52 protein-coding genes and 2 pseudogenes (1 of these 54 running past the window's edge) are annotated in these 57,671 nt (G+C 46.8%); 21 read left to right on the top strand and 33 right to left on the bottom strand.

Annotation, left to right across the window (positions count from 1 at the left end):
* Positions 1 to 2,781: the 5' portion of a ribonucleoside-diphosphate reductase subunit alpha gene (locus FTU54_RS08940; RefSeq protein ID WP_180054474.1), read on the bottom strand. Its footprint begins 48 nt before the window's first position; only the first 2,781 of its 2,829 coding nucleotides appear in the window; the start codon lies at positions 2,779 to 2,781; its stop codon lies off the left edge, out of view.
* A 596-nt stretch (positions 2,782 to 3,377) separates the two neighbouring features.
* Between FTU54_RS08940 and bfmR the strand changes: the two genes are divergently transcribed.
* Positions 3,378 to 4,094, top strand: a complete 717-nt coding sequence (gene bfmR, locus FTU54_RS08935) for a response regulator transcription factor BfmR (RefSeq protein WP_005176018.1) — start codon at positions 3,378 to 3,380, stop codon at positions 4,092 to 4,094.
* Between the two features lie 33 nt (positions 4,095 to 4,127).
* Positions 4,128 to 5,783: a sensor histidine kinase BfmS gene (bfmS, locus tag FTU54_RS08930; protein WP_163146073.1), complete on the top strand. Its 1,656-nt coding sequence runs from the start codon at positions 4,128 to 4,130 to the stop codon at positions 5,781 to 5,783.
* A 207-nt stretch (positions 5,784 to 5,990) separates the two neighbouring features.
* Here the strand turns inward: bfmS and putP are convergent, their stop codons facing one another.
* The 5 genes from putP to FTU54_RS08905 all read right to left on the bottom strand — a co-directional run bounded on the left by putP (position 5,991) and on the right by FTU54_RS08905 (position 10,752).
* Positions 5,991 to 7,484: a sodium/proline symporter PutP gene (gene putP / locus FTU54_RS08925; protein ID WP_180074641.1), complete on the bottom strand. Its 1,494-nt coding sequence runs from the start codon at positions 7,482 to 7,484 to the stop codon at positions 5,991 to 5,993.
* A 205-nt stretch (positions 7,485 to 7,689) separates the two neighbouring features.
* Positions 7,690 to 8,544 carry an SPFH domain-containing protein gene (locus FTU54_RS08920; protein WP_005176027.1) on the bottom strand — a complete coding sequence of 285 codons (855 nt, stop codon included), beginning with the start codon at positions 8,542 to 8,544 and terminating at the stop codon, positions 7,690 to 7,692.
* Between the two features lie 10 nt (positions 8,545 to 8,554).
* A complete protein-coding gene (locus tag FTU54_RS08915) occupies positions 8,555 to 9,034 on the bottom strand; it encodes an NfeD family protein (protein WP_005176030.1) in 480 nt (159 codons plus the stop codon).
* A gap of 110 nt (positions 9,035 to 9,144) precedes the next feature.
* On the bottom strand, positions 9,145 to 10,062 hold the full coding sequence (locus FTU54_RS08910) for a patatin-like phospholipase family protein (RefSeq protein WP_016659878.1): 918 nt from the start codon (positions 10,060 to 10,062) through the stop codon (positions 9,145 to 9,147).
* Positions 10,063 to 10,125: 63 nt separating this feature from the next.
* Positions 10,126 to 10,752: a 1-acyl-sn-glycerol-3-phosphate acyltransferase gene (locus tag FTU54_RS08905; protein ID WP_005176034.1), complete on the bottom strand. Its 627-nt coding sequence runs from the start codon at positions 10,750 to 10,752 to the stop codon at positions 10,126 to 10,128.
* A 154-nt stretch (positions 10,753 to 10,906) separates the two neighbouring features.
* On the opposite strand from FTU54_RS08905, the gene FTU54_RS08900 reads away from it, so the two are divergent.
* Both FTU54_RS08900 and FTU54_RS08895 read left to right on the top strand, forming a co-directional pair.
* Positions 10,907 to 12,163 (top strand): MFS transporter, encoded by a 1,257-nt coding sequence (locus tag FTU54_RS08900; protein ID WP_180074640.1) that lies wholly within the window; start codon positions 10,907 to 10,909, stop codon positions 12,161 to 12,163.
* Positions 12,164 to 13,081: 918 nt separating this feature from the next.
* Complete coding sequence (locus FTU54_RS08895) at positions 13,082 to 13,819, top strand: carbonic anhydrase (protein ID WP_180074639.1); 738 nt, start codon at positions 13,082 to 13,084, stop codon at positions 13,817 to 13,819.
* 64 nt (positions 13,820 to 13,883) lie between these two features.
* Here the strand turns inward: FTU54_RS08895 and FTU54_RS08890 are convergent, their stop codons facing one another.
* The 4 genes from FTU54_RS08890 to FTU54_RS08875 form a co-directional block, all read right to left on the bottom strand.
* Positions 13,884 to 14,609, bottom strand: a complete 726-nt coding sequence (locus FTU54_RS08890; protein ID WP_171066734.1) for an amino acid ABC transporter ATP-binding protein — start codon at positions 14,607 to 14,609, stop codon at positions 13,884 to 13,886.
* 14 nt (positions 14,610 to 14,623) lie between these two features.
* Entirely contained in the window at positions 14,624 to 15,307 is a 684-nt protein-coding gene (locus tag FTU54_RS08885; RefSeq protein WP_005176046.1) for an ABC transporter permease subunit, read from the bottom strand.
* On the bottom strand, positions 15,307 to 16,050 hold the full coding sequence (locus tag FTU54_RS08880; protein WP_005176049.1) for an amino acid ABC transporter permease: 744 nt from the start codon (positions 16,048 to 16,050) through the stop codon (positions 15,307 to 15,309). The genes FTU54_RS08885 and FTU54_RS08880 overlap by 1 nt, the downstream gene beginning before the upstream one ends.
* Positions 16,051 to 16,113: 63 nt before the next feature.
* Positions 16,114 to 17,058, bottom strand: coding sequence for a transporter substrate-binding domain-containing protein (locus tag FTU54_RS08875; RefSeq protein ID WP_104509882.1), 945 nt, complete (start codon positions 17,056 to 17,058; stop codon positions 16,114 to 16,116).
* Between FTU54_RS08875 and FTU54_RS08870 the strand changes: the two genes are divergently transcribed.
* Positions 17,044 to 17,277 carry a hypothetical protein gene (locus tag FTU54_RS08870; protein WP_158650840.1) on the top strand — a complete coding sequence of 78 codons (234 nt, stop codon included), beginning with the start codon at positions 17,044 to 17,046 and terminating at the stop codon, positions 17,275 to 17,277. The two genes, FTU54_RS08875 and FTU54_RS08870, sit on opposite strands and share 15 nt — an antisense overlap.
* A 141-nt stretch (positions 17,278 to 17,418) precedes the next feature.
* Here FTU54_RS08870 and FTU54_RS08865 read toward each other — a convergent pair whose 3' ends face one another.
* Complete coding sequence (locus tag FTU54_RS08865) at positions 17,419 to 18,096, bottom strand: DUF421 domain-containing protein (protein ID WP_016659883.1); 678 nt, start codon at positions 18,094 to 18,096, stop codon at positions 17,419 to 17,421.
* Between the two features lie 255 nt (positions 18,097 to 18,351).
* Between FTU54_RS08865 and FTU54_RS08860 the strand changes: the two genes are divergently transcribed.
* From FTU54_RS08860 to FTU54_RS08850, 3 genes and pseudogenes are all read left to right on the top strand, one after another.
* On the top strand, positions 18,352 to 19,383 hold the full coding sequence (locus FTU54_RS08860; RefSeq protein WP_180046403.1) for a molecular chaperone DnaJ: 1,032 nt from the start codon (positions 18,352 to 18,354) through the stop codon (positions 19,381 to 19,383).
* A gap of 93 nt (positions 19,384 to 19,476) precedes the next feature.
* Positions 19,477 to 20,661: a molecular chaperone DnaJ gene (locus FTU54_RS08855; RefSeq protein WP_180046401.1), complete on the top strand. Its 1,185-nt coding sequence runs from the start codon at positions 19,477 to 19,479 to the stop codon at positions 20,659 to 20,661.
* Positions 20,662 to 20,732: 71 nt separating this feature from the next.
* Positions 20,733 to 21,083, top strand: a pseudogene (locus FTU54_RS08850) (endonuclease domain-containing protein); the annotation flags it as partial.
* A 104-nt stretch (positions 21,084 to 21,187) separates the two neighbouring features.
* Here FTU54_RS08850 and FTU54_RS08845 read toward each other — a convergent pair.
* Together FTU54_RS08845 and FTU54_RS08840 are read right to left on the bottom strand one after the other, a co-directional pair.
* The gene (locus FTU54_RS08845) at positions 21,188 to 21,994 is read right to left on the bottom strand and encodes a hypothetical protein (protein WP_168416558.1); all 807 of its coding nucleotides are present in this window, start codon (positions 21,992 to 21,994) and stop codon (positions 21,188 to 21,190) included.
* Positions 21,995 to 22,129: 135 nt separating this feature from the next.
* The gene (locus FTU54_RS08840; protein WP_180047069.1) at positions 22,130 to 25,024 is read right to left on the bottom strand and encodes a valine--tRNA ligase; all 2,895 of its coding nucleotides are present in this window, start codon (positions 25,022 to 25,024) and stop codon (positions 22,130 to 22,132) included.
* Positions 25,025 to 25,207: 183 nt separating this feature from the next.
* On the opposite strand from FTU54_RS08840, the gene FTU54_RS08835 reads away from it, so the two are divergent.
* Positions 25,208 to 25,903, top strand: a complete 696-nt coding sequence (locus tag FTU54_RS08835; protein ID WP_005176074.1) for a hypothetical protein — start codon at positions 25,208 to 25,210, stop codon at positions 25,901 to 25,903.
* A 20-nt stretch (positions 25,904 to 25,923) separates the two neighbouring features.
* Complete coding sequence (locus FTU54_RS08830) at positions 25,924 to 26,727, top strand: SDR family NAD(P)-dependent oxidoreductase (RefSeq protein WP_160241550.1); 804 nt, start codon at positions 25,924 to 25,926, stop codon at positions 26,725 to 26,727.
* A gap of 47 nt (positions 26,728 to 26,774) precedes the next feature.
* Here FTU54_RS08830 and FTU54_RS08825 read toward each other — a convergent pair whose 3' ends face one another.
* From FTU54_RS08825 to sdsA, 8 genes are all read right to left on the bottom strand, one after another.
* Complete coding sequence (locus FTU54_RS08825; protein WP_005176078.1) at positions 26,775 to 27,209, bottom strand: YbjQ family protein; 435 nt, start codon at positions 27,207 to 27,209, stop codon at positions 26,775 to 26,777.
* Between the two features lie 3 nt (positions 27,210 to 27,212).
* Positions 27,213 to 27,569, bottom strand: a complete 357-nt coding sequence (locus tag FTU54_RS08820) for a YbjQ family protein (protein ID WP_005176080.1) — start codon at positions 27,567 to 27,569, stop codon at positions 27,213 to 27,215.
* A gap of 303 nt (positions 27,570 to 27,872) precedes the next feature.
* On the bottom strand, positions 27,873 to 29,330 hold the full coding sequence (adeK, locus tag FTU54_RS08815; RefSeq protein ID WP_005176082.1) for a multidrug efflux RND transporter AdeIJK outer membrane channel subunit AdeK: 1,458 nt from the start codon (positions 29,328 to 29,330) through the stop codon (positions 27,873 to 27,875).
* A complete protein-coding gene (locus FTU54_RS08810; RefSeq protein WP_180062683.1) occupies positions 29,330 to 32,509 on the bottom strand; it encodes an efflux RND transporter permease subunit in 3,180 nt (1,059 codons plus the stop codon). The genes adeK and FTU54_RS08810 overlap by 1 nt, the downstream gene beginning before the upstream one ends.
* Before the next feature lie 13 nt (positions 32,510 to 32,522).
* Complete coding sequence (locus tag FTU54_RS08805) at positions 32,523 to 33,788, bottom strand: efflux RND transporter periplasmic adaptor subunit (protein ID WP_005176086.1); 1,266 nt, start codon at positions 33,786 to 33,788, stop codon at positions 32,523 to 32,525.
* Between the two features lie 29 nt (positions 33,789 to 33,817).
* The gene (locus FTU54_RS08800) at positions 33,818 to 34,432 is read right to left on the bottom strand and encodes a phosphatase PAP2 family protein (RefSeq protein ID WP_045795816.1); all 615 of its coding nucleotides are present in this window, start codon (positions 34,430 to 34,432) and stop codon (positions 33,818 to 33,820) included.
* A 152-nt stretch (positions 34,433 to 34,584) separates the two neighbouring features.
* Entirely contained in the window at positions 34,585 to 36,636 is a 2,052-nt protein-coding gene (locus tag FTU54_RS08795; RefSeq protein WP_005176092.1) for a site-specific recombinase, read from the bottom strand.
* A gap of 18 nt (positions 36,637 to 36,654) precedes the next feature.
* Positions 36,655 to 37,632 (bottom strand): All-trans-nonaprenyl-diphosphate synthase, encoded by a 978-nt coding sequence (gene sdsA / locus FTU54_RS08790; protein WP_180054471.1) that lies wholly within the window; start codon positions 37,630 to 37,632, stop codon positions 36,655 to 36,657.
* Between the two features lie 443 nt (positions 37,633 to 38,075).
* Between sdsA and rplU the strand changes: the two genes are divergently transcribed.
* The 7 genes from rplU (at position 38,076) to FTU54_RS08755 (ending at position 44,698) form a co-directional block, all read left to right on the top strand.
* Entirely contained in the window at positions 38,076 to 38,387 is a 312-nt protein-coding gene (gene rplU / locus FTU54_RS08785) for a 50S ribosomal protein L21 (RefSeq protein ID WP_005176105.1), read from the top strand.
* A gap of 19 nt (positions 38,388 to 38,406) precedes the next feature.
* A complete protein-coding gene (rpmA, locus tag FTU54_RS08780; protein ID WP_005176106.1) occupies positions 38,407 to 38,658 on the top strand; it encodes a 50S ribosomal protein L27 in 252 nt (83 codons plus the stop codon).
* A 218-nt stretch (positions 38,659 to 38,876) separates the two neighbouring features.
* Positions 38,877 to 39,569 (top strand): outer membrane lipoprotein chaperone LolA, encoded by a 693-nt coding sequence (gene lolA / locus FTU54_RS08775; protein ID WP_016659894.1) that lies wholly within the window; start codon positions 38,877 to 38,879, stop codon positions 39,567 to 39,569.
* 582 nt (positions 39,570 to 40,151) lie between these two features.
* Entirely contained in the window at positions 40,152 to 41,066 is a 915-nt protein-coding gene (locus FTU54_RS08770) for an RsiV family protein (RefSeq protein WP_180054469.1), read from the top strand.
* A gap of 118 nt (positions 41,067 to 41,184) precedes the next feature.
* A complete protein-coding gene (gene serS, locus FTU54_RS08765) occupies positions 41,185 to 42,456 on the top strand; it encodes a serine--tRNA ligase (RefSeq protein ID WP_016659896.1) in 1,272 nt (423 codons plus the stop codon).
* Between the two features lie 81 nt (positions 42,457 to 42,537).
* Entirely contained in the window at positions 42,538 to 43,920 is a 1,383-nt protein-coding gene (gene cysG, locus FTU54_RS08760; protein ID WP_180047061.1) for a siroheme synthase CysG, read from the top strand.
* A 298-nt stretch (positions 43,921 to 44,218) separates the two neighbouring features.
* Positions 44,219 to 44,698: a tRNA (cytidine(34)-2'-O)-methyltransferase gene (locus FTU54_RS08755; RefSeq protein ID WP_045796434.1), complete on the top strand. Its 480-nt coding sequence runs from the start codon at positions 44,219 to 44,221 to the stop codon at positions 44,696 to 44,698.
* A 154-nt stretch (positions 44,699 to 44,852) separates the two neighbouring features.
* On the opposite strand, the gene FTU54_RS08750 is transcribed toward FTU54_RS08755, so the two are convergent.
* The 6 genes from FTU54_RS08750 to rpoD all read right to left on the bottom strand — a co-directional run bounded on the left by FTU54_RS08750 (position 44,853) and on the right by rpoD (position 51,399).
* Positions 44,853 to 46,250: an APC family permease gene (locus FTU54_RS08750; RefSeq protein WP_005176119.1), complete on the bottom strand. Its 1,398-nt coding sequence runs from the start codon at positions 46,248 to 46,250 to the stop codon at positions 44,853 to 44,855.
* A 270-nt stretch (positions 46,251 to 46,520) separates the two neighbouring features.
* Complete coding sequence (locus FTU54_RS08745) at positions 46,521 to 47,705, bottom strand: iron-containing alcohol dehydrogenase (protein WP_127799636.1); 1,185 nt, start codon at positions 47,703 to 47,705, stop codon at positions 46,521 to 46,523.
* A 1-nt stretch (position 47,706) separates the two neighbouring features.
* The gene (locus tag FTU54_RS08740) at positions 47,707 to 48,240 is read right to left on the bottom strand and encodes a hypothetical protein (RefSeq protein ID WP_180047059.1); all 534 of its coding nucleotides are present in this window, start codon (positions 48,238 to 48,240) and stop codon (positions 47,707 to 47,709) included.
* Between the two features lie 81 nt (positions 48,241 to 48,321).
* Positions 48,322 to 48,981, bottom strand: a complete 660-nt coding sequence (gene lipB / locus FTU54_RS08735; RefSeq protein ID WP_005176127.1) for a lipoyl(octanoyl) transferase LipB — start codon at positions 48,979 to 48,981, stop codon at positions 48,322 to 48,324.
* 139 nt (positions 48,982 to 49,120) lie between these two features.
* Positions 49,121 to 49,408, bottom strand: coding sequence for a YbeD family protein (locus FTU54_RS08730; RefSeq protein ID WP_005176130.1), 288 nt, complete (start codon positions 49,406 to 49,408; stop codon positions 49,121 to 49,123).
* A 98-nt stretch (positions 49,409 to 49,506) separates the two neighbouring features.
* Positions 49,507 to 51,399 (bottom strand): RNA polymerase sigma factor RpoD, encoded by a 1,893-nt coding sequence (gene rpoD / locus FTU54_RS08725; RefSeq protein WP_180006803.1) that lies wholly within the window; start codon positions 51,397 to 51,399, stop codon positions 49,507 to 49,509.
* A 374-nt stretch (positions 51,400 to 51,773) separates the two neighbouring features.
* Here rpoD and FTU54_RS08720 point away from each other — a divergent pair, with 374 nt between their 5' ends.
* Positions 51,774 to 51,980, top strand: a complete 207-nt coding sequence (locus FTU54_RS08720) for a PA3496 family putative envelope integrity protein (protein WP_005176134.1) — start codon at positions 51,774 to 51,776, stop codon at positions 51,978 to 51,980.
* Between the two features lie 69 nt (positions 51,981 to 52,049).
* On the top strand, positions 52,050 to 52,574 hold the full coding sequence (locus FTU54_RS08715) for a YecA family protein (RefSeq protein ID WP_005176137.1): 525 nt from the start codon (positions 52,050 to 52,052) through the stop codon (positions 52,572 to 52,574).
* Between the two features lie 60 nt (positions 52,575 to 52,634).
* On the opposite strand, the gene FTU54_RS08710 is transcribed toward FTU54_RS08715, so the two are convergent.
* From FTU54_RS08710 to FTU54_RS08690, 5 genes are all read right to left on the bottom strand, one after another.
* Positions 52,635 to 53,195, bottom strand: coding sequence for a glycine zipper domain-containing protein (locus FTU54_RS08710; RefSeq protein WP_005176140.1), 561 nt, complete (start codon positions 53,193 to 53,195; stop codon positions 52,635 to 52,637).
* 293 nt (positions 53,196 to 53,488) lie between these two features.
* Positions 53,489 to 53,896 carry an ABZJ_00895 family protein gene (locus FTU54_RS08705; protein ID WP_075167535.1) on the bottom strand — a complete coding sequence of 136 codons (408 nt, stop codon included), beginning with the start codon at positions 53,894 to 53,896 and terminating at the stop codon, positions 53,489 to 53,491.
* Positions 53,897 to 53,935: 39 nt separating this feature from the next.
* Positions 53,936 to 54,550: a DedA family protein gene (locus FTU54_RS08700; RefSeq protein ID WP_005176142.1), complete on the bottom strand. Its 615-nt coding sequence runs from the start codon at positions 54,548 to 54,550 to the stop codon at positions 53,936 to 53,938.
* A 74-nt stretch (positions 54,551 to 54,624) separates the two neighbouring features.
* Positions 54,625 to 54,927, bottom strand: a complete 303-nt coding sequence (locus FTU54_RS08695; protein ID WP_016659901.1) for a hypothetical protein — start codon at positions 54,925 to 54,927, stop codon at positions 54,625 to 54,627.
* Between the two features lie 209 nt (positions 54,928 to 55,136).
* The gene (locus tag FTU54_RS08690; protein ID WP_180047057.1) at positions 55,137 to 56,069 is read right to left on the bottom strand and encodes a rhodanese-related sulfurtransferase; all 933 of its coding nucleotides are present in this window, start codon (positions 56,067 to 56,069) and stop codon (positions 55,137 to 55,139) included.
* Positions 56,070 to 56,268: 199 nt separating this feature from the next.
* On the opposite strand from FTU54_RS08690, the gene FTU54_RS08685 reads away from it, so the two are divergent.
* The gene (locus tag FTU54_RS08685; RefSeq protein ID WP_180047056.1) at positions 56,269 to 56,760 is read left to right on the top strand and encodes a DUF1289 domain-containing protein; all 492 of its coding nucleotides are present in this window, start codon (positions 56,269 to 56,271) and stop codon (positions 56,758 to 56,760) included.
* Between the two features lie 49 nt (positions 56,761 to 56,809).
* A complete protein-coding gene (locus FTU54_RS08680) occupies positions 56,810 to 57,427 on the top strand; it encodes a LysE family translocator (RefSeq protein WP_171065068.1) in 618 nt (205 codons plus the stop codon).
* 56 nt (positions 57,428 to 57,483) lie between these two features.
* Here the strand turns inward: FTU54_RS08680 and FTU54_RS15145 are convergent.
* Positions 57,484 to 57,671 (bottom strand): annotated as a pseudogene (locus FTU54_RS15145) (DDE transposase); the annotation flags it as partial.

Here is a 57,671-nt window from a genome sequence, read left to right as displayed (position 1 = left end):
CACTGGTGCTGCTTGTTCAAAGCCTTCTTCTGACGCTGCTGCTTCAGGTTTAGCTTCTTGAGCAACTGCTGCTACTGGTGCTGCAACTGTCGCAGGTTTAACTGCATTCAATGCACCAGTATTAATGGTTGATTTCTCAGCCGATGTTGCACCTAAAGCACGCAGGTAATACGTCGTTTTCAGACCACGTAACCAAGCCATCTTATAGGTGATGTCCAGTTTCTTACCATTTGCACCAGAGATGTAAAGGTTCAGTGACTGTGCCTGATCAATCCATTTCTGACGACGTGACGCAGCATCCACAATCCAGCGTGGCTCAACTTCAAACGCAGTCGCGAAGATGGCTTTCAGCTCTTCAGGAATACGCGAGATCTTTTGTACTGAACCTTCGAAGTGTTTCAGGTCGTTGACCATTACCGCATCCCATAGGCCGCGTTCTTTCAATGCACGTACCAGGTAAGGGTTGATCACAGTGAACTCACCAGACAGGTTCGATTTCACATACAGGTTCTGGAAGGTTGGCTCAATCGATTGAGACACGCCACAGATGTTAGAAATAGTTGCTGTTGGTGCAATGGCCATCACGTTCGAGTTACGCATACCGTCTTTTTGAACTTTGGCACGTAAAGTGTCCCAGTCCAGACGTTGGGTACGATCAACTTCAAACATGCGCTCAGGACGGGTTTTCGCTACCAGCTCTAAAGAGTCGATTGGTAAAATACCCTGATCCCATAATGAACCTTTGAAGGTTTCATAGGTGCCACGTTCAACCGCCAGATCACTTGAAGTTTGAATTGCGTAGTAAGAAATCACTTCCATTGATTCATCAGCAAAATCAACTGCTGCATCAGAACCGTAGGCGATGCCCATTTCGTACAGTGCATCTTGGAAGCCCATGATCCCCATACCTACCGGACGGTGACGCAGGTTCGAGTTTTTCGCCTGTGGTACCGCGTAGTAGTTGATGTCAATCACGTTGTCGAGCATACGTACCGCAGTTTTGATGGTACGTGCCAGTTTTTCATGATCCAGCTTGCCACCTTGAACGTGCTGTACCAGGTTAATTGAACCCAGGTTACAGACCGCGATTTCATCTTTGCTGGTGTTCAGGGTAATTTCTGTACACAGGTTAGATGAGTGCACCACGCCCACATGTTGTTGTGGTGAACGCAGGTTACATACGTCTTTGAATGTAATCCACGGATGGCCGGTTTCGAACAGCATCGACAGCATTTTGCGCCATAAGTCTTTGGCACGTACTTTCTTATGCAGCAGGTTCTGCTCTTTCGCTACCGCTTCGTAATGCGTATAGCGCTCAGTGAAGGCCTGTCCAGTCAGATCATGCAGGTCTGGTGTTTCAGATGGCGTGAACAGGGTCCATTCAGCATCTTCAAACACACGTTGCATGAATAAGTCCGGAACCCAGTTGGCTGTGTTCATGTCATGGGTACGACGACGGTCATCACCGGTGTTCTTACGCAGTTCCAGGAATTCTTCAATGTCTAAGTGCCAGGTTTCAAGATAGGCACACACCGCACCTTTACGCTTACCACCCTGGTTCACCGCAACCGCAGTATCGTTCGCGACTTTCAGGAACGGTACCACACCTTGTGATTTACCGTTGGTCCCTTTGATGTAAGAGTTCAGGGCACGAACTGGAGTCCAGTCATTACCTAAACCGCCTGCCCATTTAGACAGCATTGCGTTATCACGCATTGCGCCATAAATATCGTACAGGTCATCACCAATGGTGGTGAGGTAACAGCTAGATAACTGCGGACGTAGCGTACCTGAGTTAAACAGGGTAGGCGTAGAAGCCATGTAGTCGAAGCTCGACAACAAGTTATAGAACTCAATTGCACGTTCTTCTTTGTTGTCTTCGTTCAGCGCCAGACCCATAGAAACGCGCATGAAGAACAATTGCGGCAATTCGAAACGGATACCATCTTTATGGATGAAGTAACGGTCGAATAACGTCTGTAAACCAAGATACGTAAACTGGTTAGAACGTTCTGGCTGAATGGCAGCGGCCAGTTTTGCCAGATCAAAGTTCAGCAGGTCTTCTGACAGCAGCTCCAGCTCGATACCTTTTTTCAGGAAGGTTTCCAGAGCTTCGCCTTCAGGGGTTTCTACTGGTAGACCCAGGAACTCCAGGCCTGTTGCCACTAAGTCATTACACAGCAGGCGCGCAGTAACGTAAGTATAGTTTGGTTCCTGTTCAATACGGGTACGCGTCGCCATCATCATGGTGGTTGAGATGTCTGACTCTTTTACGCCGTTGTACAGGTTTTTCACGGTTTCATCGACAATGGCCTGAACATCAATGCCTTCAAGACCTTCAGCTGCAGTGGTGACGGTTGCTGTCAATGCACTTAAATCCAGTGGCTTTAACTGGCCCTGGCTGTCAGTGATCTGTAAGGTCGGATGATGGTTGGCACCCATCTGCTTACGTGCTTCAGAACGTTGTTCGCGATAGATGACATAAGCACGAGCAACTTTCTGTTCGCCAGTACGCATAAGCGCAAGTTCAACCTGGTCCTGAATTTCTTCAATGTGAATGGTGCCGCCTGATGGTAAACGACGCTTAAACGTGTTCAGAACCATTTCAGTCAGTTGTTCGATACGGTCATGAATACGGCTGGAATCGGCGCTTTGCTGACCTTCAACCGCCAGGAAAGCTTTACCAATCGCTACAGAGATTTTTTCTGCATCGAAAGGGGCCACTTCACCGGTGCGTTTAATCACCTGAAGTTGACCGGGTGTGGATGTGATTACGCTCATGTCAGCATAGCTCCATTGTCATCTATTGTTATGTTTATAGACCATTGAACCGGGCAAAAAATAGGCCACAGTGTTTGAGGAATAAACACAAGACTTAGTGGTTTAAAATTGAATTGAACACAAGATACGGGAAATTTTAGGGTAGATCAATATTGACTTTTCTTTAAAATTTTTGGCGTTTTTTGGATAAAATCTTTTGCAAAAAAATCCCCGATTTGTCCATTCGGCTATAAGCCTTATCGGACACGGGCATAGCATAACAAAGCCGGCATAATCTGCTTATAGATAAACTTGTGGATAACTAAAAATCTCTTTGAACAGTCAGTCACATTCTGATCAATGGCCAAAAGCTGCAAAAAAATTGTACATTTTAAAAAAGATTTATGTTGTTGAATTCATGGAATTCAGTTAAAAAGAGAAAAGTATAAGGAATTCAATAATTAATAAAAATATAACAAAAAGCTACTTTGATGTATCAGTTTAGTGAATAGCATCTTGTTTACAATGTAAACGTGTGTATATTGCAGAATATATTTCGACGTATCTCCCGGATTTTAAAAGGATAGAATACGTTTAATCAAATAAAGGGGCAGTTCATGAGCCAAGAAGAAAAGTTACCAAAAATTTTAATTGTTGAAGATGATGAGCGTCTGGCACGTTTAACCCAGGAATACCTGATCCGTAACGGACTGGAAGTGGGTGTTGAGCCAGATGGGAACCGTGCCATCCGCCGTATTATCGCGGAGCAGCCAGATTTAGTGGTGCTGGATGTAATGCTGCCGGGTGCAGACGGTTTGACCATTTGCCGCGAGGTTCGTCCACATTATCATCAACCGATTCTGATGCTCACTGCACGTACCGAAGATATGGACCAGGTTCTGGGTCTGGAAATGGGTGCAGATGACTATGTCGCCAAGCCGGTTCAGCCACGTGTTCTGCTGGCGCGTATTCGTGCCTTGCTGCGCCGTACTGACAAAGCCCCTGAAGATGAAGTGGCACAGCGTATCGAATTTGATGACCTGGTCATCGACAATGGTGGCCGCTCGGTAACCTTGAATGGTGAACTGGTCGATTTCACCAGCGCAGAATATGACCTGCTCTGGTTACTGGCTTCGAATGCTGGCCGTATCCTGTCGCGTGAAGATATTTTCGAGCGCCTGCGCGGTATTGAATATGACGGTCAGGACCGTTCAATTGACGTACGTATTTCGCGCATCCGTCCAAAAATTGGCGATGACCCGGAAAATCCAAAGCGTATTAAAACTGTACGCAGCAAAGGATACTTATTTGTCAAAGAAACGAATGGTATATAATCGTCGCGCGTATCTGAGATAGGACGGTTTTTCGTGTTCAAACACAGCATATTCTTGCGGATTTATGCAGGATTGGTGATTCTGGTGGCATTGGTGGCCGTGTTTGGCTATCTGCTGGTTCAGATCATTAACTATCAGCGCGCGCAAGAATATCGTGAATCCCTGACCGATGGTATGGCCTATATCATTAGTGAGGGGGTGGCGCGACAACCCAATGAGCAGCAAAAGCAGGACTGGATTTCAGATGCCTCGGATTTGCTGGAACTGCCCATTTATTATATTGCTGCCGATAAGGTCGAGCTGTCACGGGCCGAACTGAAACGGATTAAAGAGCGCAAGGCTGCGGTACGTTACGATGCAGAAACGACCACAGCCTATATTATTATGGGCCTGAAAAATGACCCAGAACATTATCTGTATATCAAGGCCGATGAAATTACCGAACGGCAAATGAAGGCATTGCCGATCTTTATTCTGGATTATCTGGTCTATTTCCCGGGACAGGAAAAAGAATATCTGGCCCGTATCCAGGATCAGTTCTCTTATCCTATCGACATTCAGAACATTGCCGATTTACCGCTCGACTCCGAGCAAATTGGCCGTTTAAGGCTGGACCACAGCATTATCCTGTATCGGGATAATGCCAGCGTACGTGGCACCACCATCTCCATTATTTCGCCAATGCCGAATTCACCGTCCGAGGTGCTGGTACTTGGTCCGGTACCGCTGTTTAACTGGATGCCATTCCAGCTGGCGGCCGGGATTACCTTGCTAAGTCTGTTTATTCTGAGTCTGGGCATTTATGGCCTGATTCTGCCGATGCAGCGCAAAATCCGTGAAGTAAATTTCGCCCTGAACCGCATGAAAACCGGCGATTTAAACCTGCGTTTACCCATTGACGGTTCAGATGAAATGGCCAGTCTGGCCTCCAGCTATAATAGCATGTCCGATCATATCCAGCGTCTGATTGAAGCCCAGCGCGAGCTGATGCGCGCGGTATCGCATGAACTGCGTACCCCGGTAGCGCGGATTCGTTTTGGGATGGAAATGCTGGCCGAAGAAGATGATTACGAATACCGGATTCAGCAGCTGGACATGATTGATAAAGACATTGAAGCACTGAATACCCTGATTGACGAGATCATGACCTATGCCAAACTGGAGCAGGGCATGCCATCCTTGGAAATTGAAAAAGTGGTGCTGTTTGATGTGCTGGATCAGGTGGTCAATGAAACTAATGCGCTGAAAACCGGTAAGGACATCCAGCTGCAAACCATGTCGACCAGTCTGGAAGTCGATGCCGAGCGCCGTTATTTACACCGCGTGGTGCAGAACTTGGTCGGGAATGCGGTGCGTTATTGTGACCACAAGGTACTGGTCAGCGGTGGCGTGACTGCACAAGGCGTGGCTTATGTCTGTGTGGAAGATGATGGGCCGGGCATTCCAGAAGAAGACCGGAGCCGCGTATTTGAAGCCTTTGCCCGTTTAGATGATAGCCGGACCCGTGCCTCTGGTGGTTATGGTTTAGGCCTGTCGATTGTCAGCCGGATTGCCTACTGGTTTGGCGGCAAGATTGAGGTGGATCAGAGCACCACTTTGGGCGGTGCGCGTTTTATTATGTCTTGGCCGGCGCAGCGCTTTAGCAAGTCGCGTAAAAAGCAGGGTAATAAAGAAGGGCTGGAATCTTAAACGCTGCTTCAAAGATTCAGCTAAAGAACAGCAGCAAGGGGCGTTTGCTGTTCTTTGGTGGGATGGTTGGGGCAGAGGTTATCAGCCATTGTCACCATCCAAAATGGTCCGCGTACTCTCTTACTGTCCAGTCTTTGAATTGATCAATTAAGTTGCTAAAAAAATAGCCAGTGATGTCACTGGCTATTTTGTTTTTGCATGGAGCAATTATTGAGTCTGTTGTTTGTACAAGCGGTCTGCTTCATCAAAACGCTCAGTAATGCTGCTGCTTGGCGCTTTGCCCAGCAAGCTCACCACAATAATGGCAATAAACGAGCAGACAAAGCCCGGAATAATTTCATAGATACCGGTATCGCCCCAGACATTTTTCCAGAGAATCACCATCACCGCACCCACGATCATGCCGGCGAGTGCGCCATTTAAAGTCATGCGTTTCCAGAATAAAGACAAAATAATCAGTGGACCAAAAGCGGCACCAAAACCAGCCCAGGCATAAGCCACCAGGCCAAGAACTTTCGATTCCGGATTACCGGCCATCCAGATTGCCAGCAGGGCAATCAGTAACACCATTAAACGGCCAACCCAGACCAGCTCTTTTTGTGAGGCAGATTTACGCAGGAATGATTTATAGAAGTCTTCAGTTAGGGTACTTGAACACACCAGCAGCTGACAGCTTAGGGTACTCATCACCGCAGCCAGAATTGCCGCCAAGACAATACCAGCCACCCACGGATTAAACAGGATTTTGGTCAGTTCCATAAACACGGTTTCAGGGTTGGCATTCACCACGCCGGCCAGTTCCGGATGTTGCTGGAAGTAGGCAATACCAAAGAAACCGGCCGCCACCGCACCACCTAAACACAGGATCATCCAGGTCATGCCAATACGGCGTGCATTTGGAATCGACTTCACCGAATCTGCCGCCATAAAGCGCACCAGAATGTGCGGTTGACCGAAATAACCCAGGCCCCAGGCCAGTAACGAGATAATCGCAACAATACTTAAATCACCGACCAGATTCATGGCTTGCGGACGCGCAGCTTCCAGTGCCAGCGCCACTTGAGATAAATCAGAAAAGGTCAGCAGAGTAACAATAGGCGTCAGGATTAAGGCAAAGATCATCAGGCCAGCCTGAATGGTGTCTGTCCAGGACACCGCCAAGAAGCCGCCAATAAAAACATAGCTGATGGTGGCAATGGCACTGATCCATAAGGCTGTGCTATACGACATTTCAAACATACTTTCGAACAAGCGCGCACCGGCCACCATGCCTGAAGCACAGTAAATCGCAAAAAAAATCAGAATCACAAAGGCCGATACAATACGCAGCACTTTTTTCCGGTCATTAAAGCGATTGGAGAAATAATCCGGTAAGGTCAGGGCATTGTGCTGCACTTCGGTATGTACCCGTAAGCGGCCCGCAACCAGTAACCAGTTTAGCCAGGCACCAATAATCAGACCAATGGCAATCCACACCTCAGATAAACCAGACAGATAAATTGCCCCCGGTAAACCCATCAATAACCAGCCACTCATATCCGATGCGCCAGCAGACAGGGCCGTGACAAAGCTGCCTAAACGGCGGCCACCCAGAATATAGTCTGAAAAGTTGGTGGTTGCGCGATAGGCCATCAGACCAATCGCGATCATGGCGACAATATAAAACAGAAAGGTGATTAAGGTCGGATTTAGGGAGCTCATACGGTATCCATATAGTATGTTGGACAGTAAAGGACTTATGGCCTCAATGCGTTCCATGCAAATTCTTGATGGATACTCACAAGTCCTGAAAGATTCAAAAAATGAAGGCGAAATTTAACCATAATTTTGCATGAAATACTGATTTTTCTTTCAGGCAATAAAAATAGACAGCATCTAGGCTGTCTATTTTTGGCTAAAAAGGTGCTTAGTTTTGTCGGCCCATGACCCCACGAATGGTATTCAGAATATCGGCCGGTAATACCACCGTCTTGGCATTTGGCGACTTCGACATATCCTGCATGGCTTTCACATATTGTTCACCAAGCAGATAGGCCACCGGAATTTCTTTATCGCCGACTGCTGTCGTGACCATTTCAATAGCACGTTGCGAAGCTTCGGCCAGCACCACTTGTGCTTCGGCATCACGGCGTGAAGCTTCAAGACGGCCTTCGGCTTCCAGAATGGCTGCCTGTTTTTCACCATCGGCTTTGGTTACGGTGGCACGACGCTGACGTTCTGCTGCCGCCTGTTCTTCCATTGCTGACTGCATTGTGTTGGATGGTTTAATATCTTGAATTTCAACGGTTTTAAGGGTAATACCCCAGTCCGCAATATCATCTGAAATCGAGGCTTTTAAACGTGCCTTAATATGGTCACGTGAGGACAGCGCATCATCCAGATCCATTTCACCGACAATAGAACGCAACGAGGTTTGTACCAGGTTCTGAATGGCCCAAGAATAGTTTTCAATCCCGTACACCGCTTTTTCTGGCGTGGTCAGGTTAATGTAGGCCACCGCGTTCATGAGCAGAACGGCGTTATCGCGGCTGATGACTTCCTGAGATGGAATGTCCAGTACAATGTCTTTGGTGGTGACTTTATAGGCCACTTCATCGACATAGGGAATTACGAAGTTCAGACCCGGACTTAGGGTAGTGTGGTATTTACCCAAACGTTGCACAATCCATTTATAGCCTTGTGGAACAATACGCACCCCTTTAAAAATGGTGATGGCCACAAAGGCCAGCAGGGCTAAAACAATAATGGAGCCAGCATTCATTTTATATTACTCACTGTTTTTCGTTGTCATTCTGCAGGCTATGCAACTGCACAACCAGATCATTGCCAAGAATATCGACCACACGCACACGATCACCGACCTGCACCGGACTTAGAGTGCGGCAGTTCCATTCATCAGAACCGAGCACCGGCATCGGAAAACGGACTTTCACTTCGTCATGCTCCAGATTGGTCTGGATGACCATACCAATCTGGCCGATGGTGGCTTCCCGTGACAGGCCGGCTTTGGTTTTATCAATCGACAGCGGTTTAATAAATTTAAACCAGAGCAGGGTACACAGCACCGATAAAATGATCCACATCACCAGCTGCGTGGTGGTGCCCATCATCGGGAACAGCAGATATAAAACGCCCACCATCAGCGCGCCCACGCCAAACCAGAGCGCAGCAAAAGCCGGCAGCAGCAGCTCGGAAAGAATCAGCAAAATGCCTAAAACAAACCAGTGCCAAGGTTCAAGAACAAATTCCATACATCGACTCGTCGCGAATGATTGTAAAAAGAATCATTGATATAGATCAATCTGTATGCTGTTCAATGTAGCAGATGACAACCGACTTGGATATGAAAAAATCCCCGATGTTAAAATTTGGCTTTAGGTGGTGGCGCCAAAGCGGCTGGAGATTTTTTAAAGTCGCTGATGGCTTTTTCAATGGCGCGGATTTTCAGCTGGGCAGCTTTTTCACCTTCTAAAATGGTCTGGTTGCTGGCTTTTAAATCCAGTGTGCCAATATGACCAACTTTAGGCTGAATCACCACATTGGCCTGGCGCAGTTCTTCATGAATACTCTGCTGGCCCATAATGTTGATGGTCTGATCGAGCAGGCCCCACATATTCATGGGCGTATTACCGGTTGGACGCGCGGAAATATCCACCGCAATGACCAGATCGGCGCCCATATCTTTGGCAGTTTTGACCGGAATCGGGCTGACCAGGCCGCCATCGACATATTTGGTGCCAGCAATAGTCGCCGGCACAAACACATTTGGAATACTGCAGGAGGCACGTACCGCCTGACCGGCATTGCCTTTAATAAAGTCGGCTTTACGGCCATTGTCCAGACGGGTAGCGACTGCAGCAAAACGAATCGGGAACTGCTGGATGGCTTTGTTACCGACCTGCTGATTGACATAGTCCTGCAGTTTCTGGCCCAGCACAAAGCCCTGACGGTTCAGGGTTAAGTCGCGAATATCAGATTCTTTAAAGTTTAGGGCCAGTTGCTGTAACTGATACGGTGATTTACCACTGGCATACAGACTGCCGACAAAACTGCCGGCACTGGTGCCGGTTACAATTTTCGGTTTAATGCCGTGTGATTCTAAAACTTTCAGTACGCCAATATGGGCAAAACCTTTGGCACCGCCACCCCCTAAGGCAATGGCCACCACCGGTTCACGCGCCTGAATAGGCGTTGGAGTCACTGGGGTTTGTACCGCCCGATCACAGCCGGAAAGTGCCAGCAATAACAGGCCGGCTGTCGAAAATTGCAGTAATTTCATGATTCGATAGGAGATTAATTCAACAAAATATGCGCACATCTCAGCAAAAAAATACGGTTTTGGCTAGTCTTTGGGCCAGCGTTTTTGTAACGGCTTGGCCAGCCAGTGCGGATTTTTGGCAGAAAACTTGCCTTCATAATGCTGATAAATCGCGTCTAAATCCTGTTCATAATGCCCGGTCGGATGAAACACACCAAGAATATGAATGGTCTTATGCGCATAATCAAAAGAGAACATCACAATCGGAATTTGTGCGCCATAGGCAATATGATAAAAACCGCTGCGAATCTGCTCGGCCTGTTTGCGCGTGCCTTCCGGCGCCATGCCGACCCAGATCTGTTCACGTTGCCGGATAATTTCAATAATCTGCTGGGTATGGCCCTGCGGCGCATGGCGAATTACCGGCACCACCCCAATCCACTCCAGCAGCGGTTTTAACGGTGTATTAAACAGGGTATGTTTGCCAAAAATGGTGACTTTTAGCCCCAGTCCGAGCAAAGCAGCGAAGCCATGCCAGGCATCAATATTGGAGGTATGCGGGGATATAATTGCCACCGCTTTGGGAAGGTTGGGAAATTCGCCTTTCAGCTGCCAGCCTTGGGCCAAAAAGAGCGATTTAAAAAAGCCTCGACTCAGGGCGCTGCCGCGGCCAGGTACTTGATCAGGTAAAACAGGAAATTGCTTGGTCATTGTTTTTATGTATTATCCTACTGAAACTCAGCCAAGTTTTACAAAATATTGCGACTTTATTCAATGGGGAAGCAGAGCAAAAATACGCTTTTGTTTGAGCAGTTTTGCCTGGAGCCATCCGCTTGGCCTGAAATAAAAAGGAATGTCCGCTGCTATGCCGAATCTTTATCTGTTGCTGTTTTCCCTGTATTGGGCGCAAGGTCTGCCGGTGGGCTTTATGACCCATGCCTTGCCGGTGATCTTAAGGGCGCAAGGGGTATCGCTGGCGCATATTGGCGGTTTTGGCCTGTTAATGTTGCCCTGGTCGATTAAAATTTTCTGGGCGCCGTGGGTGGATCGCTTTGGCCGCAGCGCTCAGGGCCATTACCGTTCCTGGATTATTCCGACTCAGTTGCTGAGTGTCGTGGTGTTAATCGGGCTGTCATTTATCCCGATTCAGGCCCTGAATGAACCGCTGTATTTGTTTGGCTTTTTTTTCGGGCTGTTGCTGATGAATCTGGTTGGGGCCACGCAGGATATCGCCACCGATGGACTGGCGGTGAATATTTTAACTGGCCAGCAGCAGCACTGGGGCAATACCTTTCAGGTGATTGGTTCACGGCTGGGCTTTATTGTTGGTGGGGGCGCCATGCTCTGGGCTTTGGACTGGCTGCACTGGCAGGCCACGTTTCTGATGCTGGCACTGCTGGTATTTTTAAATACCTTGCCAATTTTACTGTATCGAGAACCGCAACATTCAGCCAAAACAGCGCAGAAGACCACGCCTTTTTCCTGGCAGGTCGTGCGCCAGTATCTGGGTTATTTTCGCCAGAGCCGCAGCTTGGCACTGTGGTTATGGGTGCTGCTCAGTTTTAAAATTGCCGATGGTCTGTCTGGTCCATTACTCAAACCGTTAATGGTCGATTTGGGCTTAAGTTTTTCCCAGATTGGTATTTATGTGACCATGCTAGGGGCGTTTGCGGCGTTACTGGGTGCAGGTGTGGCCGGCTTATTGCTCCGGGTGATGTCACGTGCTCAGGCTTTAGTGCTGTTTTCAGTGTTGAAAGTGCTGGCTTTAACTGCCTATAGCTGGCTGGCCTATCAGTATGAACAGCAGCAGGCGGTAGCGCTGTGGCTGATTTATCTGATTAATGCGCTGGAAGATGGTATTTCGGCGATGCTGCTGGTGGTGATGCTCACTTTGGTGATGCACTATAGCCGCAAACAGCTGGCCGGCACCGATTTTACCTTTCAGGTGGCACTGATGGCTACTGTCAGTGGTGGGCTGTATAGCCTCAGCGGCATACTGGGCGATCAGCTTGGTTATGCACGCTATTTAATGATGATTAGCGGGATTGCGCTGCTGTGTCTGCTTCCGATTCTGGTCTGGGCCAGAAGCCTGCCCAAAGATGAGGCAGTTCAGCACCAATAAACCCTTCAAAAGAAAAAAAGCGATCCTGGAGGGAATCGCTGGAGTCGTAACTGGTTTATAAAAAATAATGGCCTTCCACCTTGACCCACAGCCGTTTGCTGAATGAATAGTGGCTGTGCTGATGTTATACAGTGAGGAGGGCACTTTCTTGGAATTGACCCTGAATATGGGCAGGGAGTGGTGTGCGATCCCGATGACAAGCAGTGTAGTGGCTGTTTATGACATATTTAAGACAGATGCAGGCGCTGACGTGCAGACTGTCGAATTCCTGTTCAATCAATTCATAGATCAAAGCTCCTGATCAGAAAGACTGACTTTTGAATAAGCAAGATACTCATCAGCTGGTTTGATTGAGTCACTTCGTTCTATAAGGAATCCTGTGATCAACTCGCCAATGACAAGTGGCGTTGGCTAAATCACAACGTCAATCATGCTTCATGCTGGTGCAGCTAAAATTCAAGGCCAATCCATCCCGGTAGAAAACTTAACATACCTAGTAAGACCGCGAAAATTCCATGCTAAAGCTGAGCTAAAAAATCAGATAGTGCCAGAAAAATTACTGATCTATTTCTTCAATGCCTCATGTTGTTGCCGGTTGATTTAAGCAAAGCGTCATCAGTTTTATAAGTCGCTGATCCAGCAGCCAGAAATCTGTTAGTACCGGACTTATAAAAAGCATCACCATCGAACTGGAAACCAAGGTAGGTTTGGGCGGCAACGCCGTGATTGATCAGTACAACTTGATAAGTCCGTGAATCAGACAAGTCATTATCAGGCCATCAGGCTGAATTATAACGCTCAAAAACCGCTCCAATCAGATACAAAAGCAATAAACAGTTGGAAGATTTGGTTTTGTTCTGCCGGCGCAGGTTACGGATGATCAAGGCTCTTTTGATGATGTGTTTTCAAGGTTGAAGAATGAAACGGAGTATTTTTGCAGCGACTGCACTTTTGAGTATGAATATGGCTTTTGCTGCCGAGGGTAGTCATTTTGACTGGAGCTATGCGGCACAGACTGCGCCGGATAAATGGAGCCAGTTAAAACCGGAATATCAGGCCTGCGCGGGTATGAATCAGGCGCCCATTAATATTGCCCAGACCACACCGGCACAGTTGCCGCCGTTAAAACTGAACTATGCGGCCAAGGCCAAAACCATTGTGAATAACCAGCGCACGGTTCAGGTCAATTTTGAGCAGGGTAGCCATTTAGAACTGGACCAGAAAATCTTTGAACTCAAGCAGTTCCATTTGCATAGTCCAAGTGAAAACACCATTCAGGGGCAAAGTTTTGCGATGGAGATGCATCTGGTACATGCTACACCTACCGGTGAGCTGGCGGTGCTGGCAATTATGTTTCAGGAAGGTCAGGAAAATCCGAAGCTGAAACAGCTGTGGCAGGAGTTACCGCAGCAACCCGGTGAGGCCATTATTTTAAACCATCAGGATGTAGCCGCGGCATTTTTACCGGAGCAACGGGATTATTATCGTTTTAACGGCTCTTTAACCACGCCGCCATGTACCGAAGGCGTGCGCTGGATTGTCTTCAAACAGATTCAGCAGGCCTCGAGACAGCAGATTCAGGCTTTTTCACAGCTGATGGAACATCCGAATAACCGGCCGGTACAGCCGACCAATGCACGTCTGGTACTGGAATAATCGAATATGAAAAAAAGCAGATCGTTTGATCTGCTTCTTAATTTAGGGTGTTTGGTTGTATGGATTAATGCAGGATTTTATCTAGGAACTGCTGGGCACGTTCACCGCGCTGGGTATTAAAGAATTCATCTTTGGTGCAGTCTTCGACAATCTTGCCCTGATCCATAAAAATCACCCGGTTGGCGACTTGACGGGCAAAGCCCATTTCATGAGTCACACACATCATGGTCATGCCTTCACGCGCCAGCTCGACCATCACGTCCAGTACTTCGGTAATCATTTCCGGGTCCAGCGCCGAGGTTGGTTCATCAAACAGCATGGCAATCGGGTCCATACTTAAGGCCCGGGCAATGGCAACCCGCTGCTGCTGCCCACCAGAGAGTTGCGCCGGAAATTTGTTGGCCTGCGAACTTAAACCAACCCGATCCAGATAGGCCAGCCCTTTCTGTTTGGCTTCAGTTTCCGAGCGGCCCAGTACTTTGATCTGGGCAATGGTCAGGTTTTCGGTAATGCTTAAATGCGGAAACAGCTCGAAATGCTGGAACACCATGCCAACACGGCTACGCAGTTGGTTCAGATTGGTTTTCGGATCGCTAATCGAAATCCCATCGACCAGAATCTGGCCTTTTTGAAACGGTTCCAGACCATTTACGGTTTTAATCAAGGTCGATTTTCCCGAACCCGATGGTCCACACACCACCACCACTTCTCCCTGACGAATCTGGGTGCTGCAATCGGTCAGGACCTGAAAATCCTTATACCATTTGCTGACATTCTGGAGGTCAATCATAATCTTGGGTTCGGTCATACCGTCAGCCTCCTTTGTAGTTTTTTCACTGCATAGGTGGCGATTAAACTCACGCTAAAATACACCAGCCCGGCAAATAGAATATATTGGGTCAGCAGCGCCATTAAATCGCCGCGGACATAATTGGTGCGGAAGAAATCCAGCAGGCCAATGGCATAAACCATGGTGGAGTCCTGAAACAGGATGATGGTCTGCTGTAACAGCAGCGGGGTCATTTTGCGAAAGGCCTGCGGTAAGATAATCAGCCGCATCGACTGGCCATAAGTCATGCCCAGCGCATAGGCAGCCGCAGTCTGGCCTTTGGGAATGGACTGAATCCCGGCACGGACAATTTCAGAAAAGTAGGCCGCCTCAAATAGCATAAAGGCCACGATACTCGACACCAGTGCAGTATCAATGGTCAGGTAATTCCCGGTGAGGGCGGTGTAGAAAAATGGTACCGCAAAATAGAACCACATTAGCACCAGCAGCAAGGGAATCGAGCGGAACAGATTGACATAGCCTTGTGCAAACAGATTCAGTACGCGAATAGAAGACAGGCGCATTAACGCCAGCAGGGTGCCAATTAGAATACCGCCAATGGTCGCCATGACCAGCACTTTTAAGGTAATGGTAAAACCATGCCATAGCGCTGGCCCGGACAGTTGTAAATCATTTAAAAATGCAGTGAGCCATTCCATTATTTTTCTCCTGCAATCAGGCCGGGAACACGTAAACGTTTTTCCAGCAGGTTCATGCCCTGAATGAGGCAAATATTAATCACAATAAAAATAACGGTGACAATGGTATAAATTTCAATGGTGTTTTGCGTGTACTCACTGATGGTTTTCATTTGCGAGATAATTTCCGCCACCCCGACCAGAGAGGCGACCGAGGTGTTTTTAACGCAGTTGGTCAGCTCCGAGCTTAACGGCGGCAAAATAGTGCGAAATGACTGCGGTAAAATTACATAGCGATATAACTGCGCGGTACTAAAACCCATGGCATAACCGGCATTGATCTGTCCGCGTGGCAGGGCTTCAATACCGGTGCGCACCTGTTCACAGACCCGCGCCGCGGTAAACAGTCCCAGTCCAATACTGGCTGAAATCAGCGCTGAAGTATGCGCGCCTAGATCATTCATCCACCAGCTTTTGATGGGCGCTGGCAGGAAATTGGGCACCACATAGAACCAGATAAACAGCTGGATCAGCAGCGGTACATTACGAAAAATGGTGACATAGGCGGTGCCAATCGTGCGGGCGGTTTTGCTGGGCAGGGTTCGCATAATCCCCAAAATGCTGCCCAGTAGCATGGCAATACTCCAGGCCACAATGGCAATCACCAGCAGCCAGCCCAGACCGGCGAGAATCCAGTGCAGATAGGTACTGTCGCCAATGCCGGTAGACTGAAACAGGACACCCCAGTTCCAACTATAATTCATACGTCCTCCTCAAAAACTCAGGTAAAGCATCCGTGTTTACCTGAGCCGGTTTATGTTGGAGTGTTACTGATCACGATCGTGCGGATTGGCAATCAGGTCTTTCAGCTGATCGGACATTTCAAAGTTCAGGTTGATGTTCTTCGGTGGAATTGGCTGCTGGAACCATTTGTTATACATCTGGTTGATTTCACCCGAGCTATAGGTGGCTTTAATGGCATCATCCACCACCTGTTTAAATTCAGTATCGCCTTTACGCAGCATACACCCGTAAATTTCCTGAATTGGCGCCGTACCGACAATCACCCATTTGTCTGGATCGGTGGCTTTGGATTTTTCACCGGCCAGCAGAATATCATCCATCATAAAGGCAGCGGCGCGGCCACTTTGTAGCATCAAGAAGGATTCGGCATGGTCTTTGGCTGAAATAATTTCGCCAATACCGAGTTCTTTTTCATGCTGGCGGATATAACGTTCAGAAGTGGTACCGGCGGTGGTGACCAGTTTTTTGCCTTTTAAGTCAGCAAAATCCTGAATACCGGAATCTTTGGCCGTAAGTAAACGTGAACCCACCTGGAAGAAACCGACCGAGAAAGCCACTTGCTGCTGGCGTTCCTGATTGTTGGTGGTCGAGCCACACTCTAAATCGACCGTCCCGTTAGAGACCAGTGGAATCCGGTTCTGGCTGGTAACCAGGTTATAGCGGATTTTCAGATCTGGCATCTCCAGTTTCTGTTTTAGCGCTTCCACCACTTTCAGTTGCAGGTCATGCGCATAACCGACCGGCTGATTTGGCGTATCGGCAATATAGGAGAAGGGAATGGATGAGTCACGATAACCCAGCACAATGGTGCCGGACTTTTTGATTTTCTCTAAGGTGCCCGAACTCGAGGCAGCGGCATTGGTGTTGCTATTGGCATCAGCTGGAGCTTTATTGTCACTACAAGCACTGAGGCCAAGCATGAATGCGCTGGCACAAAACAGGGAGGTGAGGGTGTGTTTAGAGGTCATGTACAAAACTCCTTTTGTATTGATTATTGGTCATTTGCTGTTATTCATGGCAATTCCAATCCTGGAACTGATTTATCAGGTAATGAAGCAAATGAGATTGTTTTAATTATCTCTGCACAACGGCATAGCTTCATCTTAAGCGAGATTTCCAGCATTGCTCAAGCGAAATTTTTAACCGTTTTGTTAATGATAAATCGTTATGAAATAACCACTTTTTAGATAAATAGCAGCAAAAAGCATGAATAAAATACAGCAGGAACTGTGCCAGTCTTGGGCCATTAAAGACCAAGATATGACCAAAGTTGAGATAAAAAGTTAGGCGAAGGTAGATGAACCGGCACAGAGATTTAAATCACGCGATTAATCTACCCGCAGGGTATTGATGGCTTCAGTCCAGTGACAGCTGTCACAACGCGGGCAGATCTGCTCGGCACTTTGCAAAAAATCGGTATAGCCACAGTATACGCAGGCGTAATGGGTATGCGGTTTGACTTCGGTAATTTCCTGACAGGCTTTGGGAAACAGGGGCAAACCGTAACGCACCTGATCATTGGAAAAAAACAGGATGCTAAACTTGCCATCATTTTCGAGTAAACCGACTCGTACCTGTCCCAGATGTTCGACCCCTTGCTGGCGCATTTCGGCAAAGAATTCATCGTGCGACATTTTACCGCGTTTAATCTTTTCTAAGACCAGCTCGCCATCTTCGACAATATACAGCGACTTGCCTTCCAGCAGATCTTCAAAGGGCTGGTATTTCATCATTAACCAGGTCACCAGACGATACAGGAAAATCACGATGCTCATGATTAGCAGGGCCTGAATCAGCGGCAGATCTTCGGTGAACATCGGGTCGCCGGCAATTGAACCCAGCGACAGAATAATCGCCAGTTCAAAAATTGACAGCTGGCGCACACCACGTTTTCCAGTCAGACGTAAAAAAATAATGATCATGCTGAACATAAGGATGGCTCGCACGCTAATTTCAGCCGCAAAAGCCCAGGTGGTGTCATGAATAAAAATACTGGCCCAATCCATGTGAATGTCCTTTTTATAATCTGTTGGTCTTTGTTGATACTATGCATGAATTGCGGCGGCTGAATGTTTATAGTTGCGTAATGAACTGCAATGATTTGAGTGACTTGGTTAATTCAAAAAATTACCTGATCTGAAGCCATGTAATGTTAAGGCTTATTTGCTCAGGATTTTGCTTTGCTTCAGTTTTACTGAGATGAGTCAAAAAATACTTTCACATAAATCAGGTATAATTTCTCTTTTGCTTTTATCTTCCCTATGCCTTTTGCGCTGAAAACCATGCCAAACATGGTGCTTGAAGTCTCACCACAGCATCAGAAGCTGAATCGTTTAATCGATGAGATTGAACAGCAGAAACAGTTATTGCTTGCATGGCAACATGCCCAAGATGACATTCGTGCCTATAGTCAAAAGGCGCTGATGCCTGCGTATCGTGAGTTATATAGCACTTTGTATGAACAGATGAAGACACTTTGGAATGGTCTAAGTAGTTATAGTTTCACGAAATCAAATACAGCATTGGTGGAAGATAAAATCCAAACTTTAGCACGGTTACTACAAGGTTCACATTTGCTGAGTCAAAAGCAGTTAGATGAAGTGGAAAAAATGCATGTCTATTATCAGCAGGCAGATGAATACAGCAAGAAAAAAAACAAGAAGAAAAATATAGACACTTTTGATGAGCCTGAAACTGAAACAGTCCAAGCCGATGATGTATTTGAAGATTGGAATAATGATCAATACCAACAAGCACGTGAGCAAGCCAAGTTAAAACGTCAGCAAGAAAAACAAGCGCAAGCTGAAAAGATGGTGAATCAATCACTCAAAACTGTGTATCTCAAGATTGCTTCCATCATTCACCCTGATCGTGAGCCCGATGAAGCTAAAAAAGAGGAAAAGACCGAGCTTTTACAACGTGCCAATGAAGCATACGAACAGGAAGATTTATTCTTTTTACTGAAACTTCAGCTTGAAGTTGAGCAAAGTAAAAACGGTTCACACAAAGGTTTAAGCACAGAACAATTCAAGTTTTACCAACAGGCGTTAGAAGCACAAAGCCAGTCCTTAAAACAGCAGATGCAGGAATTGATTAACTCGCTTGTATGGTCAAATAAAGCCAAAATTGCGGTGCAAAAGTCCAAAGGGCAGCTCAATATTGAGCAGTTGTATAAACAGATTGATGCGGATGTGTCGAACGTGAAGCATCAGTTAAAAGCGGAGAAGCAACGGCTGAGTTTTATGGGGAAAGAGAGTGGGCTAGGGATGTTGTTGGAGCATGGGGTTTTGTAAAGAATATAGTTTTTTTGAACTAAGCAAAAAGTTTGTATGCTATTCATTATGCTAAAATATTACAGAAATTGAGATTAGCGTTGAAGTCAGTGAATGAGCAATTTAGATTTAAGCATTTATCAAACGAGTGAAAAATTATCGGCACAACAAAAAAAGTTTAATCGATTGCTTAAGAAAATTGAGCAATTACAAATGGTATTGGCGGACTGGCAACAAGCGCAAAAACAAGTTCAAGAGGATGCAAGAGATGAGCTATTACCTTTATATCGTCAGTGGCACCACGTTTTGTTCGCTCAATTAGAGACGCTTTGGCAATATAAAAATACGCATAAAATCGCAAAAACATATTTAGTGCGTTTAGATGAAAAAATTTCAATTTTAGCGAGTCAGCTGCTTAATAATCCGAATCTTTCTGAACAACAACATGAGTTGACGCTTATCATTGCTCAACATTATGAGCTGATAGAAGAAAGTGCTGATGCTGAAGAAGTCAGCTCTCATGTAAATGATCATTCGCATCAAGCGCATGATGCTGATGAAATGATGCAAAAACAAGCCATAAAAGAAATGATAGCAGACCAAATCGGGGTACCCGTAGCTTGGCTTGACTTTGATTTGGATCTCAATAATCTCGACGCGTTTATGGAAAAAGTAAAAGATAAATTAGATCGAGAAGAAGCAAATTTTATTCAAAATCAGCTTAATGAAGATGAGCGTGATGAATATCAAAAGTTTGCTGAAAAGGAAAAAAAGAAAATTTTAAAGAAGCAAACACAGCTTGAAGAAGCGAAAAAAATGGCAGGGCAATCTCTAAAAAGCATTTATTCAAAAATTGCTGCCTTAATTCACCCTGATCGAGAGCAAGATGAACAAAAGCGCATTGAAAAAACCGAATTATTACAGCAAGCAAATGCTGCATTAGAGGAAAAAGATTTGCTTACTCTTTTGAAATTGCGTGTTTTTACAGCGCAAGGTGATCAGGAACAGGCAACAAAAATCGCGAATGAGCATTTGAAATCTTATAATTTATTGTTGGAAGAGCAAGTAGAGAAATTACAATTTGAAATAGATGATATTATTTATTCATTTGATTGGATCGGCTCTGGTTTTTACAAACAGCGTTTTAAACCTGTTGATTTGATAAAAAAATATCAACGCGATTTAGCAGATATTCAAGCAAAACTGTTAAGAGATGAAAAGCGTTTAAATGATTATAAGGATTTTGATTACTTAAAAATTTTACTGAAAAGCAGAGCATTTAGTTGGTCATTTGAGTAATTTTTAGCATTGATTGTCATTCAGAGCATCGTCATTTTGACGATGCTTTTTTATGCACTTTAACCCGCTGATTATTCGCCTTCGCCAAATCCATGCGTCACACCGCCACCGATGCAGAACATCTGATGTGGCAAGTTTTACGCGCCAAGCGTTGTATGAACCTTAAATTTCGTCGTCAGCATGTGATCCAACCCTATATTGTGGATTTTTACTGCCATGAAATTGGTTTAGTGATTGAGTTGGATGGTAGTCAGCATGGAACAGATGATGCTGTGGAATATGATGCTGTACGAACGAATTTTTTAGAGGCGTTGGGTTTAACTGTGGTTCGGTATTGGAATCATGATGTGTTGGGGCGAACTGAGATAGTGTTGGAGGATTTGTGGCAAAAGTGTTGTGAATTAAAAAATACCTCTCCCTAACCCTCTCCTAAAAGGAGAGGGAAATATTCATTACTAAATCCGTGCAAACATAAAATCAAATGATGCTCCTTCTCCCTTTGGGAGAAGGCGGGGGATGAGGGTTTCTAAGATCGTAAACTCTCAATCTCTTTTAAAATCCAAATTTTAACTTGATCATTCTTAGATAAAGAAAACTCTAAAGCAGGCGAGTCACTTGATACATCAACATTTCCTTCATATGGGGAAATGATGAGTAATTTTTCATCAAAAAGCATAAAGAAGTTCCAATGGAATTTGGTACTGTGGATGATTTTTATCGTTCCCTTCTTATTCACTTTTTTATGGATGCCATCCAATTTTGTTTTACAGTTATTAATCTTAGTTTTTATATCCATAGGAGACTTATTGAAACGGCTAGCTATAATTTTAAGATGTTCATTATTGTTTTCATCAGGAAGGATAAATTCTAATTCACCTCCTTTTTTTAAAAAAGCTTCTAATGTCTTTGAATGACTAGATATCCATGAATCAAAATAATGGGTCACAATGGTAACTTTTTTATGATTTTGAAATAGAAGTTTCCAATTTTTATTCTTAAAAAAATCTTGAGTTTTCCAATCATTATTAAAATACGGTTTTACTTCATCTAGTGTTCTTCGAGCAATATCATCAATCAATTTTTCATCACGTTGATTTTCGAAGAAATCTGTTAATGATTTTAAGAGTAATAATGAAACAGATAGAATTATTAAAGTTGGAATCAATGCATTCGATACATCTTTTCCTAATGAGTAAAAAGTTTTTGACCATGAAAAAGGATCAGAACTCAGAAGATATGAGAAAAAGAAATAAAGTCCAATTAAAATTATTGCTGTAATAAAGCTAATAATTCCTAAAAATTTTTGAACTGTTTTTAAGAATTCTGAATTCATACGCCTCTTTATTAGATTGCATTTTTTTAGAGAGGCTATTTTATAGTCTTTAGTGTTTAATGCAATAAAGATTATAAAATAAAGGGCTGAATAATCAGCCCTTTATACTACGAAATTGGTTGAATTAACAACACATTAAAGCGCCGCAATTTGCTCCATATTCGCTTTAATCTTCGCTAATTGATCAGCAAACTCAGCAAGTTTCAATTTCTCACCTTCAACCACAGCAGCAGGTGCTTTCGCCACAAAACCTTCATTCGCAAGTTTAGTGGCAATTTGGTCATGCTGTTTTTGAACCTTGTCTAAGTCTTTTTGTAGACGACCCAATTCCGCTTTAGGGTCAATTAAGCCCTTCATTGGAACGAATACAGACACATGACCGACTACAGATGAAGAAGACAATGGCGGTTGTTCAGCATCTGCAAGGAAAGTAATGCTTTCAACTTTTGCCAATGCTTTAAACAACGGTTCAATACGAGCGATTTGTGCTTTTTCTGCATCAGTAGTGTTTTGAAGCAGAACAGGCAACAAGCGAGCATTACCTAGACCCATCTCACCACGGATGTTACGTACCGCACCAATCAAACCTTGCAGCCATTGCATATCTGCTTCAGCTTGTTCGTTTACTAATGCTTGGTCAGCAACAGGGTACTGTGCGAGCATAATCGTTTCGCCAGAAATGTTGAGTTTCGGCGCAAGTGTTTGCCAGATTTCTTCTGTTAAGTAAGGCATCAACGGATGTGCCAAACGTAAAGAGGCTTCCATTACAGAAAGAAGCACACGACGCACTTCAGCTTTACGTTCAACCGATACGTTTTCGTCATTCAGAACCGGTTTCGTCAGCTCGACATACCAGTCACAGTATTCATTCCAAATGAACTCGTAAATCGCTTGTGCAGCCAAGTCTAAACGATAGGTCGCAAAGGCTTGTTGAACCGCAGCTTCCGCTTTTTGTAGACGGCTGACAATCCACTGCTCAGGCAATTCCCAAAGGTCTTGACGAACGTCTTGACCAATTACTTGATCTTCGCAGTTCATCATTACGAAACGGGTTGCGTTCCAGATTTTGTTGGCGAAGTTACGGTAACCTTCAACACGCTTCATGTCGAACTTGATGTCACGACCGGTGTTGGCAAGCGCACAGAAGGTGAAACGAACCGCATCTGTACCGTAAGACTGAATCCCTTCAGGGAATTCTTTACGGGTCGATTTTTCAATCTTCGCTGCTTGTTTCGGATTCATCAAACCTGTGGTACGTTTTTGTACTAAAGTTTCAAGATCAACACCGTCAATCAAATCTAATGGGTCAAGCACGTTACCCTTAGATTTAGACATCTTCTGACCTTCGCCATCACGTACCAAACCGTGTACATACACAGTTTTGAATGGTACTTGTGGCGTGCCATCTTCATTTTTCATGAAGTGCATCGTAAGCATGATCATACGAGCAACCCAGAAGAAGATGATGTCAAAACCTGTCACCAATACATCAGTCGGGTGGAAAGTATTTAAGAAATAGTTTTCTTTGTCTTTCGCTTCGTCACCTGTCCAACCTAAAGTTGAGAATGTCCAAAGACCAGAAGAGAACCAAGTATCGAGTACGTCTTCGTCTTGGTTCAATTGAACGTCAGCAGGGATGTTGTGTTTCGCACGAACTTCATCTTCGTTACGACCCACGTAAACATTGCCTTCCGCATCGTACCAAGCAGGAATACGATGACCCCACCATAATTGACGCGAGATACACCAATCTTGAATGTTGTTCATCCACGCCATGTACATGTTGCTGTACTGCTCAGGCACGAACTTGATACGACCGTCTTGAACCGCTTCAATCGCAGGTTTCGCAAGTGGGGCAATCTTCACATACCATTGGTCTGTCAATAACGGCTCAACGATCACGCCTGAACGGTCACCGCGAGGTGGCTTCAATGTGTACGGTTGAATTTGATCTAACCAACCTTCAGCTTCGGCTTGAGCAACCAATTTCTTACGTGCTTCAAAACGTTCTAAACCAATATAGTCTGCAGGCGCAGGAATGGTTTTAGAAATTTGTTCGCCTGCTTTTGCGATGTATTCAAATTCAGCAAGAACTTCAGCATTTTTGTTGAAGATGTTGATGATTGGTAATTCGCAGCGTTTACCCACTTCATAGTCATTGAAGTCATGCGCAGGCGTGATTTTTACACAACCTGTACCGAATGCTTTGTCTACATATTCATCTTTAACGATTGGAACCGCACGACCTGTAATTGGCAGGATGATGTTTTTACCGACTAAATCAGCATAGCGTTCATCATCAAGCGCAACCGCAACTGCCGTATCACCTAACAATGTTTCAGGACGCGTGGTTGCCACAACGATGTAATCTTTACCATCGTGGGTACGAAGTGACTTATCTTCAAAGAAGTATTTGAAGTGCCACAGTGAACCTTGTTCTTCTTTATCAGACTCAACTTCTAAGTCAGACAAGGCAGTTTGTAATTTAGGATCCCAGTTTACAAGGCGTTTACCACGGTAAATCAAACCTTGTTCATGAAGCTTAACAAACACTTCTTTAACCGCATTGGATAAACCTTCATCCATGGTGAAGCGTTCACGTGACCAGTCTACAGAAGAACCTAAACGACGAATTTGACGGGTAATGTTACCGCCAGATTGTTCTTTCCATTCCCATACTTTTTCGATGAACTTTTCACGACCAAGATCATGACGGCTCACACCTTGCGCACCGAGCTGACGCTCGACAACCATTTGGGTTGCAATACCTGCGTGGTCAGTACCCGGTTGCCAAAGCGTATTTTTGCCTGACATACGGTTATAACGAGTCAAAGCATCCATGATGGCATTGTTAAAACCATGACCCATGTGCAAGCTACCAGTGACGTTTGGTGGCGGAATCATGATACAGAAAGACTCGCCTTTTTCAGACGGTTTGAAGTAACCGCGCTCTTCCCACGTTTGGTACCATTTTTTCTCGATTTCGGTCGGATCGTAAGTTGTAGCAATATTTTGCGCTGAATCAGTCATAGTTCGAACAGATCAAAAGTAGATAAAAAATTGCATCTATTGTAGCAAAAAAAATGGCGACTTAGGCAGCCTGAATCATTGGCTTGTTTAAGCAATTGGCATCTGCACTTACTCGTCGTATGATGTAGGCAAATAACAATGAGCAAAGTTCGCAGAACAACGACGAAAAAAGCGAGAACAACAATGACCTATTCAATCGCACTAAAATTAAGCCCAGCTACCTATCAGCGTTTTCAGCAGTTACATCAACAGTTTAACCAGGGTAATCCGCACAGTCTGGCCAAGCCTTTAGGCGAGGTGCTGTCACATATTTCCTGTGAAATTGTTGATCAGGTGTTTGGCGAAATTGCCCGGACCAGCAGCTCGCCCGACCGTGAATCGGAAAAAATTGTGCAGCAGGTGATGGACACCGTGCAAAAATATATGCCGTGGTCAGTGTCATTTTTTGGCAATGACCGTCTGGTGCCGATGGTGAATTATCTGCAACAGAAAACCTATGAAAAAGAGGGGCAGGCCTATGTGGCCTATCCGGTCGATAATGTGCTGATTAAAGAAACCTTGGGTTGTGTCGAACAAATCCGGCAGGGCAATAGTGCCTATATCCAGCCAGCCTTTCGGGCTTTTACCCAGATTGTCGATCAGGGCGTGACCAGTCTGGTCCGCGAGCCAAAGAAAATGCTGAAGTTTAATTTTATGGTCGATAAAACCCTGACCGGGGTGATTCAGCTGACTACCCAGCTTGGCTATAAGCGGCTGGAAAAACTCGGCACCCAGTTTGATACCCGCATAACGGAACAGTATTTCAATCATTTTCTGGGCTTTGTGGGCAATGACCCGCAGCCAGAGCGCGGTTACACTGATATTCATCACAACAAATGAACGTATAGAGGGACAGATTCATGGCCAAGCAGGATTTAACAGGAAAAGTGGTGTGGATTACCGGGGCATCTTCCGGATTGGGCAAAGCCTTGGCCAAAGAATGTGCCTTGCAAGGTGCCGACGTCATTCTGACCGCACGCCGTTATGAAGAGCTGGAAAAGGTGCGCGTGACTTTACTGAACCCGGAACGCCATGTGTCAGTTTGTGCCGATATTACCGATGAATCACAGGTACGGCATGCTTATGCGCAGGTGTTAGCGGCCAAAGGCCGGATAGACTGGCTGATTAACAATGCCGGTCTTAGCCAGCGCGCGCTGATTCAGGACACCACCATGCAGACAGAACGTGCCATTATGGAAGTCGATTATTTCTCGCAGGTGTTCCTGACCAAAACCGTGTTACCGACCTTTATTGCCCAGAAATCGGGACGGATTGCCTTTGTCTCTAGTGTCGCCGGTTTGCTCGGCACCCAGTACCGTGCCTCTTATTCGGCGGCCAAAGCCGCAATTCATATGTGGGCCAACAGTTTGCGTGCGGAAGTGGCGCAAGATGGCGTCGAGGTTTCGGTGATTTTCCCCGGCTTTGTCAAAACCAATGTGTCCTTTAATGCCTTAAATGGCGAAGGCAAACCGCAGGGCCATCAGGATGAAGCGATTGAAAATGGTCTGGAGCCGGACCTGTTTGCCCAGACCACGGTCAGTGCCTTGCTGGCGGGAGAGGAATATATTGTGGTTGGTGGCGCCAAGGAAAAACTGGGGGTTTGGGTGTCGCGTTTATCGCCAAGTACGCTGTATAAAATGATCCGTAAAATGAAGGTGAAGTAATACGTTCCAGAGCATTTGACGAGATGAAGACAGATCAGGCCATCAGCTTATTTCTTGATGGCCGTCCCATAGGCAAACACTTCCACCATCCCACCTTGCATCCCCAGTTCGGTGGTGCTTAAACGCAGGCCTAAAATCTGGGTGGCGCCCATTTTCTCGGCTTCCAGCTTTAAGCGTACAATTGCTTCGCGGCGCGCACGTTCCACCACACTTTCATAACTGGTCAGGCGGCCACCGAGTAAATTCTGCACATTGGCAATTGCATATTTAAAGTAATCATGTGAAATCACCACATTGCTGCTGACCAGTTGGCCGGGTAGGTCAGTGCTTTTAAAGCGGCTGCTGTCGAGCTGGATATAGGCCAGTCGCTGTTCCTGTTCAGCCAGATATTGAAAATGCTTGCGTTCGTTATAGCGGCCAAAACCAAAGCCAACGGCAAACAGTACCGCAAAAATCAGCAGCTGCAGGAGCAATCCATCCATGACTTAGTCCTGTGCAGGGAAGGGATCAGGCAGTTTTGGCATGATTGGATCGACAATCACCGCCGTACCATAAACGAACAGTTCAGATGCACCCTGGGCAATGTTGGAAGTAGAAAAACGGATTCCGACAATGGCATTGGCACCCATGCTGCGCGCTTTGTCGATCATCCGGTTCATGGCTTCCTGACGCGATTCTTCCAGCAGTTCGGTATAGGCTGTCAGCTCACCACCGACAATATTTTTCAGTCCGGCCAGCAGGTCACGGCCGACATGCTTGCTGCGTACCGTACTGCCATATACCACATCAATTTGCTGGCGAATGGTGTGTCCGGGTACAGATTCCAAATTACTCAGTAACATGTGATGACCAATAACAATAGATTGATCATGAAGATAGAAAAACTGCGGGCAAAATGCAATCAAAAACATCTCTTTTGTAGTTTTATGCGGGCAGATGTGCATCCAATCCTTTGGCGAGTCACTACAAGCAAAACAGGATTTCTTTGCTCTAATCATCACTGTATTGAACTGCTTTGATCTCATGGATGATCCAGGCACATCATCAGGCAAAGAAAAAGCCAGTCAGCGCGGGGCTCACTGGCTTGATCATCAAGCGATGAGGATGAAATCACCCTGCTGCTTGACGCTGCAACTCAGACAATCTTATTGCTGAGCAGCGCGGCGTTGTTCTGCCACAGACGGCTGCTGGGTCACTTGATCTGAAGTGTTAGCTTTCAGGCCGCCACCTAAGGTTTTATACAGTTCCACCTGATTGTTCAAATTGGCCTGTTCCAGCAATAATAGCCCTTGCTCGGCCGCATAAGAGGCACGCTGTGCATCCAGTACGGTTAGATAGCTGTCAATGCCGGCACGGAAACGGGCTTCCGACAGACGATAGGTGGTATTGGTGGCTTCCACCAGACGGCGCTGTGCGGCAATCCGGTCACCAATATTTTCACGCACTGCCAAGGCATCATTCACTTCACGGAAAGCGGTCTGAATCGACTTTTCATAATCTGATAGCGCAATCTGCTGATCGGTTTCTGAAATGCGGATATTGGCCTGACGTGTGCCCCAGTCAAAGATTGGAATATCCAGACTTGGACCAATTGACCAGACAAAGTTGCCTGATTTGAACAGGTCACTTAAATCGGCCGAGGCATAACCGGCGGAACCGGTCAGGCTGATGGTCGGGAACAGACGGGCACGCGCTGCGGCAATATTGGCACCTGCGGCAGACAGACGGTATTCCGCTGCACGGACATCGGGACGGTTTACCAGCAGATCACTTGGTAAGCCCGCACCAATTGCCGTATTGGAGGTAATGCGGGTAATGCGCTGTGCCGGCAGCAGATTGGCCGGAACCGGTTGACCCACCAGCAGATTCAGCAGGTTTTGTGCCTGCGCCACCTGAGTCTTATAGTTAGCTACATCATTACGCGCGGTTTCGACTGAAATTTGCGCCTGACGTACCGGTAGTTCGCTGTCGATGCCAACGTCAAAACGTTTTTTGTTCAGGTTATACGATTCAAGCTGGGCCTTTAAAGTTTGCTCGGCCAGTTTCAGGTTGGCATTGGCAAAGGAATAGCTGAGCCAGGCCTGAGATACCTGACCAATCAGGGCAATTTGCGTGGCATCACGGGCGCTCTGGGTGGCCAGGAAATTATCCAGTGCATTGTCACGCAGGCTACGGACCCGACCCCAGAAATCCAGCTCATAGGCGGTGACCCCTAAACCTACGTTATAGGAGGTGCTTGGGCCACGACCCTGATTGCTCATGGTGTCCTGACGTAACACGCTGCCACTGGCGCCAATGGTCGGTAACTGGTTATTTTCAGTAATCTGGTACTGTTGCTGGGCACGCTGGATGTTCAGCGCCGCAGTACGTAAATCACGGTTATTGGTCAAGGCCAGATCCAGCACCTGTAGCAGGCGCTGATCGGCAAAGAAATCTTTATAACCCTGTTCTGCAACAGAGCTTCCGGAAGCATTGCTATAGCTGCTCGGAATATTCGCCTGAGCAACCGGCTCTGGCCCGCGCATACTCTGACAGGCTGTCAAAGCAAGCGCAAGGGCAGAAACCGCAATACCACGGCCTGTAAGAGACCATAAGTTTTGCATCACGATACATGCTCCTGATGATTTTGTTGTTTTGGTTTGTATTTAAAGATACTTCGAATCCACACGTAGAATACCGGGATAAAGAAGATACCCAACAAGGTCGAACTGATTACGCCGCCCAGAACACCATAACCGACCGAGTGCTGGCTACCTGCACCTGCACCTGAAGACAGGGCCAGCGGCAGTACACCAAAACCGAAGGCTAAAGTGGTCATGATAATTGGACGTAAACGCATTTTTGCCGCATGTAAAGTGGCTTCAAACAGGTCTTCACCTTTTTCCTGCAACTCTTTGGCGAATTCGACAATCAGGATCGCGTTTTTCGCAGATAGACCAATCACCGCAATAATCGCCACCTGGAAGTAGATGTTATTCGACAGGTTCGGGTTCTGGAACAGCACCATCCCGCTGAAGGTCAGGAACAGGGCACCGACAATACCTAATGGTACGACCAGTAATACCGAGAACGGAATTGACCAGCTTTCATACAGTGCTGCCAGACACAGGAAGACGATTAATAGCGACAGCGCATACAGGAATGGTGCCTGATCACCCGATTCACGTTCTTCCAGTGACAGACCGGTCCATTCATAGTCGAAACCTTGCAAGCCCATGTCTGGCAGCTTGGCAATAATTTCTTCCATGGCCACCATCGCATCACCCGAGCTGACGCCAGGCGCTGGTGTACCCTGAATGTTCATGGAGGATACGCCGTTATAACGCTCTAAACGTGGTGAACCATAAGTCCATTCACCGGTTGCAAAGGCCGAGAATGGTACCATTTCGCCGCGGTTATTACGTACATACCATTGATCGAGGTCTTCCGGCATCATACGTGAGCTTGCTTCACCCTGAACATAGACTTTCTTGACACGACCGCGGTCGATAAAGTCATTGATGTACGAACCACCCCAGGCCATGCCCATGGTGCTGTTAATTTCAGCAATACTCACGCCCAAGGCACCGGCCTGCGCATGGTCCACAATCACGCGGTACTGTGGTGTATCTTCCTGACCATTTGGACGAACCCCGGCCAGACGTGGATCTTTGGCTGCTTCACCTAAAATGATGTTACGTGCCATGGTCAGTTTTTCATGACCCTGACCGCTGGCATCTTTCAGCTGCAGGTTAAAGCCGGCACTCACGCCCAGTTCAGGCATGGCAGGCAATTGCAGTGGCATGATGTAAGAAGCATCTTTAACAATCATGTTCAGTGCCATACCACGCTGGATAATCGCACCGACCTGAGATTCTGGCGAAGTACGTTCTGACCAGTCTTTCAGCTTAATGAAGGCCAGACCTGCGTTTTGTCCAACCCCGGTGAAGGAGAAGCCGGCCACACTAAACACAGACTCGACATGCTCTTTCTCATTTTCCAGGAAGTAGTTGGTCATGGTGCTGACAACTTTGTCAGTCCGTTCCAGACTGGCATTTGGTGGCAATTGCACCAGTGTCATCACCACACCTTGGTCTTCATCCGGCAGGAATGAAGATGGCAGTTTCTGGAATAACAGCACAATCACAACCAGCACTGCACCGTAAATAATCCCGGAGAAAATCTTGCTGTGGGTCATACGGTTCACACCGCCCTGATATTTCACCGACAGCTTGTCAAAGCTGCGGTTAAACCAGCGGAAGAAACGCGCAAACAGACCGTTGCTTTCTGGCTTGTTCGGATCATGCTGTTTCAGCATGGTCGCACACAGGGCAGGGGTAAAGGTTAAGGCTACAATCAGCGACAGTACCATTGCCGTGACCAGGGTCACCGAGAACTGACGATAAATCACCCCGGTCGTACCACCGAAGAATGCCATTGGTACGAATACCGCAGACAGCACCGAGGTAATCCCGATTAACGCGCCAGAAATCTGTTTCATTGACTTTTCAGTGGCTACCACAGGGTCGAGATGTTCTTCGACCATGACACGTTCCACGTTTTCCACCACGACAATCGCGTCATCGACCAGCAGACCAATCGCCAGAACCATCGCAAACATGGTCAGGGTGTTAATCGAGAAGCCGAACATGTTGATGACGGCAAAGGTCCCCAAGACCACCACCGGTACAGCCATGGTTGGAATAATGGTAGCGCGCCAGTTCTGCAGGAACAGGAACATCACCAGGAATACCAGAATAATCGCTTCAATTAAGGTTTTAACAACACTCTTAATCGACAATTCAATAAATGGTGTGGTATCAAAGCCCAGCTGATCGACCATCCCTTGCGGGTAGTTTGGACGTAACAGCTTTAAGCGCTCTTCAACGGCTTGGGCGGTATCCAGCGCGTTGGCACCGGTTGCCAGTTTAATCGCAACACCACCGGCAGGTTTGCCGTTGAATTTGGAATCAAACTGATAGTTGTCTGCACCGAGTTCTACACGGGCCACATCACCCAGACGCACCTGTGCACCTGAAGCAGTATTTTTCAGGAAGATATTGCTGAACTGTTCTGGGGTTTGCAGCAGGCTTTGTGCCGTTACGGTTGCGTTGAGCACCTGACCTTCTACGGCTGGTGCACCACCTAGCTGACCGACAGCGACCTGGGCATTCTGGGTACGAATGGCAGTGGCAATATCACTTGGTGTAACTTGCAGGCTGGCCATTTTGGCGGGGTCCAGCCAGATGCGCATTGCATAGGAACCACCAAACACCTGCACTTCACCGACCCCGGCCACACGGCTTAAGGGTTCGGAAATATTGGAGTTAACATAGTCTTTAATGTCATTTGCCGACATGCTGCCATCAGGCGAATAGAAGGCCAGAACCTGCAGGAAGCTGGCGCCTGATTTAGTGACCCGTACCCCTTGACGCTGGACATCTTCCGGCAGCAGGGCAGTAGCAGACTGTAATTTGTTCTGTACCTGAACCTGGGCGATGTCAGGATCGACGCCTTGTTCAAAGTTCAGTGCAATAGATGCAGAACCGTTACCGGCACTGTTCGATGAAATATAACGCAAGCCATCGAGACCATTCATCTGCTGTTCAATAATCTGGGTCACTGTGTTTTCAACTGTTTCAGCCGAAGCACCCGGATAAGTCGCAGAAATGGTGACCGTTGGCGGCGCAATGGTCGGATACTGGGCAATGGGCATATTGGATAGGGTTAGAATACCCGCCAACATGATCACCAGTGCAATCACCCATGCAAAAATCGGGCGATGAATAAAAAATTGAGCCATTGAAGTCTACCCCTTATGTATTTGAAGTAGCTTTTTGTTCAGCCTGAGCATCCGCCTGATCTGCTGGTTGTTTTGCCTTATCTGATGCAGCAGGTTGCTGGGCACCTTGTGGCGCGGCAGCTTGCGGTTGATATGGTTTGGCTACCACTTTCTGTTCCGGCTTGACTTTGGCAATGCCTTCTACAATAACTTTGTCACCGGTTTGCAGACCTTCAGTCACAATCCAGTCTTTGCCCTGAATACCGGCAGTGGTTACTGGACGTGGTTCAACCACGCCTTTGGCATTGACCAGCATCGCCATGGCCTGACCGGTTGGGGTGCGGGTAATGGCAGCTTGCGGAATCAGCACGGCATTTGGAATTACCCCTTGCACAATTTGTGCAGTGGCAAACATGCCTGGCAATAACAGATGGTTTGGATTCGGGAATACTGCACGTAAAGTCACGGTACCCGTATCCGGATTAACGCTGGCATCGGAGAATGCCAGACGGCCTTCAACCGGATAATAGCTGCCGTCTTCCAGTTTCAGCTTGACTGTGGTGTTGTTACTGCTGTTTAAATCACCTTTACTCAGCTGCTGGCGTAAACGTAGCAGTTCAGCACTTGACTGGTTGATATCCACATAAATCGGGTCCAGACGCTGAATGGTCACTAACGGTTCCTGCTGGCTGGCAGTCACTAATGCACCTGCAGTCACGGTAGAACGGTTGGTCTGACCTGAAATTGGTGCACGTACGGTTGAATAACCCAGGTTAATTTCTGCATTGCGCAGTTCGGCACGGGTGGCCGCGACATCTGCTTCAGCCAGTTTCACCTGCGCCACAATGTCATCATATTCCTGTTTGGAAATGGCATTACTGCCCACCAATTGACGATAACGGCCTTCTTTGACACGTAAGACGTTCAGATTGGCCTGCTGACGTGCCAATGCTGCACGGGCGCTATCCACTGATGCACGGTTGGTCCGTGAATCAATTTCATATAAGGCCTGACCTTCACGTACATAGCTACCTTCGGTAAACAGACGTTTCTGCACCACACCGCTGGTTTGCGGGCGAACTTCAGAAATTTCAAAGGCAGTGGTACGGCCGGAAAGTTCAACAGACTGCTCGACACTTTGTGGCTGTACAACAATCACTCCAACTTCTGTTGGAGGCATTTGCTGCTGGGCTGCAGCTTGCTGCGCATCATTTGGATCTTTGCTACAACCCACAAGCGCGATGCTTGTGGCCAATGCGCAAGCAGTGAGGGCAGGGGCCCAAAGCTTTGCAGACATCATTCTTCCACCTCAATTAGATTTTTATCTATCTAAAAATTATTCATTGGTTTGCGCTGGCTGTACTTGATCAAGATCAGATAAAGCAGCGTGATCCAGATAAAACTTATGCTCCAGCCTGACAGGACATCTGAGGGAAAATGTACGCCAAGATACACTCTTGAAATTCCCATCAGCAACATCCACATAACAGTACATATTACAATGGCTTTATGTGCGGGATGTTGCATTGACACATAAATTGCAAGACAGCCCAGCGTTGCGGCATAAAAACTGTGTGCGCTGGGAAATGAGGCACCATAGCTATTGACCAGATGATACATTTCTGGCGGGCGCTCTCTTGCAATCAGATACTTGAGTATCCAGGCAGTGGCAAAACTCCCCATTAGTCCAATGCTGACCAGCACGATATTTGCATATTCCTTCTGCCTGGCCAGATACAGGCACCAAAGACTGGATAAAAATAATACAAATGGCATGCCACCAATGACAGATAACCCCGTCATTAGTGAATTCAACATCTCGTTACGGTGCTGGCTGAACCAGTCTACAATTGCCGAATCAAGGGCAGTGAGCGCTGGAACATAAAGCATTAACACGCTGAAAAAACACAACAAACCACCGAGATAAAGCAAAAAATTAGGCATGCCGAAATCCTGGTTAGTTTAGCTGATCCGAGCGCAGTCCGGTAATGGATTAAAGTGTACTCGACAGTACACTTCATTTCAAGCCTGTATAAATTATGCTAATTTCTTTTTCAATTCTTTTTAACACATGACAAAATAAATTAACAAATTCCTTAATGATGACCCTTGGCGGGGCCAGATTGTTCTTCAACTTCAACAGGTTGCTTTGGAGGCCAGAAAAAGTCACTTGGCCGGGTCAGGAAATGGGTCATGACCAGTTTGGCCAATGGCTTCCACTGTTCAAAACGTACCCGACGTGCGCGCAGGGCCACAATAATGGTGAGGGTGAAGCTGACAAATAAGTTGGTCAGGCCAATTAACAGTACCCCCAGGAAAGAAACAATAATCAGCCCTATTTCCGGACTGCCGTTGACGTTCATCAAGCCCTGAATAAAGTTGGCCGAGGCAAAGGCAATATGCCGGATATCTAAAGGCAGACCCAGAATATAGCCAATCGTACCCATACTGCCGAGCATAATCCCGAACAGGAAATTACCGGCCAGTGCGCCTAAGTTCCGTTCAATATAGGCGGCAAAACGGTCCAGCCGTTCCTGACTCATCCATTTTTTCAGTTTGGCATGCGCCTGTAGCCGTGGCCCGACTTTGCGGTACACCGCCATATTATCGAAGTAACCGGCAATCAGGCCCGATAAAAACAGACATACCCCGGCAATGGCTGCATGTGGAATTGCCAGAGAGGTAAACGGATTCAGGTCATGCAGCATTTTGCTGGCTTTGGCATGGTTCATTAAAGGCTCATGCAACGCCGCATCCCACATAAAGGCAATTAGGGCGGCCACCGGAATGGCAATCGAGATATTGCCCAGAATGGCAATAAACTGGGTCCGGATAATATTGATAATCAGCGCGGCCAGCTCGGCAATTTGCGCCATTTTCGAGCCTTTGCGATGCTGTACGGTCGAAGCCAGTGCGGCAGCGGTCATCGCCGGCTGTTTGGTGGCCACAGTAAAGTGCAGCACATGAATCAGCATAAAGCCCAGCGAGTAGTTCATGCTGTTAATAAAGGCCTGCATCAGCGGCGCCAAGGTTAAACGTGCCGCCAGCACCTTAAGGGTGGCCATGGTGGCAATAATCACCCCGGCCCCGGCAGCCGATTTATACATTTCCAGAAAGCCGGCCTTGTCGGTACTTACATAATGTTCACCGGTTTTACTGGCATTTTCAGTCACCTGCAAGGCCATCAATTCACTGTTGGTAGCCAGCAGGGAGCGGACACTGCGTTCGCTATACAGCGCGGTGGTAATATCGACCAGTAGCTCGCCCATGGCGCTATAACGCACATCATCTTCTTCAACAATCAGGTTCAGCAGCAGTTCAATCCGGTCCAGACACTGTTCCAGTAAGGACAGCAAATAGGTCAGGCTGACACTGACCCCAATCCGTTTGGTGGCCCGGCGAATTTTATGGCTGACGTTACGGCACTGGTCAATCATCACCAGCGCCTGTGAGGCATCCGGTGGAATTACCGCTTCAAATTTGTCGGCACTTTGATGCAGGTTTTTATACTGCACAATGAAATCGTTGATTTCACGGTTCTGCACTAAAAATGGTGATTCGTATTCGGTCAGTTCCGGATGGGCATTAATAAATTCCGGATATAAACCAATTCCGCTGACCCGATAGGACAGAACGGTAATGGCTTTAATGATTTCCTGACGAATCAGTTTTTTATCATCCTGATTACGATGGCCCTGATTCAGCAGGCGAAACAGCTGCTGCCACTGCTGATCTTCAATATCATCCAGCCAGTATTTATCACTGCGCTGATGGAAAATGCGGCGCAGCAAGTCCTGCAGCTGGCTCTGATCATTAATCAGCGGTAAAAAATGCGCCCCTAGGCGCTGAAACAGCTGGCTCCAGAAACCATCTAAAGACAGGATGCCGGTATCGGCATACAGGCTGGTCTGTTTGTACTGGCTGATTAAGCAGAGCACAAAACTTTGTAAGGTATTGGCGGCATTGGGCGTAATCAGCAGGGCATGTAAAAAGGCCTGAAACTTTTCTTGTATTTCTTCGCTATTTTCGGTGTTGGCTGGTCGAATACGGTTGACCAGCTCAATGAGCAGTTGCTCGTCAAGATCAGCGGGCGTGGTTTCCAGCTGATCCTGCATGTTCAGGAATAGGTCATAAAATTTTATATGCATAGGCAAGGATGAAGCTATTTATTGAATTCGGTGCAGGGCCAGCTTGGCCAGATTGACCAGGGCCTGACGATAGATTGTATCTGGCAAGGCATTTAAGGCCGCAATTGCAGCTTCGGTTTCTTCCGTGGCACGCTGCTGGCAATAATCCAGTGCACCAGAGGTCTGTACAATCTCGATAACCTGCGCCAAGTCGGAGGTTCCGCCGGTGGCAATACTGCGGCGGATAATTTCATGTTGCGCACCGCTGGTATTTTTCAGGGCGGCAATTAAAGGCAAGGTCGGTTTACCTTCCATCAGGTCATCCCCGATATTTTTACCCAGGGTTTCGGCATCTGAGGTGTAATCCAGAATATCGTCAATGATCTGGAAAGCATTACCAAAATGGCCGGCAAAGACACGTAACGGTTCACGGTATTCCGGCTTGTTGGTTAAAATGGCGGCACCTTCGGTGGCCAGTTCAAACAGGCGCGAGGTTTTGCCGTGAATAATATCTAAATAAGTCTGTTCGGTGGTGTCCGGCTGATGCTGCGATTGCAATTGCAATACTTCACCTTCGGCAATTTCACAGGTGCCGGTCGAGAAATCTTTTAGCAAGGTCATGTTGTCTAAATCGACCAGCAGGTCAAAGGCGCGCGAAATCAGGAAGTCACCGACCAATACGGCGGTCTGGTTATTCCAGGTGGCATTGGCGGTTGGACGGCCACGACGCAAGCCAGATTCATCGACCACATCATCATGCACCAGGGTTGCGGTATGCAGCATTTCAATAATCGCCGCCAGTCTGCGTGCCTGTTCCAGATCTTCTGCGCCGCAGGCTTTGGCTGCGAGTAAACACATAATCGGACGCATACGTTTGCCACCGGCTTCCACCACATGCTTGCTGACTGCCATAACCAGTGCGACTTTTGAGGTAATGCCTTCATTAATGAACTGATCCATCGCGGCAAAATCGGAAGCAACAGGCGCGAGAATATCTTGCTTAAAGTCGATGGTCATGTGAAGGAGAACCTCAATTGTGTCAAGTAACAACGATAGTGTAACAATGAAAAACGTCTGGACAGGAAATCTGCAATCTGCGGTGCGGCCATTGTGGTTGTCGTTATGAAGTACGAGGCAATGGTCTGCTTTCCTGTTCGTGCTGGCGCTAATGGCCTCCCGGTGACAGGCAGCGGTGATAGCATCAGCATGCTGGCGTTTTCGATTCTAACAAGCAATTTGATTAGATCAATGAAAAATGTAGGGTTTTGACCATTTTTGTTGCTTTTCGTTGCATGTTTATAAAATAAACAGCCGGCTGATGCAATATTTTGGCTAAATCTCTTGTTGTTTGCAGCGTTATCCCTTAAAATCTCTGCCCTTGTATAACCCCAGTGGCGTTCGTTTTAAGATCGGTATATCCCTTTACCGGCACGACGACACGGGCATGTTTGGAGTACATTATGTACGCAGTAATCCAAAGCGGTGGTAAACAGCACCGTGTAGTTGAGGGTGAAACCCTTAAAGTTGAATTATTGAAAGCTGAAACTGGCGCAACTATTACGTTTGATGACGTATTAATGCTTGTAAACGGTGATAGCATTCAAATCGGTGCTCCAGTTGTAGCTGGCGCTAAAGTAACTGCAGAAGTGGTTGGCCATGGCCGTCACGACAAAATCCGCATCATCAAAATGCGTCGTCGTAAGCACTACCGTAAGCAACAAGGTCACCGTCAATGGTTCACCGAGTTGAAAATTACTGGTATTTCAGGCTAATCACTAGGAGTAATGAGACATGGCATCTAAAAAAGCCGGTGGTTCTACTAAGAACGGTCGTGATTCGAATCCTAAGATGTTAGGTGTTAAAGTTTACGGTGGTCAAACTGTAACTGCAGGTAACATCATCGTTCGTCAACGTGGTACAGAATTCCACGCTGGTGCAAATGTAGGTATGGGCCGTGACCATACTTTATTTGCTACTGCTGACGGCGTAGTAAAATTCGAAGTGAAAGGTCAATTTGGCCGTCGCTACGTATCTGTTGAATAAGATTCAATAGAACAAAAACCCACAGTTTTCTGTGGGTTTTTTTATGCATGTCGCATCGGGAAAGAGAGCAACCCTGATCTTCATGATGATGGATAAAAAAGAACATTTGATATTAATAAACATACAAAACTTCTTATTTTCTCTAAATTTAGGCACTTTATTTGGTTTAAGATGAGTCCATGAATACATTGCGATATGCAACAATAAAAGGTGAATCTATGAAAATGCTTCGTCAAACCATGTGTGCTATGGCATTGGGTGCTGCAACGCTGGCACCAGTGATGAGTACGACTGTGTATGCTGCGCCTGTGGCAGCATCGGAGCAGCAAGCCACTGCCAATCTGGTCAAACAATTGAGTCATATTAAAAGTATGACCGCTAACTTTGAGCAGACCACCAAAACCAGCGGCAAAGCGCCTAAAAACAAGGGCCTGACTGCCCAGCATATGAATCAGGAATTTAAAGGCGTAATGAAAGTGGCGCGCCCGGGTAAATTCTATTGGGAAACCACCAGTCCGGCCAAACAGACCATTGTGACCTCAGGGAAAACCGTCTGGATTTATGACCCGGACTTGCAGCAGGCCGTGCGTCAAAACCTGGATGAGCAGGTTGCCAATACGCCAGCACTGTTATTATCGGGCAATACCAACCAGATTATGCAGTCATACCGGGTGACCCAGCCAAACAAAGGCAAAACCTATTACACCCTGTATCCAAAAAGTGATGACGGTGCTTTCCAGAGTCTGACCATCAGTTTCGGTGCCAACAAAGCACCAAGCCTGATGATTCTAGAAGATTCCTTGGGTCAAACCACCTATGTGCGTTTTAACAATGTGAAGGTGAACCCGAACATTGCCAACTCGACCTTTAATTTCACCCCGCCAAAAGGCACGGATATTATTGATCAATAAGGGATGATGATCATTTCTTAAAAAGATTTTATCTGTGAAAGCAAAAACATAGAGGAGCCATTTTAATGGTTCCTTTATTTTTAGGTGAATAATCGTCCAATGGCAGGATTGAACGGAAAGTCAATTGAGCGAGTTAGGTCATGCAGATACGCACGAAATGAGAATAAAAATTCTCCTCCTTAAAAATGGTTAAAAATTAACCAAAAATAAGGGTTAATCAGAATCACGGCTGATCTGTCTGCTTTTGCCCTGTGAAAGAATCCACAATTTCTGTGGATAAATCTTGGGATAATTTATTTTTCCCGTTGAATAGGCCGCAGATGCACGATTAGGGTGCAGTCAGGATTTGATTTTATTTTAAAATTATCATCATGAATTTTAATGGAATATTATAAATTTTGGTATGTACTGCTGCGGGTGGTTTTTGGTTGATTTTTCATTTTTTATCGCAGGTTACAGAACTGCTCTAGGATCGAACAGCAGGAGTTTTATATAGTGGTAAATAGCTAAATTGAGCGTATACAACGCCTTAGCGGGGTAAAAACTGCTGAAAATTGCAGCATGAACATAGGGGGAAATGCAATGCAACATCTGAAATCAAATCTGCTCACCACGACCATCGCACTGACCACGGTGTTAATGCTAAGCGCCTGTCAGCCGAAGCAGGATGCCGCACCTCAGGTGGAGGCCGAGCAAAGTCAGACTCAGGCAGCTGCCATTCCCGTGATTCAGGCCAAAGTGGTACCGGTGGAACTGAAACAGCAGCAGCGCTGTGATGAAGAGGGCTGTACCGAATACGATATTCAGACGGTCAATACCAATGTGCCGTGGATCAATGCGTATTTTATGCAGCGGATTAAAAAGGCTGACCCGATTGCATTTAGTGAAGATGCCGCTTCTACTGCGTCAGCATCGTCAGCATCGTCAGCATCGTCAGCATCGTCAGCATCGTCAGCATCGTCAGCATCGTCAGCATCGTCAGCATCGTCAGCATCGTCAGCATCGTCAGCATCGTCAGCATCGTCAGCATCAGAGGCCAATAGCACAGAGGAGCCTAACCGTCTTAGCCTGAGTTCTACCTATGTACGTTATATTGGCCAGCATGGCCGTCTGGCTACCTTTAGCATGCAAAGCTATAGTTATCCGGCCGGGGCGGCGCATGGTATGCATCATCAGGAATTTGTGACCTTTGATTTAAACAGCAAGAAACGTCTGGCCTTGCAGGATATTCTACTGCCGAATAGTGAAGCCAAACTAGTACAAGAACTGTTTAACCATAATTACAACTGGCTGAATGAGCACAACATCCAGCGTGACAAACTGCGACTGAGTGACAATTTCTATTATGGTGCCAATGGACTGGTGTTTGTCTATCCATTGTATGAGCTGGCTTCCTATGCAGAAGGCATGCCGGAACTGGAGCTGCCGTATTATGCGGTGGACAAACTGATTAAAGCTGAATATCTGCCAAGTTTGCCGAAGTATCCGGCCCAGTAAATTGTGAAAAACTGCGCCAGATTGCTGTAATAAGCCCCAGCCGTGAAGCGGATTACTGTATTTTTTAACCCGAAGCGCTTACACTATAGCCAGTTTTTTTCTTTACAAAAGATTGGCTATGATCGACCCGAAATTACTCAGAAATAATATTGAGGCTGTAAATTTAGCCTTGGCAAAACGTGGTGTGCAACTCAATGTAGAAGAATGGGCATCATTGGAAGCTCGCCGTAAAGAAATCCAGTCCAAAACGGAAGCTCTACAGGCCGAACGTAATGCCGGTGCCAAACAGGTCGGTCAGATTAAAAAAGCCGGTGGTGATGCTTCAGAAATCATGGCACGTATGTCAGCCATTGGTGATGAAATTAAAGCAGCCGAAGTGGCTTTAAATGAATTACAGGCAGAAATTGAAACCAAATCACTGACCATTCCCAACCTGCCACATGAATCTGTGCCGGAAGGTAAAGATGAAGCCGATAACGTGGAAATCCTGACCTGGGGTACACCACGCGAATTTGATTTTGAAATCAAAGATCATACCGATTTAGGCGAATGGATGGGCGGTCTGGAGTTTGAAACTGCCACCAAACTGACCGGTTCTCGCTTTAGCGTTTTAAAAGGGCCATTGGCGCGTCTGCAACGTGCTTTAACCCAGTTTATGCTGGATACGCATACCCTGAAAAATGGCTATACCGAAGCCTATGTGCCGTACCTGGTCAATGCCGATTCTTTACGTGGTACCGGTCAATTACCAAAATTTGAAGAAGACCTGTTTAAGCTGCAGGGCGAAAAAGAGTTCTATTTAATTCCAACCGCGGAAGTGCCAGTCACCAACTTTGTCCGTGACGAAATTATTGATGCCGACCGTTTACCGCTGAAATATGCTGCGCATACCCCATGTTTCCGCAGTGAAGCCGGTTCTTATGGCCGTGATACGCGTGGTTTAATCCGTCAGCACCAGTTTGATAAAGTAGAAATGGTGCAAATCGTTAAACCTGAAGATTCTATGCAGGCACTGGAAGAGTTGACCGGTCATGCAGAAGGCATTTTGCAGGCGCTGGGCTTGCCGTACCGTAAAATCATCCTGTGTGGTGGTGATATGGGCTTTGGTGCGACCAAAACCTATGACCTGGAAGTGTGGGTGCCAAGTCAGAATACCTATCGTGAAATTTCTTCGTGTTCCAACATGGGTGATTTCCAGGCGCGTCGTATGAAAGCGCGTTATCGTGCCGACCAGAAGAAAACTGAATTTGTACATACCTTGAATGGTTCAGGTCTGGCTGTAGGTCGTACTTTACTGGCAGTCATGGAGAACTATCAGCGCGCGGATGGCTCAATTGAAGTGCCTGAAGTGCTACGTCCGTACATGGGTGGTGCAGAATATATCGACTAAATTCAGGTCGATGTACAGGATGCACCAATTTGTGCACAAAATTTGCTTAAGACAATCAGAACTAAATTACTGAGGTAGTGTGTGGATATTTTTCCAATCTCGTTAAAGTTGCAACAGCAACGCTGTCTGATTGTCGGTGGCGGCCATATTGCCTACCGTAAAGCCGGTTTACTGCAAAAAGCAGGCGCTATTATTGATGTGGTGGCGCCGGACATTGATGCCGCTTTACTGGAACTGGTCCAGCAGAGCCAGGGGCATTATGAGGCTGCTGCCTTCAATACTGAAATTCCGCTGCGCCAGTATCGTCTGGTGATTGCCGCCACTGATGATGCAGCAATCAACCGTCAGGTGTTTGAGGCCTGTGAAGCTGAAAATGTGCTGGTCAATAGTGTCGATGATCCGCCACATTGCCGCTTTATGGTGCCGGCCATTGTCGACCGTTCGCCTTTGCTGATTTCAGTGGCCACGAATGGTGCATCGCCGGTGTTGTCGCGCCAGATTCGCACCCAATTGGAAACCAGTATTCCGCATGGCATGGGCAAACTGGCGAGTTTTTCCGGTCAATGGCGTGCTGCGGTTAAGGCCAAAATCCAGAATCCGGATGAACGCCGGATTTTCTGGGAAAACCTGTATGCCAGTCCGCTTAAAGAGCAGGTCTTTAATGACAATCTGCAAGAAGCCAATCGTTTGATTGAGCAGGCCTTGCAGGAATGGACCACGCCAAAAGGCGAAGTGTATCTGGTCGGTGCCGGTCCGGGTGATCCGGAGCTGTTGACCTTAAAAGCACTGCGCTTGATGCAGCAGGCCGATGTGGTGATTTATGACCGTCTGGTGTCTGATCCGATTATGGAGCTGTGCCGCCGTGATGCTGAAAAAATTTATGTTGGGAAAGCACGTTCCAACCATGCTGTGCCACAAGAGGGCATTAATGCCTTGCTAGTCAAGTATGCGCAGGAAGGTAAACGTGTTTGTCGTTTAAAAGGCGGTGATCCGTTTATTTTTGGCCGTGGCGGTGAAGAAATTGAAGAGCTGTTTGCTGCAGGAGTGGCTCTTCAGGTGGTGCCGGGCATTACCGCAGCATCGGGCTGTTCAGCTTATGCCGGTATTCCTTTAACCCATCGCAACTATGCGCAAAGCGTACGTTTCCTGACCGGGCATTTAAAAGAAGGTTCACCGGAACTGCCGTGGAGCGAGCTGGTCTATGAAAACCAGACTCTGGTGCTGTATATGGGACTGGTGGGACTGGAAAAAATCTGCCAGAAACTGATTGCCCATGGCCAGCGTCCGGATATGCCAGTGGCCTTGGTGTCTAAAGGCACCACACCGGAGCAGAAAGTGGTGGTCGGGACTTTGGCGGATATTGCATCTAAAGTCACTGAACATCAAATTCAGGCGCCCACCCTGACCATTATTGGTGAAGTGGTGAAGCTGCGCGAACAACTGCAATGGCATGAGCGAGGATAAAGCAACGCACTGCGTTGCCCGAGCGCAAGGCGAAGGCTGCGCCTGAGTAAAGAGGATAAAGCAACACAACGTGTTGCCCGAGCGCAAGGCGAAGGCTGCGCCTGAGTAAAGAGGACAAAGCAACACAACGTGTTGCCCGAGCGCAAGACGAAGGCTACGCCTGTCAAGTGGCAGCTATGATGAATCATGGTTGCCGGAGATGCAAAAGGGCAATACTGCGTAGCGCTTTAACCCTGACAGCATCCTTGTCCCATCAAGAAAGTTTAATTGCTTAAATCAACCAGATAGTGAGTAAAAAGTGATCCACGTTGTGTTATATGAGCCTGAAATTCCTGCCAATACCGGTAATATTATCCGGCTTTGTGCCAATACCGGTGCTCAGTTACATCTGGTCAAGCCCCTGGGTTTTGAGCTGGATGATAAAAAGCTGAAACGTGCCGGTCTGGATTACCACGAATGGGCGCGGATGCAACTGTGGGATTCAATTGAAGACTGTCTGGCCGATTTGGCCAGTAAAGGCGTAGGTGTGGATGCGGTGTATCCATTAACCACCAAGGGGACAGAAACCCCGCATACTTCGGATTTAAACCGTCCTGTGGCCTTGTTGATGGGACCAGAAACCCGCGGTTTGCCTGAGCATGTGCGTTTGATGTTCCCACAAGAGCACTGGATTCGCTTGCCGATGGCAGAAAATTCTCGCAGTTTAAACCTGTCGAATGCCACAGCGGTCATTGTCTATGAAGCTTGGCGTCAGCAGGGTTTCCAGCCTTTAAGCTAGGGCAGATCATCGCGAAGAATAAAAAACCAGGATCACTGATCTTGGTTTTTTTATCGCTATTTATTTTTTCAGTGAGCAGGATCAAGCCGTCAAAACTTGACCTGAAATGTGGAAACAAAAAAGGTGCCGAAGCACCTTTTTGAATGACTTAAACTTAGAGTTTATCGTCAAATTCATTGTGTTGTGGCGCAGGGTGTTTAAAGCCTTTGGTTTTATAACCCAGGTATAAAATACCGGCCATTGCCCACCATAAACCATATTTCAATGATGTTTCATCAACTTCAAGCCACAGTGCAAACACCGCGATAAAACCACAGAGCGGCACCACCACAAAGTTCAGAATGTCTTTAACATTGCGGGTACGGCCATCACGTAGCGCATAGCGTGAAATGACTGACAGGTTAACGAAACTGAATGCAGTCAGGGCACCAAAGCTGATCAGGGAAATCACGAAATCCAGATCCATAAAGCCCGCAGTTAAGGCCACCGCACCCACAATCAGAATGTTATAAGACGGTGTGAAGTTACGAGGGCTGATATGACCAAAGATTTTCTTGTTAATCACGCCATCACGGCCCATCACGTACATTAAGCGGGATACACCAGCATGTGCAGAAATACCCGAAGCCATCACCGTTACAATTGCAAAGGTCAGTACATAGGACTGGAACAGTGAACCACCCACCAGCATCAGAATTTCTGGCTGAGTTTCAGCAATATTTTTGAAGTAGCTGCCCGGTTCATTCGGGAAGTAAATCTGCATGAAGTAGGTGCTGACAATAAAGATGATCCCGGCAATTAACGCAGTCAGGAAAATCGCTTTTGGCAGGGTCTTTTCGGTATCTTTGGTTTCTTCTGCCAGCGAGCTTAACGAGTCAAAACCGGTGAAGGAGAAGCACAGTAAGGTAGCACCGGTAATCAGCGCACCGACTGAGGTCAGCTCATTCCAGAATGGTTCCAGGCTCCAGAGCTGATAACGCTGTTCGGCACTAATCGGGCCATCGGCATTAAAACCGGCCTGCAGTTTGGTAAATACCATCCAGGTAAAGATCGCGATGACCAGGAGCTGGATAAATACAATCAGACTGTTGAAGTTGGCGACAAAACGCGCACCGCGCAGGTTGATGCCGGTCATAAACGCGGTCAGCACAATGACCCAGACCCAATGATTGACATCCGGGAATAGCGCTTCCAGATAAATCACAGCCAGAATAATATTCACCATTGGCGACAGCAGGTAGTCGAGCCAGGACGACCAGCCCACCATAAAGCCGACATTGGGGTGAATGGATTTCTGCGCATAAGTATAGGCAGAACCCGAAGATGGGTAGCGGCGAATCATGTGACCATAGCTTAACGAGGTCAGCAAGATTGCAACCAAGGCAAAAATATACGAGGTGGGTACATGAAAATGACTTTCTTCCGATACTAAACCGAAAGTGTCAAATAAGGTCATTGGCTGAATATATGCTAAACCAATAATAATGATGTGCCAGAGCCCTAGCGTTTTTTGCAGTTTAGCTGCCGATTGAGTCCCAGAGATATTTGTCAACGGCGTTATCCTCTTAATCGTTGATCAAGGATCAGTCATGTTCCTAAGGATCGTTTGAGACGAACGATCCCCCCTATCAATAAAACAAAAGTCCGCCAATCTACTCCAAAATGGTTGCTTTTGTCAGTAACTTTTTCAGAAATTTTTAGCAGAAAATATGCCAATCATCTGAATAAATAAGAACTTTTTCTTGGGTATAGTAAAAGCCTGATGCTTAAAAAAACATCAGGCTTCTAGAAATTTTGGCTATATTCGCCTATTTGCTGGAAATTACCAAGCCTTTTTTAAGATAGATTTCAAATCTTCTAGACTGGCTTCTTTCGGGTTGTAAATGATCGAGCCATCGTTTAGGGCTTTTTCGGCCACTTCATCCAGCTGCGCTTCTGTAACCTTGCCGGTTTCACTCAAGGTGCGTGGCAATTTGGTCATGGTATACAGACGGTCGCGCATGGTCAGCAGGGTAGCAATGGCTTTATCGGCACGCAGATGCGCCGGAGTCTGGGCATAAATATCCGGGCCGGCCAATGGCAGCAGCAGTTCGGCAATTTTGTCGCCATTGACATCTTTGTTGTATTCCAGCACATACGGTAAGAACAGGTTCATGCACAGTCCATGCGGCAGATGCGCCACTGCACCTAAGGCATGACCGAGAGAGTGCACCAGACCCACCATCGAATTGGAGAAGGCAATACCAGCCATGGTCGAGGCCTGCGCCAGTTCCAGACGGCCATAGGCATCGCTTGGATTATCCAGCACTTTAAACAGGTTATTGCTGATTTTCTTGATCGCGGCGGTGGCATAGGCATCCGAAATCGGATTCGAGGCCATGCAGCTATAGGCTTCAACCGCATGGGTCATGGCATCCATAGCTGTCATTGCCGTTAAATGCGGTGGCAGGGTCTGGGTCATGCGCGGGTCCAGAATCGCGGCATGTGGCATCAGGTAATAAGAAGCGAATGGCATTTTGACATTCTTTTCAGTATCTGACACCACGGCGACCATGGTGACTTCTGAACCGGTGCCTGAGGTGGTCGGAATCACGAAGAAGGGCTTTAACGGTTTTGGCAGGTTGTGCGCACCGGAATATTTTAGCAGGTCATCGCCGCCTTCCGTCACCAGAATGTTGGTGGCTTTGGAGGTGTCAATCACCGAACCACCACCCACTGCAATAATGGCATCACAGTTGTGGTCACGATACAGCTGCGCGGCTTTACGTACCGTGTCCAGACTTGAATCCTGCGGCACATCATCAAAAATATAGCCAATTTCAGCATCGGTTGATTCAAAAGCCGCCTCAACCGGGGCCAGCAGGTTATTACCACGGACGCCTTTGTCGGTAATGATCAGCGGGCGTTTCGCACCTAAAGTCACCAATTCAAACGGAATGTGTTCCAGTGCGGCATTGCCGGCAATGACTTTGACTGGACAAAAAAATTCGTAATAAGGCTTCGCCATGTTATGCACTCCGTTGGAAATAGGACTGAGCCACTTTCAGGTAAATATGGGCAGCTCCGCTGAGTTTTTCTTTTAAGTTAAGTTCGGATGGGTATTGTTTGATGGCCAGCTCTGCCAGCAGTTTAGGCAAAATCAGGGCTTCCATTTTGTTCAGGCAACGCACCAGACGAATGGCATAAGACAGGTCACCATCGGCAATCATGCGGTCATGGGCAAAGGCCTGTGCCGTACTTTCCTGAAACGAGAACACCAAAAAGGCATGGGTCAGATGCTTGAAGGTAATGACCAGATCGGGTTTGCCATCCAGTTCAGGCAGCAGTTCGAGCTGATGATCTTCAGTCACCCGGGCAATGAACGCAGGTCCATTGGGAAACACTTTCATGGACAGGATAAAATTTGCGGGAAACTTTGCAACTTCCTGTTTTATTTCTTGATCGACCTGGCTTGCCATCACCAGACCTCTGCCAATCACATCCATCATGAGTTTGACATAGGCCTGTTGCAAAGCGGGCTTCACGGTTTTGCTTGAAATCACTCGCTGAGTCCCTTTGTTAACATCTATTATTAGGTTTAGAGTAAATACTCTAATTTATTTCTTATTCAAAAGTAAAGTCATTTAGGCTTGAATGGTTTGAACCTCACTAAAGTAACCACTGTGCTCTAAAGTTTCAATGATATCTCGGCATAAAGTTTCAAACGATGGATAGTCTGGGACTAAATCCTGAATGCGCACCATTTCCAGACCGGCATACCCACAGGGGTTAATGGTTTGAAAACCACTCAAATCACAGTCAATATTCAGCGCTAGTCCATGGTAACTACGGCCTTTGCGGATTTTAAAGCCCAATGAGCCAATTTTACGCTCCGCGACATAGACACCCGGCGCATCTGCTTTGGCATAAGCTTCAATGCCATATTTTTTGAGCAGCGCAATCATCAGGTTTTCGGCATACGATACCAGCGTGCGGACATTCCAGCCCAAACGGTTCAGGTCAAACAGGAAATACGCCACCAGCTGGCCCGGACCATGCCAGGTCACCTGTCCACCACGGTCGGTTTGTACCACCGGAATATGGCTGGGAATCAGAATATGTTCTGCCTTGCCGGCCTGACCTTGGGTCAGCACCTCATGATGCTGCAAAATCCAGAGCTCATCGGGGGTATTGGCATCACGCTGTTCAGTCAACTGCTTCATCTCTAAAAAGCGGTCTTGATACGGTGTTAATTGCGAATACTGGCGAATAATGAGGGTCGGTTTTTGAAGCGCATCGGTCACAGGCTGCGTCCTTAAAAATGAAATCTGCTGATGTGAATTATAATGATTCAGAATAGGAATAGGAGTATGCCTGCTTTAAATTACTGCGCTTGCACGGTACGCCATAAAAAAACACGCATGAAGCGTGTTTTTTTGAAACTTAAAGCGCGGTTTTAATCAGCGGGCAGGCAGCTAAATCGGCATAGACCGCATGTACCTGTTCCAGCTCCTCGAAACGCAGCTGTGCAGTAATCGAGTGGTATTTACCGGTACGCGACGGGGTCACGGTCATTTTGTCGCCATCAAAGTCCGGGAAGTGTTTCACGAAAATATCGTTCACCGCTTGACGCAGCTCTGCACCGGCCAGACCAATCAGTTTAATCGGGTAATCCATCGGAAAAACCCAAAGATGCTCTTGTAATTCACGAGAGGGAGTGCGGTCAATCATAATTACCTCAAAAGATTGAAAACGCCTGCAAGGCGCAGGCGTTTTGGCATTGCTACTTAAATGGGGATGGATTGATCCCAATTCAAGCCGCTGCTGACTTAGTCGTTTTCCAGGAATGAACGCAGGTGTTCAGAGCGGGAAGGGTGACGTAATTTACGTAAGGCTTTGGCTTCAATCTGACGGATCCGTTCACGGGTCACATCAAACTGCTTACCGACTTCTTCCAGAGTATGATCGGTTGGCATATCAATACCAAAACGCATTTTCAGGACTTTGGCTTCACGTTCAGTCAGGTTTTCCAGCACTTCGCGTGTTGCTTCTTTTAAGCCTTCTGAAGTCGCTGCATCGACCGGAGAGGTGATGTTGCTGTCTTCAATGAAGTCACCCAAATGCGAATCTTCATCATCACCAATTGGCGTTTCCATGGAAATTGGCTCTTTGGCAATTTTCAGGACTTTACGTACCTTCACTTCGTCCATTTCCAGACGTTCACCGAGTTCTTCCGGTGTCGGTTCGCGGCCCATTTCCTGCAACAACTGACGAGAAACACGGTTAATCTTGTTAATGGTTTCAATCATGTGTACCGGAATACGGATGGTACGTGCCTGATCGGCAATCGAACGTGTGATCGCCTGACGAATCCACCAAGTCGCATAAGTCGAGAACTTGTAACCACGACGGTATTCAAACTTGTCTACCGCTTTCATCAGACCGATGTTACCTTCCTGAATCAGATCCAGGAACTGCAAGCCGCGGTTGGTGTATTTCTTGGCAATCGAGATCACCAGACGCAAGTTGGCTTCAACCATTTCTTTCTTGGCGCGACGTGCTTTGGCTTCACCCACTGCCATACGTTTGGCAATGTCTTTAATGTCTTTAACATTCAGACCCAGCTCTTTTTCGATGTCGGCAATTTTTTGCTGGAAGGCCAGTACATCAGGACGTACTTTTTCCAGGTAGCCTTTCATCTCTGCAGGAGCTTTGGCAATCTGTTCGTCTAACCATGCCGGATTAGATTCCTGACCCGGGAAAGTCGTACGGAACTGGGTACGGTCCATACGGCCACGACGTACCGCATAACGCATTACTTCACGTTCTGCTGCACGAATCTGGTCATGCGTGCCACGAATCATTTCTGAAATAATATCAAACAGGCGCGGCGCAAATTTGAACATCATGAACACGCTGGCCAGAGCCTGTAACGCAGCTTCCGCTTCTTTGCTGTTACGGCCATGCTTTGCAATGACGTCTTTGGCGTTTTTCCAGGCTTCAGTCAGCTCGGCAAAACGTACTTTGGCAATTTCAGGGTCCGGACCAGAATCCGCTTCAGAATCATCATCCGATTCTGACTCTTCTTCTTCATCGTCGTCATCAAGTTTGACATCTTTGGTTTTGGTGCTCTTGCTGCTCGATTCTTCTTCATCGTCGAGCACGGCTTCATCTTCCAGCACTTCCGGAATTTCTTCATCGGTTTCCGGATCTAAGTAACCTGAAAGCAGATCGGCCAGGCGGCGTTCGCCATTTTCATAATCTTTGTATTCTTGTAGAACCACTTCAACGGCATTTGGCCAGTACGCAATTGAATGCAGCACATCACGGATGCCTTCTTCAATACGTTTCGCGATACTAATTTCGCCTTCTCGCGTTAACAGCTCAACGGTCCCCATTTCACGCATATACATACGCACAGGGTCCGTGGTACGGCCAGGCTCATTTTCTACAGAAGCCAGTACTGCCGCTGCTTCTTCTTCAGCGACTTCATCTGCAGCTTCTGTGGTGTCTTCGAACATCGCATCATCAGATTCAGGTGCACGTTCATGCACAGGAATACCCACGTCCTGAAGCATCTGGATGATGTCTTCAATCTGTTCGCTTTCCGTGATTGAGTCTGGGAGATGATCGTTAACCTCGGCATAAGTTAGGTAACCTTGCTCTTTGCCTCGGCTAATCAGAGCCGCTACTTGCGAAGTAGGGGAAGTCATATCGCTCATCTTTGCTTACTCTTCGTTGAATCTGTGGCAGTGAAAAACCGTGCATGATAGCACAATTTGCTGTAAAAGTTTCTGATTTGATCAATCAAGCATGATTTTATAAAAATGTTTGAAAGCAAAACTGAATAGGAATATGGGGCATCTTGCCCGGTTTTCAAGTCTGGCATCCGTTTTGTCCGCGAAATATTCTTGTCATATGCTTTAAACTATACTTATTCAGATAAGGTCTTCATAAATACACAAATTTTAGCGCGAAATACAAGCCAAAAATAGTCGGGAAAAACAAAAAATATAAATAAAACTTGACAACTTTTTCAAAGGCAGATAAATAGCGGCTAAACCCATTCACATTTTTTCATTCTGAGGTAGTTTTAGTGTCTTCAACAGATTTTGAACTAGATGATAACTACGGTGATGATGATGTCAGCTTCGATGAAGCGGCAGGTAAAATCAGTGCGAAAGAATCGTTAGAAAAACGTCGCCTGATTGATGATCTGCTGGCACAGCGTCGACTGGAGCGTGATCTCAAGGATTTTGATTATGACTTCGACGAAGATGATTTTGACGACGAAGATGACTGAAATTTGGGTTCAGTAAAGTCTTCGGAAAATGCTATGCTATACCTTGTATAGACGATTTTTGGATTTAAGATGAGTGCTTTAGATTTAGACCTGTTGAGTGAATATCTAGATGGTGACCAGAACGAATACGGTCTAGATTTTGCTGCCACTCATGGTTTTTTGTGTGCCATTGCAGTCGGCCCGCAATTTGACCAATGGCTGGATGAACTATTTGAAGGCAACCAGAAAAAAGTGCCGGCAGAAATCGTAGCGCAGGTGAAAACCTGGCTCGAATCCATTCGTCAAAACCTGGCCAATGAAGAAGGCATTGAATTTCCATTCGAAATTGAAGAAGCAGATGTAGAATCGAGCTTGGGCGACTGGAGTGTGGGCTTTGTGGATGCCATGTTCCTGAATGAAGAAGCCTGGTTCACGCCAGAATTTGAAGAACAGCTGGTAGATCTGACTTTACCAATCATGGTGTTTAGCGGCATTGATGAAGAAGACCCGCAAATGGAAAGCTTCCGTCGTAATGGTCAGTTAATGGATGAGCTGGCGGAAGAAATTCCGGACAACCTTAATGAACTGTATTTGATGTATCACACTCCAAACTGATGCAAACCGAATAAATAAAAAAACACCTCCTCGGAGGTGTTTTTTTATAGCCGGATTACATTAGCGGGTCATACGGTTCCAGGCATCACGCACCGCATGTTTGGCATCTTCCCAGGCCAAACGGGTATCGCCCTTGGTGGACTCCCATTCGCTGCGTAAATCGGGTTCTACATCTTCAAAGCGTGTACCCGGTTCATAGCGTGAGCGCTGGGCATAACCGACCCGATAGGCGGCCTGATAATCGCGCTCATAGCTTAAGTCCGGATGTGTGTTTTGCAGGCTGGTATAGTAAGGCTGGCTCTGGCTGTGTTCACGCCAGTAAATATCTTCATCACCTTCGGTCGGGTTTTCGGCTTCTGCAGCGGTTTTACCAACCAGACCACCCACCACGGCACCAATGGTACCTCCGACCACTGCGCCAATTGGGCCGGTGGTAGCCCCGACTGCGGCACCTGTGGCTGCACCGCCGACCGCACCGACACTGGTACCCACCGGATGGGTGCCGGTTTCACCGGTTTTTGGGTTGGCATTCAGCTGTTGCTGCTGCTGTTTTGGCAGCTGTTTGACCTGTTCGCGTTTTTGTTCCTGCTGGCGCTGGGTTTCTATTTCTGGATTCGTCATGTCTGTATCCTCTTGGGGCTGATGATGATCTAAGTAAAATGAATCAAAAAATTAAGATCAAGCGGATCTCTTGAGGTTTAACTTAGATCAGACAGCACCTAGCGCGGGCAGGAGAATTGCACCTTTCACGTTAAGATAAATAACTTATGTCGGTTTCTGGTGACGAAAAGCAGGGCTTACTTACATACGGTTAAATTTTCTATGCAGATGCGCTGTCCGGAAGTCACCCATCTGCACGAAAGAATTTACTTCAGGATAATTTGATTTAACAGTGTCTGAAAATCGACTAACTATTACTGTTTGGCGCAATAAGCGGCATACCAGACGTAGGCGGCATAAAATACCGCACCATGGATGGCGACCATACATAGCATCAACACTGCCATGAGGGCCAGTCCCATTTTCTCAGCCGATTGAATAATCTGCTCCGCATAGGGGTTCATCAGCACCATAAAAAAGATAAACAGGCTGCCAATAATGATGGCCACGGCACTGCTGCCCCAAATCAGCTGAATTCTTTCATCTGAGGTCGGTAGGCGTTTTTCACGTTTTACAAAATGTTTGGCATTGATCAGCGCGACTACCACCAGTGTTGGAAAAAGGGTTAATACCCCAAGATTTAAACCATAAACCAGAACCATGGTCAGCAGGACCAGCGCAATGCTGTAGACCGCAGCCAAATGCAGCAAATAGTGTTTCATTGAATCCCCAAGTTTGGCCTATAGGCAGGCCAATGCACATCACGAAGCGCGTTTACGCATATACCTACGGTATAGAATCCAGCCGATAATCGCAATCACAATTGCAATAATGACATAGCCGACCTGGCTAAAAATTTTCTGCATCAGCGCCTGATTTTCGCCAAAATAAAACCCGACCGCAGCCAGAAAAGTGGTCCAGATGATGGTGCCGAGGCTGCTGTAGAACATGAATTTCCAGAAGGGCATCCGGCTCATGCCGGCGGGAATACTAATTAAAGAGCGTACCGCCGGAATCATGCGTCCGGCAAAGACAATGCGATGCCCATACTGCTCGAACCAGTCCAGTGATTTTTTGACATCGGCCGATTTTAGGAACAGGTATTTTCCGTAGCGGTCGACAAAGCGGAAAATCGCATCATGTTCGAATTTATAGCCGACCCAGTACAGCAAGGCCGCGGCCAGTAGCGAACCGAAACAGCCGGCAACCACGACACCAACAAACAGTAATTCACCTTGTGAGGCCGAATAACCAGCAGAAGGCATAATAATTTCGGAAGGAATAGGGGGGAATACGTTGTCCAGAAACATAAGCAGGGCAATACCGAAGTAGCCCAGCTGTTCCATAATGGAAATAATCCATTCGGTCAGGTTCATAAAGTCAAGAAGGCCTAAAAATTAGACCTTCATGCTAAAGAGGATTGGTTTTTCAGTAAAGAGCTGAAACGTAACTAAAAATCTTCCTCAGTGGTATGCGACAGGGTATGCACATAGACTTTTCGAAGCCCATACGCCACCAGCAGCGGCAAGACAGCGACAATCAGATAACCACTCCAGATATTGGAAAGGTGATAGGCAATAAACATTGCCAGAATCGCGCCGAGCACGGTGCCAAACCCCACAATAAACAAGTGTGAACGCTGTTCAAGCTGCTGTTTCAGGTGGTGCAATTGCAGATCTTGCTGCTGATGCGCTCGTTGCAGTAAGGCAGTACGGAATTGGTGTTTATAGCGTGTTGTTATCGTTCTTTGCATAAGTCAATCCTTGTCCATGGGTGAGAATCTGTACGTCAAAATAAAACTGCATTGTTTTTGTTGTGATTTGGAGTTTAGCCTAAGCATGACTGGCTTCTGTTAGTACCAGAGGGTGCTTTGGTATTGAATTGATTCTGGTATGTGAACAGACGTAAAAAAAGCCCTATAAATAGGGCTTTTTGTAAAATTATTTGTACTGGTTTACATTATTACAGACGTTTGCGTTTTGCCGCTGCAATCTGAGATTGACGCATACGGAAGCCGGCTTTCTGTTTTTCTGTGGTTTTATCAATACAGTATTTACAAGATACGCCGTGTTCATAGCTTGGTTCTGCCACTTCTTCTGGCAGTAAAGGCCAACCACAGGCATGACACTTGGTATTTCGACCTTCTTCCACACCATGCGTAACCGCAGTACGACCATCAAATACGAAACATTCACCTTCCCACAGGCTTTCTTCTGCCGGGGTTTCTTCGAGGTATTTCAAAATACCGCCTTTCAGATGATAAACTTCCTGGAAGCCTTCTTGTAGCAATAACGAAGTGGATTTTTCACAGCGAATCCCACCGGTACAGAACATGGCAATTTTCTTGTCTTTGTGCTGTTCCAGTTCTTTTTTCACATAGTCTGGAAATTCACGGAAGGTTTCAGTTTGTGGATCAATCGCGCCTTTAAAAGTCCCGGCCTTGTATTCATAGTCATTGCGGGTATCAATTAAAATTACGTCATCACGTGCAATCAGTTCATTCCATTCTTTCGGGTCCAGATAATGGCCGACCAGATCACGTGGTTTGACCTCTACACCCAAAGTCACAATTTCTTTTTTCAGCTTGATTTTCATTTTGCGGAAAGGCTTGTCGGCGCTGTGTGACTCTTTATATTCCATCGCGGTAAAGCCTTCGTTTAAAAGAAACTGATGCACCTGATCAATGGCTTCGCGGTCGCCCGCCACCGTACCATTAATTCCTTCACCCGCCACAATGAGAGTACCACACAGGTTGATGCTGTTTACCAAGTCTAAAAGACGTTGTTGTAGATCTGCAGGATCTTGAACTTCTTTGAATTGATAAAGTGCGGCAACAACCCAACCAGAGGTCGCTTGCTGTTCTACAGGTGCAAGCTGTTCTACAGTAGCGTTCATGGAGTACTCCAATGTGATATAAAAAATTTGAGGGGCATATTTTAGCGTGAAAGTGCCCAGATAGCGAGAAATCCAGAACAGAAATATGGTTTTAAATCTGCGATAGAGTCGGCTATGATGCCTATCCTCGCCTATGATTTTACCAAAAGTAATACGGCCGCATTCAGGCCGGCATTACTGCGCTTTTCTGGAGTATATTTTGAGTACGGATCGTCGAATCACCTCATTGACCCCGTGTGCAGGCCGCTGCTCTACGGTATTTGGTGATTCAGTGTGTCGTGGTTGTCGTCGTTTTAATCATGAAGTGATACGCTGGAATGGCTATACCCCCGAACAGCAAACGGCTGTCTGGCAGCGTCTGGATGCCCAGCTGGACCAGATTCTGGTACCAATGTTGCCATTTGCCCGCTTGCCGCAGGTAGAGCATTTTGTCCTGTCAAAGCGGGTGCGTTTACGTCCCGATGCCAGCGCAGGCCGCAAGTTATATCATGCGCTCAAATTATGTGAAAAAAACAAGCATCTGGCCGATGACAGTGGTCTTGGTATTCAGGCCGCGCAGGTTAAACCACTGTGGCAGGAATTTGAGCGTCGGGTACTGGCACTGGCGACTGCGAGTTATGACCTGGCATTTTTACGTGCCGATGGCATTAGCCAGCATTTATTAAAAGTCAGTCTGGAAGAGGATGACTAGTTTTTCATCCTAAGGTTTAAGCAAGAGTAGCGCAGGAGTACCACAGATGATCAATATGGCTGAATATCTGTTGTACTGTCTGGCGGTGGTGATCATGATTGCCACCCCAGGCCCGGTGATGATGCTGGTGATTGGTGCCGGACTCAAAGGTGGTTACCGGCGGGCGTTTCAGACCATTGTCGGGACTAATTTAGCTTCTTTGCTGTTAATTGCCTGCTCGGTGCTGATTTTAAAAGGCATCTTCAATATTCAGGCCTTCTGGCTGGATTTAATTAAGCTGCTAGGCTGTGTCTATATTGCCTATTTGGGGGTGGACATTCTCAAGGAAAGCCGGGCAGCGGCCGGACCGAAACAGGAGACGGCCAGCGCTGTAGGCGGATTTCGGCAGGGTTTTCTGGTCGGGATTTCCAATCCGAAAGATATTCTGTTTTTTAGTGCCTTTTTCCCGCAATTTATTCAGGTCACCAATCATTTTAATGATAGTCTAATCTTGCTGACCGCCAGCTGGATTGTACTGGATTTTCTGACTTTGTCTTTGTTGTATTTGGGTTTTTACCGTTTAACGCTGTCACGCGGTTATCGGCCGGTACTGGCGCTGTGTGGTGCTCTTTTAATTCTGATTGCGCTATATGGCCTGATTAGCACAGCAGGACAGTATCTGTTTTAAATGATCTATGAATATTGACGTCATAAAAAAGCCCGCAATGTGCTAATGCCAGTCAGTTAAGAGATTGACTGGCTTTTTCTTGGGTATTTTTGAGGTTTTCCTTTTACAACCCTTGGATAACTCCTCACTCTTCTCTCAGGTATAACATACCGATTAGATTTCTCCATTAAACTTTCCAGATGTTTGGGTAGATTACCTGCAGAAGCCAAAGAGTCGAATCTGAGTAAATTAAGAAGGGCAATAG

It is taken from the genome of Acinetobacter sp. YH12116 (assembly GCF_013418895.1).
Taxonomy (GTDB): Bacteria; Pseudomonadota; Gammaproteobacteria; order Pseudomonadales; family Moraxellaceae; genus Acinetobacter; species Acinetobacter indicus.
This window is presented reverse-complemented; position numbering and strand designations above follow the sequence as displayed.

Bases quoted from the DNA above. Each gene is read 5' to 3' on its own strand.
- lolA (WP_016659894.1), top strand. From the start codon at position 38,877: ATGAAAATGCTTCGTCAAACCATGTGTGCTATGGCATTGGGTGCTGCA.
- FTU54_RS08910 (WP_016659878.1), bottom strand. From the start codon at position 10,062: ATGAAATTACTGCAATTTTCGACAGCCGGCCTGTTATTGCTGGCACTT.
- FTU54_RS08830 (WP_160241550.1), top strand. From the start codon at position 25,924: ATGGCCAAGCAGGATTTAACAGGAAAAGTGGTGTGGATTACCGGGGCA.
- FTU54_RS08895 (WP_180074639.1), top strand. From the start codon at position 13,082: ATGAAACGGAGTATTTTTGCAGCGACTGCACTTTTGAGTATGAATATG.
- FTU54_RS08800 (WP_045795816.1), bottom strand. From the start codon at position 34,432: ATGCCTAATTTTTTGCTTTATCTCGGTGGTTTGTTGTGTTTTTTCAGC.
- FTU54_RS08690 (WP_180047057.1), bottom strand. From the start codon at position 56,069: ATGAACGCTACTGTAGAACAGCTTGCACCTGTAGAACAGCAAGCGACC.
- rpmA (WP_005176106.1), top strand. From the start codon at position 38,407: ATGGCATCTAAAAAAGCCGGTGGTTCTACTAAGAACGGTCGTGATTCG.
- FTU54_RS08710 (WP_005176140.1), bottom strand. From the start codon at position 53,195: ATGACGAATCCAGAAATAGAAACCCAGCGCCAGCAGGAACAAAAACGC.
- FTU54_RS08835 (WP_005176074.1), top strand. From the start codon at position 25,208: ATGACCTATTCAATCGCACTAAAATTAAGCCCAGCTACCTATCAGCGT.
- FTU54_RS08805 (WP_005176086.1), bottom strand. From the start codon at position 33,788: ATGATGTCTGCAAAGCTTTGGGCCCCTGCCCTCACTGCTTGCGCATTG.
- FTU54_RS08840 (WP_180047069.1), bottom strand. From the start codon at position 25,024: ATGACTGATTCAGCGCAAAATATTGCTACAACTTACGATCCGACCGAA.
- rpoD (WP_180006803.1), bottom strand. From the start codon at position 51,399: ATGAGCGATATGACTTCCCCTACTTCGCAAGTAGCGGCTCTGATTAGC.
- FTU54_RS08820 (WP_005176080.1), bottom strand. From the start codon at position 27,569: ATGTTACTGAGTAATTTGGAATCTGTACCCGGACACACCATTCGCCAG.
- FTU54_RS08695 (WP_016659901.1), bottom strand. From the start codon at position 54,927: ATGCAAAGAACGATAACAACACGCTATAAACACCAATTCCGTACTGCC.
- FTU54_RS08920 (WP_005176027.1), bottom strand. From the start codon at position 8,544: ATGAATGCTGGCTCCATTATTGTTTTAGCCCTGCTGGCCTTTGTGGCC.
- FTU54_RS08795 (WP_005176092.1), bottom strand. From the start codon at position 36,636: ATGCATATAAAATTTTATGACCTATTCCTGAACATGCAGGATCAGCTG.
- FTU54_RS08730 (WP_005176130.1), bottom strand. From the start codon at position 49,408: ATGATTGACCGCACTCCCTCTCGTGAATTACAAGAGCATCTTTGGGTT.
- FTU54_RS08880 (WP_005176049.1), bottom strand. From the start codon at position 16,050: ATGAATTATAGTTGGAACTGGGGTGTCCTGTTTCAGTCTACCGGCATT.
- FTU54_RS08745 (WP_127799636.1), bottom strand. From the start codon at position 47,705: ATGGCGAAGCCTTATTACGAATTTTTTTGTCCAGTCAAAGTCATTGCC.
- FTU54_RS08810 (WP_180062683.1), bottom strand. From the start codon at position 32,509: ATGGCTCAATTTTTTATTCATCGCCCGATTTTTGCATGGGTGATTGCA.
- FTU54_RS08905 (WP_005176034.1), bottom strand. From the start codon at position 10,752: ATGACCAAGCAATTTCCTGTTTTACCTGATCAAGTACCTGGCCGCGGC.
- FTU54_RS08715 (WP_005176137.1), top strand. From the start codon at position 52,050: ATGAGTGCTTTAGATTTAGACCTGTTGAGTGAATATCTAGATGGTGAC.
- rplU (WP_005176105.1), top strand. From the start codon at position 38,076: ATGTACGCAGTAATCCAAAGCGGTGGTAAACAGCACCGTGTAGTTGAG.
- FTU54_RS08845 (WP_168416558.1), bottom strand. From the start codon at position 21,994: ATGAATTCAGAATTCTTAAAAACAGTTCAAAAATTTTTAGGAATTATT.
- FTU54_RS08825 (WP_005176078.1), bottom strand. From the start codon at position 27,209: ATGGATGGATTGCTCCTGCAGCTGCTGATTTTTGCGGTACTGTTTGCC.
- FTU54_RS08915 (WP_005176030.1), bottom strand. From the start codon at position 9,034: ATGGAATTTGTTCTTGAACCTTGGCACTGGTTTGTTTTAGGCATTTTG.
- serS (WP_016659896.1), top strand. From the start codon at position 41,185: ATGATCGACCCGAAATTACTCAGAAATAATATTGAGGCTGTAAATTTA.
- FTU54_RS08700 (WP_005176142.1), bottom strand. From the start codon at position 54,550: ATGAACCTGACCGAATGGATTATTTCCATTATGGAACAGCTGGGCTAC.
- FTU54_RS08900 (WP_180074640.1), top strand. From the start codon at position 10,907: ATGCCGAATCTTTATCTGTTGCTGTTTTCCCTGTATTGGGCGCAAGGT.
- FTU54_RS08860 (WP_180046403.1), top strand. From the start codon at position 18,352: ATGCCTTTTGCGCTGAAAACCATGCCAAACATGGTGCTTGAAGTCTCA.
- sdsA (WP_180054471.1), bottom strand. From the start codon at position 37,632: ATGACCATCGACTTTAAGCAAGATATTCTCGCGCCTGTTGCTTCCGAT.
- adeK (WP_005176082.1), bottom strand. From the start codon at position 29,330: ATGCAAAACTTATGGTCTCTTACAGGCCGTGGTATTGCGGTTTCTGCC.
- FTU54_RS08875 (WP_104509882.1), bottom strand. From the start codon at position 17,058: ATGACCTCTAAACACACCCTCACCTCCCTGTTTTGTGCCAGCGCATTC.
- FTU54_RS08890 (WP_171066734.1), bottom strand. From the start codon at position 14,609: ATGATTGACCTCCAGAATGTCAGCAAATGGTATAAGGATTTTCAGGTC.
- FTU54_RS08865 (WP_016659883.1), bottom strand. From the start codon at position 18,096: ATGGATTGGGCCAGTATTTTTATTCATGACACCACCTGGGCTTTTGCG.
- putP (WP_180074641.1), bottom strand. From the start codon at position 7,484: ATGAGCTCCCTAAATCCGACCTTAATCACCTTTCTGTTTTATATTGTC.
- bfmR (WP_005176018.1), top strand. From the start codon at position 3,378: ATGAGCCAAGAAGAAAAGTTACCAAAAATTTTAATTGTTGAAGATGAT.
- FTU54_RS08705 (WP_075167535.1), bottom strand. From the start codon at position 53,896: ATGAAACACTATTTGCTGCATTTGGCTGCGGTCTACAGCATTGCGCTG.
- FTU54_RS08885 (WP_005176046.1), bottom strand. From the start codon at position 15,307: ATGGAATGGCTCACTGCATTTTTAAATGATTTACAACTGTCCGGGCCA.
- FTU54_RS08855 (WP_180046401.1), top strand. From the start codon at position 19,477: ATGAGCAATTTAGATTTAAGCATTTATCAAACGAGTGAAAAATTATCG.
- FTU54_RS08770 (WP_180054469.1), top strand. From the start codon at position 40,152: ATGCAACATCTGAAATCAAATCTGCTCACCACGACCATCGCACTGACC.